The organism is Streptomyces sp. NPDC046915 (genome assembly GCF_040644935.1).
Taxonomy (GTDB): domain Bacteria; phylum Actinomycetota; class Actinomycetes; order Streptomycetales; family Streptomycetaceae; genus Streptomyces.
In genome coordinates, this window is the sequence record NZ_JBEYXB010000001.1 from 172,633 (window position 1) to 229,046 (window position 56,414).

General features: G+C 71.1%; 50 protein-coding genes and 2 pseudogenes (2 of these 52 only partly in view). 24 read left to right on the forward strand and 28 right to left on the reverse strand.

Features of this window, described 5'->3' with window-relative positions; all coding sequences use genetic code 11:
- The 3 genes in view from ABZ915_RS00700 to ABZ915_RS00710 are tightly spaced (at most 29 nt apart) and all read left to right on the forward strand, a layout consistent with a single transcriptional unit that may run on beyond the window.
- Positions 1-656: the 3' portion of a hypothetical protein gene (locus ABZ915_RS00700; RefSeq protein WP_361793515.1), read on the forward strand. It extends 2,701 nt beyond the left edge of the window; 656 of the gene's 3,357 nt are visible here — the last part of the coding sequence; the start codon falls outside the window, past its left edge; it ends in the stop codon at positions 654-656.
- Positions 657-685: 29 nt separating this feature from the next.
- The gene (locus tag ABZ915_RS00705; protein ID WP_361793518.1) at positions 686-1,195 is read left to right on the forward strand and encodes a hypothetical protein; all 510 of its coding nucleotides are present in this window, start codon (positions 686-688) and stop codon (positions 1,193-1,195) included.
- Positions 1,196-1,222: 27 nt separating this feature from the next.
- Positions 1,223-2,761: an FG-GAP-like repeat-containing protein gene (locus ABZ915_RS00710; RefSeq protein WP_361793521.1), complete on the forward strand. Its 1,539-nt coding sequence runs from the start codon at positions 1,223-1,225 to the stop codon at positions 2,759-2,761.
- A 331-nt stretch (positions 2,762-3,092) separates the two neighbouring features.
- On the opposite strand, the pseudogene ABZ915_RS00715 reads toward ABZ915_RS00710, so the two are convergent.
- Positions 3,093-3,635 (reverse strand): annotated as a pseudogene (locus ABZ915_RS00715) (FAD-binding oxidoreductase); the annotation flags it as partial.
- Positions 3,636-3,903: 268 nt separating this feature from the next.
- Here ABZ915_RS00715 and ABZ915_RS00720 point away from each other — a divergent pair.
- A complete protein-coding gene (locus ABZ915_RS00720; RefSeq protein WP_361793524.1) occupies positions 3,904-4,986 on the forward strand; it encodes a hypothetical protein in 1,083 nt (360 codons plus the stop codon).
- Positions 4,987-5,004: 18 nt separating this feature from the next.
- Here ABZ915_RS00720 and ABZ915_RS00725 read toward each other — a convergent pair whose 3' ends face one another.
- Entirely contained in the window at positions 5,005-5,547 is a 543-nt protein-coding gene (locus ABZ915_RS00725) for a hypothetical protein (protein ID WP_361793527.1), read from the reverse strand.
- Positions 5,548-5,658: 111 nt separating this feature from the next.
- Positions 5,659-6,147: a MarR family transcriptional regulator gene (locus ABZ915_RS00730; protein ID WP_361793530.1), complete on the reverse strand. Its 489-nt coding sequence runs from the start codon at positions 6,145-6,147 to the stop codon at positions 5,659-5,661.
- A 263-nt stretch (positions 6,148-6,410) separates the two neighbouring features.
- Between ABZ915_RS00730 and ABZ915_RS00735 the strand changes: the two genes are divergently transcribed.
- Both ABZ915_RS00735 and ABZ915_RS00740 read left to right on the forward strand, forming a co-directional pair.
- Positions 6,411-7,979 carry a metallophosphoesterase family protein gene (locus ABZ915_RS00735; protein ID WP_361793533.1) on the forward strand — a complete coding sequence of 523 codons (1,569 nt, stop codon included), beginning with the start codon at positions 6,411-6,413 and terminating at the stop codon, positions 7,977-7,979.
- Positions 7,980-8,055: 76 nt separating this feature from the next.
- Positions 8,056-9,795 carry a GAF domain-containing sensor histidine kinase gene (locus tag ABZ915_RS00740; protein ID WP_361793536.1) on the forward strand — a complete coding sequence of 580 codons (1,740 nt, stop codon included), beginning with the start codon at positions 8,056-8,058 and terminating at the stop codon, positions 9,793-9,795.
- 28 nt (positions 9,796-9,823) lie between these two features.
- Here ABZ915_RS00740 and narI (ABZ915_RS00745) read toward each other — a convergent pair whose 3' ends face one another.
- From narI (ABZ915_RS00745) to ABZ915_RS00770, 6 genes are all read right to left on the reverse strand, one after another.
- Positions 9,824-10,591 (reverse strand): respiratory nitrate reductase subunit gamma, encoded by a 768-nt coding sequence (gene narI, locus ABZ915_RS00745; protein ID WP_361793539.1) that lies wholly within the window; start codon positions 10,589-10,591, stop codon positions 9,824-9,826.
- Positions 10,588-11,262 carry a nitrate reductase molybdenum cofactor assembly chaperone gene (narJ, locus tag ABZ915_RS00750; protein ID WP_361793542.1) on the reverse strand — a complete coding sequence of 225 codons (675 nt, stop codon included), beginning with the start codon at positions 11,260-11,262 and terminating at the stop codon, positions 10,588-10,590. The genes narI (ABZ915_RS00745) and narJ (ABZ915_RS00750) overlap by 4 nt, the downstream gene beginning before the upstream one ends.
- Entirely contained in the window at positions 11,259-12,989 is a 1,731-nt protein-coding gene (gene narH / locus ABZ915_RS00755; RefSeq protein WP_361793545.1) for a nitrate reductase subunit beta, read from the reverse strand. Before narH (ABZ915_RS00755) ends, narJ (ABZ915_RS00750) begins: the two co-directional genes overlap by 4 nt.
- Complete coding sequence (locus ABZ915_RS00760) at positions 12,989-16,669, reverse strand: nitrate reductase subunit alpha (RefSeq protein WP_361795721.1); 3,681 nt, start codon at positions 16,667-16,669, stop codon at positions 12,989-12,991. Before ABZ915_RS00760 ends, narH (ABZ915_RS00755) begins: the two co-directional genes overlap by 1 nt.
- 189 nt (positions 16,670-16,858) lie before the next feature.
- Positions 16,859-17,374, reverse strand: coding sequence for a hemerythrin domain-containing protein (locus ABZ915_RS00765; protein ID WP_361793548.1), 516 nt, complete (start codon positions 17,372-17,374; stop codon positions 16,859-16,861).
- A 46-nt stretch (positions 17,375-17,420) separates the two neighbouring features.
- Positions 17,421-18,704, reverse strand: a complete 1,284-nt coding sequence (locus ABZ915_RS00770; RefSeq protein ID WP_361795724.1) for an MFS transporter — start codon at positions 18,702-18,704, stop codon at positions 17,421-17,423.
- 248 nt (positions 18,705-18,952) lie between these two features.
- Here ABZ915_RS00770 and ABZ915_RS00775 point away from each other — a divergent pair, with 248 nt between their 5' ends.
- On the forward strand, positions 18,953-19,375 hold the full coding sequence (locus ABZ915_RS00775; RefSeq protein ID WP_361793551.1) for a pyridoxamine 5'-phosphate oxidase family protein: 423 nt from the start codon (positions 18,953-18,955) through the stop codon (positions 19,373-19,375).
- 34 nt (positions 19,376-19,409) lie between these two features.
- Here the strand turns inward: ABZ915_RS00775 and ABZ915_RS00780 are convergent, their stop codons facing one another.
- The 6 genes from ABZ915_RS00780 to ABZ915_RS00805 all read right to left on the reverse strand — a co-directional run bounded on the left by ABZ915_RS00780 (position 19,410) and on the right by ABZ915_RS00805 (position 26,287).
- Positions 19,410-20,378, reverse strand: a complete 969-nt coding sequence (locus ABZ915_RS00780) for a nitroreductase family protein (RefSeq protein ID WP_361793554.1) — start codon at positions 20,376-20,378, stop codon at positions 19,410-19,412.
- A gap of 42 nt (positions 20,379-20,420) precedes the next feature.
- Entirely contained in the window at positions 20,421-20,867 is a 447-nt protein-coding gene (locus ABZ915_RS00785; protein WP_361793557.1) for a hypothetical protein, read from the reverse strand.
- Positions 20,864-23,500: a multicopper oxidase domain-containing protein gene (locus ABZ915_RS00790; RefSeq protein WP_361793560.1), complete on the reverse strand. Its 2,637-nt coding sequence runs from the start codon at positions 23,498-23,500 to the stop codon at positions 20,864-20,866. Before ABZ915_RS00790 ends, ABZ915_RS00785 begins: the two co-directional genes overlap by 4 nt.
- On the reverse strand, positions 23,481-24,755 hold the full coding sequence (locus ABZ915_RS00795) for a TIGR04053 family radical SAM/SPASM domain-containing protein (RefSeq protein ID WP_361793563.1): 1,275 nt from the start codon (positions 24,753-24,755) through the stop codon (positions 23,481-23,483). Before ABZ915_RS00795 ends, ABZ915_RS00790 begins: the two co-directional genes overlap by 20 nt.
- 184 nt (positions 24,756-24,939) lie before the next feature.
- A complete protein-coding gene (locus ABZ915_RS00800) occupies positions 24,940-25,443 on the reverse strand; it encodes a hypothetical protein (protein ID WP_361793566.1) in 504 nt (167 codons plus the stop codon).
- Positions 25,444-25,519: 76 nt separating this feature from the next.
- The gene (locus ABZ915_RS00805) at positions 25,520-26,287 is read right to left on the reverse strand and encodes a DUF2249 domain-containing protein (RefSeq protein WP_361793569.1); all 768 of its coding nucleotides are present in this window, start codon (positions 26,285-26,287) and stop codon (positions 25,520-25,522) included.
- A 407-nt stretch (positions 26,288-26,694) separates the two neighbouring features.
- Here ABZ915_RS00805 and ABZ915_RS00810 point away from each other — a divergent pair, with 407 nt between their 5' ends.
- The 6 genes from ABZ915_RS00810 to ABZ915_RS00835 all read left to right on the forward strand — a co-directional run bounded on the left by ABZ915_RS00810 (position 26,695) and on the right by ABZ915_RS00835 (position 35,117).
- Complete coding sequence (locus ABZ915_RS00810; RefSeq protein WP_361793572.1) at positions 26,695-30,396, forward strand: nitrate reductase subunit alpha; 3,702 nt, start codon at positions 26,695-26,697, stop codon at positions 30,394-30,396.
- A 1-nt stretch (position 30,397) separates the two neighbouring features.
- The gene (narH, locus tag ABZ915_RS00815) at positions 30,398-31,945 is read left to right on the forward strand and encodes a nitrate reductase subunit beta (RefSeq protein ID WP_361793575.1); all 1,548 of its coding nucleotides are present in this window, start codon (positions 30,398-30,400) and stop codon (positions 31,943-31,945) included.
- Complete coding sequence (gene narJ, locus ABZ915_RS00820; RefSeq protein WP_361793578.1) at positions 31,942-32,733, forward strand: nitrate reductase molybdenum cofactor assembly chaperone; 792 nt, start codon at positions 31,942-31,944, stop codon at positions 32,731-32,733. The genes narH (ABZ915_RS00815) and narJ (ABZ915_RS00820) overlap by 4 nt, the downstream gene beginning before the upstream one ends.
- A complete protein-coding gene (gene narI, locus ABZ915_RS00825) occupies positions 32,730-33,512 on the forward strand; it encodes a respiratory nitrate reductase subunit gamma (RefSeq protein WP_361793581.1) in 783 nt (260 codons plus the stop codon). The genes narJ (ABZ915_RS00820) and narI (ABZ915_RS00825) overlap by 4 nt, the downstream gene beginning before the upstream one ends.
- Positions 33,509-34,144 (forward strand): vitamin K epoxide reductase family protein, encoded by a 636-nt coding sequence (locus ABZ915_RS00830; RefSeq protein WP_361793584.1) that lies wholly within the window; start codon positions 33,509-33,511, stop codon positions 34,142-34,144. Before narI (ABZ915_RS00825) ends, ABZ915_RS00830 begins: the two co-directional genes overlap by 4 nt.
- Positions 34,145-34,271: 127 nt before the next feature.
- Positions 34,272-35,117: a class I SAM-dependent methyltransferase gene (locus tag ABZ915_RS00835; protein WP_361793587.1), complete on the forward strand. Its 846-nt coding sequence runs from the start codon at positions 34,272-34,274 to the stop codon at positions 35,115-35,117.
- A 187-nt stretch (positions 35,118-35,304) separates the two neighbouring features.
- Here ABZ915_RS00835 and ABZ915_RS00840 read toward each other — a convergent pair whose 3' ends face one another.
- From ABZ915_RS00840 to ABZ915_RS00865, 6 genes are all read right to left on the reverse strand, one after another.
- Complete coding sequence (locus tag ABZ915_RS00840) at positions 35,305-36,294, reverse strand: nitroreductase family protein (RefSeq protein WP_361793590.1); 990 nt, start codon at positions 36,292-36,294, stop codon at positions 35,305-35,307.
- Positions 36,295-36,368: 74 nt separating this feature from the next.
- Entirely contained in the window at positions 36,369-37,061 is a 693-nt protein-coding gene (locus ABZ915_RS00845) for a response regulator transcription factor (RefSeq protein WP_361793593.1), read from the reverse strand.
- Positions 37,062-37,196: 135 nt separating this feature from the next.
- Positions 37,197-37,694: a VOC family protein gene (locus ABZ915_RS00850; protein ID WP_361793596.1), complete on the reverse strand. Its 498-nt coding sequence runs from the start codon at positions 37,692-37,694 to the stop codon at positions 37,197-37,199.
- Between the two features lie 95 nt (positions 37,695-37,789).
- A complete protein-coding gene (locus ABZ915_RS00855; protein WP_361793599.1) occupies positions 37,790-38,992 on the reverse strand; it encodes a globin domain-containing protein in 1,203 nt (400 codons plus the stop codon).
- Positions 38,993-39,342: 350 nt separating this feature from the next.
- Positions 39,343-40,230, reverse strand: coding sequence for an aldo/keto reductase (locus tag ABZ915_RS00860; protein ID WP_361793602.1), 888 nt, complete (start codon positions 40,228-40,230; stop codon positions 39,343-39,345).
- A 230-nt stretch (positions 40,231-40,460) separates the two neighbouring features.
- On the reverse strand, positions 40,461-41,315 hold the full coding sequence (locus tag ABZ915_RS00865) for a class I SAM-dependent methyltransferase (protein WP_361795727.1): 855 nt from the start codon (positions 41,313-41,315) through the stop codon (positions 40,461-40,463).
- Positions 41,316-41,433: 118 nt separating this feature from the next.
- Between ABZ915_RS00865 and ABZ915_RS00870 the strand changes: the two genes are divergently transcribed.
- From ABZ915_RS00870 to ABZ915_RS00890, 5 genes are all read left to right on the forward strand, one after another.
- A complete protein-coding gene (locus ABZ915_RS00870; protein WP_361793605.1) occupies positions 41,434-41,787 on the forward strand; it encodes a VOC family protein in 354 nt (117 codons plus the stop codon).
- Between the two features lie 179 nt (positions 41,788-41,966).
- Positions 41,967-42,389, forward strand: a complete 423-nt coding sequence (locus ABZ915_RS00875; RefSeq protein ID WP_361793608.1) for a PepSY domain-containing protein — start codon at positions 41,967-41,969, stop codon at positions 42,387-42,389.
- Between the two features lie 193 nt (positions 42,390-42,582).
- A complete protein-coding gene (locus ABZ915_RS00880; RefSeq protein WP_361793611.1) occupies positions 42,583-43,317 on the forward strand; it encodes a response regulator transcription factor in 735 nt (244 codons plus the stop codon).
- Positions 43,314-44,747 (forward strand): HAMP domain-containing sensor histidine kinase, encoded by a 1,434-nt coding sequence (locus tag ABZ915_RS00885; RefSeq protein WP_361793614.1) that lies wholly within the window; start codon positions 43,314-43,316, stop codon positions 44,745-44,747. Before ABZ915_RS00880 ends, ABZ915_RS00885 begins: the two co-directional genes overlap by 4 nt.
- A 284-nt stretch (positions 44,748-45,031) precedes the next feature.
- A complete protein-coding gene (locus ABZ915_RS00890; protein WP_361793617.1) occupies positions 45,032-45,802 on the forward strand; it encodes an aminoglycoside phosphotransferase family protein in 771 nt (256 codons plus the stop codon).
- A 4-nt stretch (positions 45,803-45,806) separates the two neighbouring features.
- Here the strand turns inward: ABZ915_RS00890 and ABZ915_RS00895 are convergent, their stop codons facing one another.
- Positions 45,807-46,493 (reverse strand): helix-turn-helix domain-containing protein, encoded by a 687-nt coding sequence (locus tag ABZ915_RS00895; protein ID WP_361793620.1) that lies wholly within the window; start codon positions 46,491-46,493, stop codon positions 45,807-45,809.
- Between the two features lie 151 nt (positions 46,494-46,644).
- Between ABZ915_RS00895 and ABZ915_RS00900 the strand changes: the two genes are divergently transcribed.
- On the forward strand, positions 46,645-47,046 hold the full coding sequence (locus tag ABZ915_RS00900) for a VOC family protein (RefSeq protein WP_361793623.1): 402 nt from the start codon (positions 46,645-46,647) through the stop codon (positions 47,044-47,046).
- Positions 47,047-47,081: 35 nt separating this feature from the next.
- Here ABZ915_RS00900 and ABZ915_RS00905 read toward each other — a convergent pair whose 3' ends face one another.
- On the reverse strand, positions 47,082-48,686 hold the full coding sequence (locus tag ABZ915_RS00905) for an FAD-dependent monooxygenase (protein ID WP_361793626.1): 1,605 nt from the start codon (positions 48,684-48,686) through the stop codon (positions 47,082-47,084).
- An 83-nt stretch (positions 48,687-48,769) separates the two neighbouring features.
- On the opposite strand from ABZ915_RS00905, the pseudogene ABZ915_RS00910 reads away from it, so the two are divergent.
- Positions 48,770-49,378 (forward strand): annotated as a pseudogene (locus ABZ915_RS00910) (AsnC family transcriptional regulator); the annotation flags it as partial.
- A 418-nt stretch (positions 49,379-49,796) separates the two neighbouring features.
- Here ABZ915_RS00910 and ABZ915_RS00915 read toward each other — a convergent pair.
- On the reverse strand, positions 49,797-50,708 hold the full coding sequence (locus ABZ915_RS00915) for an SDR family oxidoreductase (RefSeq protein ID WP_361793629.1): 912 nt from the start codon (positions 50,706-50,708) through the stop codon (positions 49,797-49,799).
- Positions 50,709-50,830: 122 nt separating this feature from the next.
- Between ABZ915_RS00915 and ABZ915_RS00920 the strand changes: the two genes are divergently transcribed.
- Positions 50,831-51,427 carry a TetR family transcriptional regulator gene (locus tag ABZ915_RS00920; protein ID WP_361793632.1) on the forward strand — a complete coding sequence of 199 codons (597 nt, stop codon included), beginning with the start codon at positions 50,831-50,833 and terminating at the stop codon, positions 51,425-51,427.
- On the opposite strand, the gene ABZ915_RS00925 is transcribed toward ABZ915_RS00920, so the two are convergent.
- Positions 51,415-52,020: a TetR/AcrR family transcriptional regulator gene (locus ABZ915_RS00925; protein WP_361793635.1), complete on the reverse strand. Its 606-nt coding sequence runs from the start codon at positions 52,018-52,020 to the stop codon at positions 51,415-51,417. The two genes, ABZ915_RS00920 and ABZ915_RS00925, sit on opposite strands and share 13 nt — an antisense overlap.
- A gap of 46 nt (positions 52,021-52,066) precedes the next feature.
- Between ABZ915_RS00925 and ABZ915_RS00930 the strand changes: the two genes are divergently transcribed.
- Positions 52,067-52,531 (forward strand): SRPBCC family protein, encoded by a 465-nt coding sequence (locus tag ABZ915_RS00930; protein ID WP_361793638.1) that lies wholly within the window; start codon positions 52,067-52,069, stop codon positions 52,529-52,531.
- Positions 52,532-52,571: 40 nt separating this feature from the next.
- Here the strand turns inward: ABZ915_RS00930 and ABZ915_RS00935 are convergent, their stop codons facing one another.
- Positions 52,572-53,123: a GNAT family protein gene (locus ABZ915_RS00935; protein ID WP_361793641.1), complete on the reverse strand. Its 552-nt coding sequence runs from the start codon at positions 53,121-53,123 to the stop codon at positions 52,572-52,574.
- Between the two features lie 51 nt (positions 53,124-53,174).
- On the opposite strand from ABZ915_RS00935, the gene ABZ915_RS00940 reads away from it, so the two are divergent.
- Positions 53,175-53,837, forward strand: coding sequence for a TetR/AcrR family transcriptional regulator (locus tag ABZ915_RS00940; RefSeq protein WP_361793644.1), 663 nt, complete (start codon positions 53,175-53,177; stop codon positions 53,835-53,837).
- On the opposite strand, the gene ABZ915_RS00945 is transcribed toward ABZ915_RS00940, so the two are convergent.
- On the reverse strand, positions 53,799-54,686 hold the full coding sequence (locus tag ABZ915_RS00945; protein WP_361795730.1) for an MBL fold metallo-hydrolase: 888 nt from the start codon (positions 54,684-54,686) through the stop codon (positions 53,799-53,801). The genes ABZ915_RS00940 and ABZ915_RS00945 overlap by 39 nt on opposite strands.
- A gap of 166 nt (positions 54,687-54,852) precedes the next feature.
- Positions 54,853-55,215, reverse strand: coding sequence for a hypothetical protein (locus ABZ915_RS00950; protein WP_361793647.1), 363 nt, complete (start codon positions 55,213-55,215; stop codon positions 54,853-54,855).
- 168 nt (positions 55,216-55,383) lie between these two features.
- Between ABZ915_RS00950 and ABZ915_RS00955 the strand changes: the two genes are divergently transcribed.
- Positions 55,384-56,414, forward strand: the 5' portion of a protein-coding gene (locus ABZ915_RS00955; protein WP_361793650.1) for a histidine kinase. It continues 124 nt past the right edge of the window; only the first 1,031 of its 1,155 coding nucleotides appear in the window; it begins with the start codon at positions 55,384-55,386; its stop codon lies off the right edge, out of view.

Sequence of the window (56,414 nt, forward strand, 5' to 3'; positions counted from 1 at the left end):
CCAACCGCGCCGTGGATGCCGCCCACCAGGCGGTGGCTTCGGCCAACTCGGCACAGGCTTCGGCCAACTCGGCCCGTGCATCCGCCGTCCAGGCCGGCAAGGACGCCCGTACGGCGGCGGTAGCCGCGAGCCAGGCCCATCAGATCGCCATAAACAAGCGGCAGGCCGAACTCGCGGAGGCGGCCAGGCAGGCAGCCGAGGCAGCGCGCAAGGCCAAGGAGGCCGGGAAGAACCCGGCCGACTCGCCGGACAGCGACAACCCTGATGTTCCTCAGTGGCAGCTGGAGGCGCGGTGGTTGGCGAACCAATTCAACAAGTTGAGTATCGCAACCGGGTTCACCGCTGCCTTTGTCGGCCTCATCGGCCTGGGCGTCGGCTTCGTCGCTCCACCCGCCGTGCCGTTCATTGAAGACGTCGCGTCCGGCTTCGGGGACGCCTCCCTCGCGTTCACCGCGCTCAACGTCATCTTCACGGGAATCGGCTACGGAGTGAACAGCGGTCAGTTCCGCTCTTCCGTGGCAAGTGGCGTTCTGTCTTTGATCACCTATGGCCAGTCGAAGTGGATCGGTGTCATGGGCGCCGGAAAAGTCGCCACGAAGCTCACGCAATTCGGTCATGATCTCGTTTCGCCGATCATCGGCGCGCTGGGACTCTGAATCCCGGACGCCGCGGTAAGGGGCCTTGTATGAAGCTCACACGGCGGATCACCGCCATCGGTGCGGCCACGCTGGCGTGTGCCGCCGCAGTCCTCATCGCCGGCCCTGCCGCCCGTGCCGGTGACTCCGGCACCCCGGTGGCGGCGGCCGACAGCCAACCCGGCTACGCGGTCGAGGACTTCGGCTATCCGAACGCCGACAAGATCAGGACCGAGAAGGGGATCGTCCTCAAGCGCGGCGACGGCCACATCACCCTCGCCGACTGTTCGTCCGCCACCGGGCTGCTGGAGGTGTGGTCACGGAAGAACGGCAAGACCTGCTTCCGCACCACCGGCACCTCCGGCTGGCTCACCCTGGAGATCCCCATGGTCTTCGCGGTCAAGGGAGCGGCCGACCAGACCGCCGAGGTCACCCTGACCGCACCGGACGCCACACCGCAGGAGGTCGCGGTCGCCAAGGGCGAGTGGACGCCGGTCGGCGAGTCCGCCGACCCGCAGGCCCGCGACTTCGCCCTCGTGGAGATCCGTACGAGCAAGTGATCCCGCCTCGCAACACCAAGGACAACCATGACTGGAAAGCGTTCATGTGTCGCGTGGACCGCAGGCCTTCTCGCAGCCGCCACGGCGGCGAGCGGTCTGGTCACCACCTCACCCGCCGCCGCCCTTCCGGGCACCGACGTCCAGGACACCGCCCTCGCGTTCACGGCGAAGATCAACGTCGCCGAGCAGCAGGCCTGTTCGGGCGTGCTGGTTGATCCGCAGTGGGTGCTCACCGCCGCCAGTTGCTTCGCCGACGGCGGCAAGCCCGCCCCGCCGGGAAAGCCCGCGCTCAAGACCACCGTCACGGTGGGTCGTACCGACCTGTCCCAGACCGGTGGGAAAGTGGTGGACGCGGTCGAACTCGTGCCGCACGCCGACCGGGACGTGGTGATGGTCAAGCTGGCACGCCGTGTCCTCGGCGTCACCCCGGCCAGGCTAGCCGCCGGCGGCCCGGTCTCGGGCGAGCAGCTCACGGTCCTGGGCTTCGGCCGCACCACGACCGAATGGGCCCCCGACACGCTGCACTCGGCCTCCTTCACCGTCGCCTCCGTGGCGGGAAGTGATGTCGGCCTGACCGGCTCCGGGCAAGCGGTGATCTGCCAGGGCGACGCCGGCGGTCCCGCGCTCCGCGTCACCGACGGCACACCCGAACTCGTCGCCGTCAACAGCCGTTCCTGGCAGGGGGGTTGTCTCGGCGTGGATCCCAGCGAAACACGTACCGGCGCGATCGACGTACGCGTCGACGACCTCGCGGACTGGATCCACCGGACGGCGTTCCGGGTCCAGGACGACGTCACCGCCGACGGCATCGCCGACCTCGCCGGCATCTGGGACGACGGAACCCTGCACCTCTACCCGGGCGACGCTGCCAAGGGACTGAGCGGCCAGAACATCGCCCAGTTCGGCGGCACCAGCTGGAAGACGATGAAGCAGCTCGCCAAGGGCGACTTCACCGACGACGGCATCACCGACCTCATGGCCGTCTGGGGCGACGGCACCCTCCACCTCTACAAAGGGGACGGCCAGGGCAAGTTCGCCGACGGCATCACCGTGACCGAGGGAGCCAAGACCTGGGGCACGGTGAAGCAGCTCGCCTCCGGCGACTACGACGGCGACGGGATCGCCGACCTGATGGCGATCTGGTCCGACGGAACCCTGCATCTCTACCCCGGCAAGGGCGACGGGCAGATCGCGCCGAACACCAAGGTGAACACGGGCGGCAGCACGTGGGGCACGGTGAAGCAGCTCGCCTCCGGCGACTTCAACGGCGACGGGATCGCCGACCTGATGGCGATCTGGTCCGACGGAACCCTGCACGCATACACGGGTGACGGCACCGGCCAGGTCGGTGGTCAGGTGCCTGTGCCGGTCGGCGGCAACACCTGGGGCACGGTCCGCCAACTGGCGGCCGGCGACTACTCCGGGGACGGCGTCGCCGATCTGATGGCCATCTGGAGCGACGGCACCCTCCACCTCTACAAGGGCGACGGCAAGGCCGGCATCGGCGCGGCCACCACCGTGGCCTACGGTGGCAGCACCTGGAAGACCATGCTGCACCTCGCCTGACTCGGCGATCAGTCCAGATCGCGTCGTCGGCCAGGTCGACGGAGCTTGGGTCCATCAGCCCTTCGAAGGCTCCGTCGACCGGTTCCATGCTCTGCGAGCCCTTCTCGTACCAGACGTACATCCGGGCGTTCTTCAGGGCCAGCACATCGTTGACCACCTGCCGGCGCAGTGGGAAGGACGCCTCGTCGAGATCGGCGTGCAGCACGGTGATGGACAGCCCGGACTCGGCCGCCACCAGGTGGGAGATCATCCCCGCCATCGGGGAGACGCCGATGCCCGCGCTGGCGAACACCACCGGGCGTCCGACGTCGTCGAGCACGACGTCGCCGTACGGCAGGGACAGCGTCACCACGTCGCCCACCCCTACCGAGTCGTGCAGGAGCGTGGACATCTCGCCGTCGGGGTCGTCGCCCTCGCCGCGTACCCGTTTGACCGAGAACTGGCGGTGCTCACCGTCATCGGCCCGGGTCAGGCTGTACTGGCGGGGCTGGAGCTTGCCGTCGGGCATCCGCATCCGCACCGTGACGTACTGGCCGGGCAGCGAGGTCTTCACCAGGCGGTCGTCGATGCGCCGGACCACGAAGGTGGCCACGTCGTCGGTCTCCTGGATCTTGCGCACCACCTGCCAGTCCCGCCACACCGTCTCCGGCCGGACCCCGCGGGCGCTGTACAGGCCGCGCTCCTGGTTGATCAGGGCATTGGCCATCAGCCAGTACACCTCGTCCCAGGCCGCGGCGACCTCCGGGGTGACCGCGTCGCCCAGGACGTCACCGATCGCCCACATCAGGTTGTCGTGGACGACCTGGTACTGGTCCGGGCGGACACCCAGCGAGGCGTGCTTGTGCGCGATCCGGTTGAGCAGCTGGTCCGGCACTCGTTCCGGCTCTCGACGATGTGCTCCCCGACGACCGGCAGTGTCGCGGCGACAACAGGACGCGATTCATCCGAAAGCATATGGCTTCCTCCGGGTGAGAGCAGAAATGCCTCGCCCGCGCCAGGTACCCACCCGCATCCGTCCGATTCCGGGGCGAAAGCCCCGTCGCTCAGTGGGTTCCCAGTCGCTTCCCAGTCGCGGTCCGCACCATGCCATGGGCGGCGCCAAGGACCGTCCATGGCACCGGACACGAAGGACGGGGAATCGGATGTCGTCGAACAGTGGGGACGCTTGGCACAGCGGGCCGTACGGCGTACCGCCCGGAAAGGAGACCGCGTTCTCGAGGGCCACCACCCGTCGTGCCTGGCGCCGGTCCAGAGTGCTGCACCACGTACGCCACCTCGGCCCTTATGCGCTTCTCGCAGTGGTGTCGGGTCTGTTCACCGCGATCGGCGGCCCCTGGAGGCTCGTCCTCGTGGTGGTCGTGTCGGCCCTGGCCATCGCCGTGCCCGTCCACTGGTGGCACTGCCGGCACGCCTCGGTCAACGCCCGCAGGGCACGCCTGGTCATGGAGCACTACCCGTGGCGGCCGTGCCTGCTGGAGGCGGGGCCCGGCCCGGACGACCACGCGCAGCAGGTTTCCGTACGCAAGTGGCAGGGCGCGTTCTTCCGGCTGGTCGAACCGGACCTCGCCGAGCGCGTCCGGGTTCACGGCGTACCGGGACCGGGGTGGCAGAACTCTTCCACCCGGTCACCGTGCGACCCGCGGATCCTGGGTGCGTTCGGTGCCGACGGTGTCTCCGAGGCCTGGTTCGCGGGGGACATGCGGTTCGGCGGTGTGCTGTCACCCGTCGGCGGTGGTCAGCCGGTACTGACGCGAGCACGTGAAGGGCGCGGGCTCAGGGCCGAGCAGAAGGCCGCCCCGCCCGAGCGGGACGCGCTGGCCATCCGGGCGGGGCTGCTGGAGTACGGCGAGCTGCCCAAGCGGCATCCGCTGCGGCGTGCGCACGAGGGCCTGGCTCCGGCCCGGCCGGTGACGGGCTCGTGGGTGGGCCGCGGTACCGCGGTCCGGGCCGCCGGTCGCGCCGTCCTGGCCCTCGTGGGTGGGGCGGCCCTGCTCACCGGACTGTTCCTGCTGTTCGTGGCCGTACGGCCGGGCGGTACCGAGGCGAACGTACGGGTTTTCGTGGCCATGTCGGCCATGCTGGCGCTGGCGATGTCCTGTCGTGTGGGCGCCGGCCTCGCCGACTCGGAGAGCGGGGGTCCGCTCCGGTGGCTCGGCGGGCTCGGCGCAGGGTTCTTCTGGACGGCATTCGTGCTGTTCTGGCTGGGCTTGGTCCTCTCGTCGTGAGCGGTGGCCGAGCGCCGGTCAGAAGCCGCCCGTCGTACCGGCGTCGGTGCCCGTGTCCCACAGACCGCTGTCGCTGCACATGCCGGTCGGATGCACGGTCGCGGACTGTACGAGGTTGGGCTTGACCACGTTCACCTGCGCGGCGGCGAGCGAGTTGCCGACGATGTACTCCGAGTGGAAGAAGCTCTTCGTCACCGATGTCCTGCCCGCCGGGACGCTCAGCGTCTCCTCCTTCATCGTGCTGCCGGTCGCTCCGTAGCGGAGGGTGATCTCACCTCCCTTGTGGCCCTTGGCGAAGGAGACGACCGCCAGATAGCTCTCCGGTACGGCCGTCCTGCACTTCACCGCGGAGAGGCTGCTGGGTACGGCGGTGAGCGCCACCCCCGTGGCCCTCAGGCCGCCGTCGCCGGGCTGCTCCGCGTCGGCGGCGGCGCCGCCCGTGCGGCATCCCGAGGCGAGCAACATGCCGCCGATGGTGGCCGCCACCATGAAACCCCGCCGGACACCCCGCGCTCTCGCAGTCGCGGCCGCCATCCGCGGGTTCCACTTCACGTCCGTCATCCCCGTTCTCCGTTTCCCCGTCGAGCCCGGCGTGCCGGGCAGTGGTGGCGAGGCGATCCGCCTCGCCGCTCACGATGGGAGACGGCACTGGGAATCGGCTGGGAACCCGGCTCACATCTGCCCGCCCGAGGTGGGCAGATGACGTACGACGGAGTCGTTCAGTCGCCTGATGCCGGCCGTCAGGCTTCGCAAGTCCTCGTCGGACCAGTCCGCCAGCGCCTCGCCCAGCAGCTGGGAGCGCCGGGCGGACGCCATGCCGAGATGGTGGCGTCCGGCTTCGGTCAGTTCCACTCGCCGTATGCGCTGGTCCACCTCGTCCCGGACGCGTGTGACCAGGCGGTCCGCCACCAGCCGGTCGACGACGCGTGCCGCGCGGGCGCGGTCGACCAGCAGCAGTGCGGCGATGTCGGAGAGGCTGGGCGGTGGCGGGGAACTGGCCTCGATGAAGCGCAGCACCCGGTAGGCGGTCGGTGACAGGCTTCCTGGCAGCCCGGCCAGGAAGCGCTCCCGGACCCACGGTCCGTAGAGCCCGAACCGGCCGTGCCGCAGTTCCTGCATCGCGTGGTCCAGCCCCTGCACACTCTCTGCTCGCTCGTCCACGCGGACAGCGTGCTGCCTGCCGTGCGTCCACCACAACCGTCGTCCCACCCGCCGAAATGGTTGTCCGGGTTGGTGCGGACGTCGATTTCCGGTAGCGGTCCTTGGCGCAGTGTTCACTGCCGGCCGGTGTCAGGGGAACGCCAGGGCATGGGACGTTCGCCCATATGACGACAACATCGACAGGCGGCGATCACTTCGCCGACAGTGCGACACGTGAGTCGGGACAACGAGCGGCAGCCCCCGATCGAGGGGTGCGCCATGGCGTGAGCCGGCGAGCTCTGCTCGGAGCGGCCGGTGCGGCGGCGGGAGCGACCGCCCTCGTGGAATCACAGCCGGCCGCGGCATCACCGGTGCTGTGGGTCCAGCCGGAGGGATCCGGCATGCCGCCGGTGAGCGGCCTTCATCTCCAGTTCGGCGCCGACGCCTCCCGCGAGGTCGTCGTGTCCTGGCAGACACCGGTGCCGGTGAAACGGCCGAGGGTGCTGCTCGGCACGCCGGCCCACGGCATGGGCAGGGAGACCGACGCGCAGACCTCCTTCTACAAGGACGCCCAGTCCGGGCAGACGCTGTACGTCCACCACGCCCGGCTGGACCGGCTGCGCCCCGGCACGGACTACGTGTACGCCGCGGTCCACGACGGGGCTACGCCCGAACCGGGGTCGTTCCGCACCGGGCCGAGTGGCCGGGCGCCGTTCACCTTCACCAGCTTCGGCGACCAGGGCACCCCCACGGTCGGGAAGCTGGACGGGCCCAGACCACCGAAGATCACCGCGAAGCTCACCTATCTCAACGACAATCTCGGATCGCCGTACGCCAACGACGTGACCACCGCCGTCGAGCGCACCGCGCCGCTCTTCCACCTCGTCAACGGCGATCTGTGCTACGCGAATCTGGCCACCGACCGGATCCGCACCTGGGCGGACTGGTTCGACATGACGAGCCGGTCCGCCCGTTTCCGGCCCTGGATGCCGGCCGCCGGCAACCATGAGAACGAACTGGGCAACGGGCCGATCGGGTTCGCCGCCTACCAGACGTACTTCTCCCTGCCCGGCAACGGCGGTGATCCGGAGACCAGGGGGCTGTGGTACGCGTTCACCGTCGGCTCGGTGCGTGTCGTGAGCGTGGCCAACGACGACGTGGCCTTCCAGGACGGCGGCAACTCCTACGTCCGCGGCTACTCCGGCGGAGCCCAGCACCGCTGGCTGGAGGCCGAGCTGGCGCGCACCCGGGCCGATGAGGACATCGACTGGATCGTCGTGGTCATGCACCAGGTCGTCATCTCCACCGCCGACCACCCGGGCAACGGCGCCGATCTCGGCATCCGCCAGGAATGGCTGCCGCTGTTCGACAGGTACGGTGTCGACGTGGTCGTCTGCGGACACGAGCACCACTACGAGCGATCACACCCGATCCGCGGTCACCAGCCCAACGACACCATGACGCCCAACCCGGCAGCCACCCGCACCGACCTCGTGGACACCACCACGGGAACCGTCCACATGGTCGTCGGTGGCGGCGGCACCTCGATCCCCTCGATCGACGTACTGTTCGACACCCCCCAGTGCAATGTCATCACGGGTGTCGGCCCCACCGGGTCCAACGGCAAGAAGGCCCCGGTCTACCTGGCGGAGCAGGCGCCCTGGTCGGCGGTTCGCGACCGCGTCAACCCCTACGGCTTCGTCGCCTTCTCCGTCGACCCGGGCAACCGGCCCGGGGGCCGTACCACGATGGCGGTCACCTACTACGCCGTCACAGGCCGGTACGGTCAGGTCGAACCTGTCGACACCTTTACCTTGCAACGGCCGCGCAGGGACGGTGCGAAAGCGCGCTGAGCCGGGGGGCTGTCGAGCCAGGACTCCGCCTCCGGCATTCTGGTGGTGGTCGGCGCGGCGGTGAAGGAGAGCTGTGGTGGAAGAGCGGGCGCGGGATCCCCATGACGCCGAGGCGTCGGGGGACTTCCCGCAGTTGCGGCTGGACCAGTTGCTGGAGGGTCTCCAACAACAGGTGGAGCAGGTGCGGGCGGCACGGGACCGGGTGCACACGCTGCTGGACGCGGTGCTGGCCATCGGCTCCGACCTGGAGCTCCAGGTGGTCCTGCAACGCATCGTGGAGTCCGCGGTCTCCCTGGTCGACGCCGAATACGGGGCGCTCGGCGTGCTGGGCGAGGACGGCACGATCAAGCAGTTCCTCACGGTCGGAATCGACGAGGAGACCATCGCCCGGATCGGCCCGTATCCGCGCGGCGAGGGCATCCTGGGACTGCTGATCCGCGAACCGCGGCCGCTGCGCCTGGCCGATCTGTCGCAGCATCCGTCGTCCGTGGGGTTTCCGTCCGGTCACCCGCCGATGAACGGCTTCCTGGGCGCCCCGATCCGGGTGCGCGACCGGGTGTTCGGCAACCTGTATCTGACCAACAAGAAGGGCGGCGCGCAGTTCGACGCCGACGACGAGGCGGTGCTGCGGACCCTGGCCGCGGCAGCCGGTGTGGCGATCGACAACGCCCGCCTGTACGACGACGCACGGCGTCGGCAGCGGTGGCTGGCGGCGAGCAACGAACTGACCCGCAGCCTGCTGTCCGGCGCGGAGCCCGGGGCGGTGCTGGAGTCCTTCACCGTCACCGTGCGGGAGATGGCCGACGCCGACCTGGTCACGCTTGCGGTACCGGTCGCAGGCAGCGGTGAACTGGTCGTCGAGGCCGCCGCCGGGACACGCGCGGACGAGGTGCGGGGGCTGGTCCTGCCCGCCGCCGCGCTGGCCGCCAAGGTCTTCGCCTCCGGGGAGACGATCATCAGCGAGGCCGTCAGCGCGGATCCGCGCGCCGAGGGCGGCAGCGCTTCGGTGGTGGATCTGGGGCCGGCGTTCTTCGTGCCGCTCGGGACCCAGGAGCACGTGCGCGGGGTCCTTCAGGTGGCGAACGTACCGGGCGGGCCGTCCTTCTCCGACCCCGCCATCGACATGGTGATCGGCTTCGGCAATCAGGCGGCCCTGGCCCTCGAGGTCGCCGAGCACCGGCGCGACTCCGAGCACGTACTCGTCCTCACCGACCGCGACCGCATCGCCCGCGACCTGCACGATCTGGTCATCCAGCGGTTGTTCGCCGGCGCCCTGACCCTCCAGTCCACGCTGGGCCGCGTCGCCGACCGACCGCAGGTGAGCGAACGCGTCCAGCGGGTCGTCGACGACCTGGACGACACCATCAAGGTCATCCGCTCCACCATCTACGGCCTGCGGGAGCACGACCAGGAACGCGGCGGCAGCAGCCTGCGCTCCAGACTGGTGGCGGCCACCGACCGGGCGGGCCAGGCACTCGGTTTCACCCCGGCGCTGCGCATGACCGGCCTGCTGGACACCGACGTCCCCGCCGAGCACGCCGAACACCTGCTGGCCGTGCTCGGCGAGGCCCTGTCCAACGCGGCCCGGCACGCCCACGCCACCGCGGTCGACGTCAGCGTCTCGGTCACCGCCTCCCACCTGCGCCTGCGGGTGGCCGACAACGGCCGCGGCATGGACCCGGCGGCCGACCGCCGCAGCGGCCTGGCCAACCTGCGCCGGCGTGCCGAGGAACTGGGCGGAGAGTTCCGGCTGGCCTCGAACGAGCCCACCGGCACCGTCGTCGAGTGGGTGGTACCCCTCCCCCGGGCGACGTGAGGCCATCCGCGCCGGCCAGGCCCGGTGATCAGCCGATGCGTTCCCAGCCGCGGCGTGGTGGGCGGGCGCCCAGCTCCGTGTCGCGGCTGCGGTAGACGATGTACGGGCGGGTCAGATAGCCGATGGGCGCGGTGAGCATGTGGACCAGGCGGGTGAAGGGCCAGGCGGCGAAGAGCAGCATCGCGCTGATGGCGTGCAGCTGGAAGAGGATCGGCGCTCCCTTCATCCGGTCCGGGTCGGGCTGGAAGTAGAAGATGGAACGGAACCACGGGGAGATGGTCTCGCGGTAGTCGTACCCCCCGCCGATGACGTTCGCGACCACGGTGGCGGACAGGCCGAGGACGATGGTCAGGGTGAGGGAGACGTACATGGCCTTGTCGTTGCGGGTGGTGGCGGAGAAGACCGGTCCGACGGTGCGGCGGCGGTAGATCAGGATGGCCAGCCCGCCGAGTGTGGCGATGCCCGCGATCGTGCCGAGGACGACCGCGCCCAGGTGGTACATGTGCTCGCTGACCCCGACCGCCTCGGTCCAGCTCTTCGGGATCACCAGGCCGCCGATGTGGCCCAGCAGCACGACGAGGATGCCGAAGTGGAACAGCGGGCTGCCGATCCGCAGCAGGCGCCGTTCGTAGAGCTGGGAGGAGCGGGTGGTCCAGCCGAACTTGTCGTAGCGGTAGCGCCAGACATGGCCGAGGACGAAGACCGCGAGAGCGACATAGGGCAGGACGACCCAGAGCAGGATGCCGCCGGTGCCGGCCTCGGCCGCCGTGGTGAAGGGCTGCGCGGATGCGGTCATCGGGGGCCTCCTACGACGGGGTCGGGCAGGAACACCGGGGAGGCGGCGTACGGGTCAAGGCCTACCTGTTCCTCGGGCGGGCCCTGGGCGGCCAGACGCAGCACGGCGTCGCGTTCGTCGCCCACGAGGGCGGGGAGGGTGGCGGATACGGAGTCCAGCACGTGCGCCCAGGGCGAGTCGTCGTCGGTCAGGGCCAGTCGGAGCAGTTCCAGGCCGGCGCGGTGCTCGCTGAGCAGGCGCGCTCCGGCGGACGGGTCGGCGGCGGCGAATTCGAGGACGACGGCGAGGTGGTCGGGCAGTTCGTCGTCGCCCAGGCGCCAGCCGGCCGCTGTGTAGGTCTGCTTCAGCCGCAGCAGGGCGACGCCGCGCTTTCTGGTGTCGCCGTGCGCGTAGTAGGTCAGGTAGAGGCAGCAGCGCTTGCGGTGGTCGAAGGTGGCCACGTAGGTGGCGGCCAGGTCCTCGGGGGCGGATCGCTCGGCATGTGCGGTGAAACGGAGCAGGGGGCCGGCGGCGGGTTGCGGCAGGGTGGCGGCGACCCGGGCGGCCAGGGTCAGGCGCTGCTCGAACCGCTCGTCGGGGTAGGCGAGCAGCAGGGACTGGGCCTGCCAGGCGTGGGCGTGCCACGGCTCGGCGGGTGCGGTGCCTGTGGTCTTCCATTTCAGCGCTTTCATGGCTTCGGCTCGACCTCCCCTCCGGTGTCACCGGCGGCGCTGTGGCCGCCGGTGGACGGCTTGTCCGGGAACAGACCGGGCGGGGAGCCCTTGCCGTCCCAGTTGAGGAGGTTGACGCGGGTGGCCTTGTCGGTGGGGGTGGCGGGGGTGTCGGCGCTCTGCCGGTCGCGCAGGGCGTGGAAGTTCTCCACCGCGATCGGCGCGGCGACGGCGGACGCCTCGCCGAACGGCCCGGAACCGCCCATGCCCGGGCCGCCCTCGTAGTCCAGGCTGCATTCGGTGGCCAGTTCCTCCAGCTTGTGGGCCTGTTCGGCATGCGCGGGCGGGATGACGTACCGCTCGTCGTACTTCGCCAGCGCGAGCAGCCGGTACATGTCGTACAACTGCTCCTCCCCCATGCCGACCTCCTCGGGGATCGCGGCGTCGGGTTCGCGGCCGAGGTTGATGTCGCGCATATAGGCGCGCATGGCGGCCAGGCGGCGCAGCACCGCGTCGACGGGGGCGGGGTCGCCGGCGGTGAACAGCTGGGCGAGGTAGTCGATGGGGATGCGCAGGGCGTCGACGGCGGCGAAGAGGTTGCGGTGGTCCTCGGCGTCGGAGCCGGTGTCGCGTACGGCGTCGACGACCGGGGACAACGGGGGGATGTACCAGACCATGGGCATCGTCCGGTACTCCGGGTGCAGCGGCAGCGCCACCTTGTACGTGTTGATCAGGGCGTGGATCGGGGAGCGCTGGGCGGCCTCGATCCAGTCCCGGGGGATGCCCGTCTTCTCCGCCTCGCGCACGACGTCAGGGTCGTTCGGGTCGAGGAGGACCTCCCGCTGGGCTTCGTACAGGTCCTTCTCGTCGGGCGTGGCGGCGGCCTCGAGGACCCGGTCGGCGTCGTACAGGACCAGGCCGATGTAGCGCAGGCGGCCGACACAGGTCTCGGAGCAGACGGTGGGCAGGCCGACCTCGACGCGGGGGAAGCAGAAGGTGCACTTCTCGGCCTTGCCGGTGCGGTGGTTGAAGTAGACCTTCTTGTACGGGCATCCGGTCACGCACATCCGCCAGCCGCGGCAGCGGTCCTGGTCGACCAGGACGATGCCGTCCTCTTCCCGCTTGTAGATCGCGCCGGACGGGCAGGAGGCCGCGCAGGACGGGTTCAGGCAGTGCTCGCAGATGCGCGGCAGGTAGAACATGAAGGTCTGCTCGAACTCGAACTTGATCTTCTCGGAGACCTGGTTGAGGAGGACGTCCTTCTCGCTGGTCGCAGCCGAGCCGCCGAGGTCGTCGTCCCAGTTCGCCGACCAGGAGATCTTCATGTCCTTGCCGGAGATCAGGGACTTGGGGCGGGCGACCGGGGTGTGCTCCTGGAGCGGGGCGTTGGTGAGTGTCGCGTAGTCGTAGGTCCAGGGTTCGTAGTAGTCGTCGAGGGACGGCAGCACCGGGTTGGAGAAGATCTGGATCAGCTTCTTGAACCTGCCGCCCGCCTTCAGCGCGAGCCGGCCGCGTTTGTTCAGCTCCCAGCCGCCGCGCCAGGTGTCCTGGTCCTCGTAACGGCGCGGGTAGCCCTGGCCCGGCCGGGTCTCGACGTTGTTGAACCACACGTACTCGACGCCGGTGCGGTTGGTCCACGCCTGTTTGCAGGTGACCGAGCAGGTGTGGCAGCCGATGCACTTGTCGAGGTTCATCACCATCGCCATCTGGGCCATCACCCGTCCGATGGTGGCGTCTCCACGGGGCATCAGTACGTCACCTCCTGGTTCGTGCGGCGGCGGATGACGGTGACCTCGTCGCGTTGATTACCGGTCGGGCCGAGGTAGTTGAAGGCGTACGACAGCTGGGCATAGCCCCCGATGAGGTGGCTGGGTTTGATCAGCAGCCGGGTCAGGGAGTTGTGGATGCCGCCGCGTCGGCCGGTGGTCTCGGTGCGGGGTACGTCGATGAGCCGGTCCTGGGCGTGGTGCATGTAGACGGTGCCCTCGGGCATGCGGTGCGAGACGATCGCTCGGGCGGCGACCACGCCGTTGCGGTTGACCGCCTCGACCCAGTCATTGTCCTCGACGCCGACTTTGGCCGCGTCCTGCGTGCTCATCCAGATCGTGGGTCCGCCCCGGGACAGCGACAGCATGAACAGGTTGTCCTGGTACTCGGAGTGGATGGACCACTTGTTGTGCGGGGTCAGATAGCGCACCGTCACCCCCAGCTCGCCGGTGTCCCCGATACGGGGTTCGTCGAACATGGCGTGCATGTCGAGCGGGGGCCGGTAGACCGGCAGTTGCTCGCCGAGGGCCTCGATCCAGTCGTGATCGAGGTAGAAGTGCTGGCGGCCGGTGAGCGTGTGCCAGGGCTTGAGGCGTTCGACGTTGACGGTGAAGGGCGAGTAGCGGCGCCCTCCGGTCTCCGACCCGGACCACTCGGGGGAGGTGATGACCGGAACCGGGGCGGCCTGGGTGTCGGCGAAGGTGATCTGCTTGCCCTCGTGCTCGGCGGCCAGATCGGCGAGCGGCCGGCCGGTGCGGGCTTCGACGGCATGGAAACCCTGGGTGGCGAGATGACCATTGGTGGTGCCGGACATCGCGAGGATCGCTTCGCAGGCGTGCACGTCCCGGGCGATCGAGGGGCGTCCGTCGGCCGCTCCCCCGCGTACGGTGCCGTTCTTGTGCCGCAGGTAGTCGAGTTCGCGGTCGAGTTTGAAGGTGACGCCCTTGGTGGTGGCGCCGAGGGTGTCCAGCAGGGGGCCGAGGGCGGCCATCTTGTCGGCGATGGCGCCGTAGTCGCGTTCGACGGTGATCAGTTTGGGCATGGTGCGGCCGGGCACGGGTTCGCACTCGCCGGCCCTCCAGTCGCGGACCCGGCCGTGCGGGTTGGCCAGGGCGTCCGGGGTGTCGTGCAGCAGCGGGGCCGCCACCGCGTCCTTGCGGACGCCGAGGTGCCCAGCGGCCTGCCGGCTGAACTCCTTGGCGAGGGTGTGGAAGGTGTCCCAGTCGGTGCGGGTCTGCCAGGGCGGGGGGATCGCCGGGTTGAAGGAGTGCACGAAGGGGTGCATGTCCGTACTGGACAGGTCGTGCTTCTCGTACCAGGTGGCCGCCGGCAGCACGATGTCGGAGAAGACCGTGGTGCTGGTCATGCGGAAGTCCAGCGTCAGCAGCAGGTCGAGTTTGCCGGTGGGGGCTTCGTCGCGCCACGTCACGTCCCGGGGGCGGGCCTCCGGCGGGGCCTCGGTGGCACGCAGCGACGCGTCCGTGCCGAGCAGGTGCTTGAGGAAGTACTCGTTGCCCTTGGCGGAGGATCCCAGGAGGTTGGCCCGCCATACCGTCAGCACCCGGGGGAAGTTCTCCGGAGCGTCCGGGTCCTCCCCGGCGAAACGCAGGCGGCCGCTCTTCAGTTCGTCCACCACGTGGTCGGCCGTGGCCCGGCCCGCCGCCTCCGCCTCGTCGGCGAGGTCGAGCGGGTTGCGGTCGAAGGTGGGGGAGGAGGGCATCCAGCCCATCCGCGCCGACTGGGCGATGACGTCCGCGGTGGACTTCCCGGCGAACGGCCCGCTGCCGGATCCGGCGGCGGCGAGGGCGTCGGCGGAGAACGGGTCGTAGCGGAACTGGTCGCTGTGCAGATACCAGTACGCCGTCTGGATCATCTGTCGGGCCGGCCGGTTCCAGTCGGCCGCGGTCGCGATCGCCGAGTATCCGGTGAGCGGACGCACCTTCTCCTGTCCGACGTAGTGCGCCCAGCCGCCTCCGTTGACGCCCTGGCATCCGGTGAGCGTGGTCAGGGTCAGAAACGCGCGGTAGATGGTGTCGGAGTGGAACCAGTGGTTCGTCCCCGCTCCCATGACGATCATCGAACGGCCGCCGGACTCCTCCGCGTTGGCCGCGAACTCCCGCGCGATGCGTGCCGCCTTGTCCGCGTCCACGCCGGTGATCGCCGCCTGCCAGGCCGGCGTGTACGGCTGGTCGGCGTCCTCGTACGAGGCCGGCCACTGACCGGGCAGAGCGTCCCGGGCCACTCCGTACTGGGCCAGCAGCAGGTCGTACACCGTGGTCACCAGCCGCCCGGCGACCCGCCGCACCGGCACGCCGCGGCGCAGCCGGCCCGCGCTCCCGTCCGGGGCGTCGAAGCGCGGCAGTTCCACCGGCACGGGATCCTCTGCGCCGCCCGCGACCGAGAGCAGCGGGTCGACGTCACCGAGATCGAGGTTCCATTTCCCGGCGCCGGACTCGCCGAAGCGGTCGCCGAGGGTTCCGTTCGGCACCACCGGCTGTCCGGTGGCCGCGTCCAGCAGTACGGTCCGGAACTCCGCGTGTTCCGCGGCGGCCGACGCGCCGCCGAGGTCGGCCGCGGTCAGGAACTTCCCCGGTGTGTAGGTGCCCGGCTCCCGCTCCTCCAGAGCGACGAGGAAGGGCAGGTCGGTGTAGCGCTTGACGTAGTCCTCGAAGTACGGCGTCCGCCGGTCGACGAAGAACTCCTTGAGGATCACATGGCCCATCGCCATGGCGAGCGCCCCGTCGGTGCCGGGCTGTGCGGGCAGCCACTCGTCGGCGAACTTGACGTTGTCCGCGTAGTCCGGGGAGACCGCGACGACCTTCTGGCCGCGGTAGCGGGCCTCGGCCATCCAGTGCGCGTCGGGGGTGCGGGTCACCGGAAGGTTGGAGCCCCACATGATCAGATAGCCGGCGTCCCACCAGTCCCCCGACTCCGGTACGTCCGTCTGGTCGCCGAACACCTGGGGCGAGGCGACCGGCAGGTCCGCGTACCAGTCGTAGAAGGAGAGCATCACGCCGCCGAGCAGCGAGTAGAAGCGGGCGCCGGCGGCGTGCGACACCATCGACATCGCCGGGATCGGCGAGAAGCCCGCCAGCCGGTCCGGGCCGTACTCCTTGATCGTGTGCACATGTGCGGCGGCCACCATCTCCGCGGCCTCGTCCCAGCCCGCCCTGACCAGGCCGCCCTTGCCCCGGGCCGCTTTGTAGCGGCGGGACCGCTCCGGGTCGGACACGATCTCCGCCCAGGCCGCCACCGGATCACCGAGGCGGCCCTTGGCCTCGCGGTACATCTGGAGCAGCACACCGCGCACATAGGGGTAGCGGACCCGGGTGGGCGAGTAGGTGTACCAGGAGAAGGCCGCGCCGCGCGGGCAGCCGCGGGGCTCGTACTCGGGGCGGTCCGGGCCGACGGAGGGGTAGTCGGTCTGCTGGGCCTCCCAGGTGATGATGCCGTCCTTGACGTACACCTTCCACGAGCACGAACCGGTGCAGTTCACGCCGTGCGTGGAGCGCACCACCTTGTCGTGCGACCAGCGGTCCCGGTAGAACTCGTCGGCCTGCCGGCCGCCTCTCCGGTGCAGCGAGCGCAGGTCGTCGGAGACCTCCGTCCGGGTGAAGAACCGACGGGAGCGCACCAGCGCCTCCGCCAGCTCGCCGTCCATGCCCGCGTGCGACTCTTCCCGGCTGATGTCCGTGCTCACCGTGCCACTCCGCCCCGGGCGCCAGGGCCCGTTCGAACTGTGATCGGTTTTCGGCCGCACACGACCCTACGACCGCCGTCCCTCGCGAGGTCAACAGCCACATCACGGACAACTCCGGGAACGGTGGACACCGCCCACGTGCCGGGGCGATTATCCAGGCTCCGCATGGCCATGCCCACCGTGTGCGACGCCTGCGGCCGACCGGACCAGGGCGCTGCCCGCCTTGGCACGGGTGGCCTCGACGACTTCCCACTCCTCGGTGCCGAGGTTCGCGAGCGCGGCCGGGAAGACGCCGTCCTGCTCCTTGAGGATATGGTCGCGCAGCACGGCCATCGCCTCCATCAGACGGTCCGGCCAGGCGGGGTCCGAGGGCGTCGCGCCGTCGGCGGCCTCGGCCAGCACCGCCTCGATCCGGCGGTGCTCGGCCTCCAGGGCGGCGATCTGCTCGGGGAAGTCCCCGGCCAGGGCGGGGAACAGACCGTGCTCCTCGACCTGGGTGTGGGGACCGAGCACCCTTGAGATCTCCCGGGCGACCTCCGCCATCCGGGGCACACCGCCCTCCTGGTGGGCGGATCGGAGGTGGCTGATGAGACGAACCACCTCGTCGTGCTCCCGGGTCAGTTCCTCGATCGTCTCCAGTGACTGGCAGCCGCAGTACTCACACACCGGACTTCTCCTTCTCCCTCGCCCCGTCGCTCTCGTCCGTTCGCGCCTACGCGGTGGTGTCCGCCGTGCGGTGCCCGCTCGGCCGGCCGGTGCGCTGCTTCCGCCGGCCGCCTTCGACCGCGGCGCGCACACCGGTGAGGGTGTAGACCAGCGCGGCGGCGGCCACGACCGCGAGCAGGGCGAGGCCGGCCGCGTACGTTCCGTACTCGCCGTACAGCGAGCCCATCACGAGCGGCGGCAGGAAGCCACCCAGCCCGCCCGCGGCACCGACCACGCCGGTGACCGAGCCGACCTGGTCGGCCGGGGTCAGCAGCGCCACCAGGGCGAAGGTCGCGCCACTGCCCGCGCCGAGCGCGGCGGCCATGGCCAGGAAGGCGATGGTGCCCACCGGCGCCAGGGGCGGGGTGAAGGACTGTACGACCGCCCCGGCGACGACCACCGCCAGCGAGCCGGCCAGCACCCGGACCGGCCCCACCCGGTCGGACAGCCAGCCGCCGATCGGGCGCATCGCCACCGCGAGGAGCACGAACCCGGCCATGCGGTTGGCGGCGTCCGCCTGGGTCAGGCCGTAGCCGGTCTTGAGGTAGGTGGGCAGGTAGACGGAGAAGGCGACGTAGCCGCCGAACGCGACCGCGTACAGCGCGGCCGCCTGCCAGGTGATGCCCAGCCGGACGGTGGCGGCCAGTCGGCGGGCCAGCGGTTCGGTCGGCACGGTGCGGCCGGGTGCGTCGCGCAGCAGCAGCGCGGCCGCCACCGCGTACACGGCCAGGACTGCCGCGGTGATCAGGAACGGGGTCCGCATGCCGTGCGCTTCGACCAGCTTCACGGTGGTCAGGGCACTGATGGCGGTGCCACCCATGCCGGCGCCGAAGACACCGATGGCCAGGCCCCGCCGTTCCGGTGGGAACCAGGCGTTGACGAAGGGCACGCCCACGGCGAACGCGGTGCCGCCGATGCCGAGGAAGAACCCGCCCACCAGCAGGGCCGCGAGGGAGGAATGCCCGGCCAGGCCGAGGTAGAGGACCGGGACGATGGCAGCCGCCGACACGATCGGGAACATGACCCGTCCGCCGAACCGGTCGGTCAGCGCACCGACCGGGATCCGGCCCAGGGAACCGACCACGACCGGTACCGCCACCAGCAGCGACTGCTCGAACGACGACAGGCCGAGGCCGTCCTTGAACCGGGGACCGAGCGGGCTGAGCAGCGCCCACGCCCAGAAGTTCACGGCGAAACCGACCGTGGCCAGGGCCAGCATCAGCCACGCCCGGCCGGACACCGGTGCACCCGACGGTGAACCGGTGCTCTTCGATTTCAACGGCTGGACCATGTTGTCCATCCCTTTCCTCTTCCTCGTGGCACTGCGCCACCGGGATCGCACGGGCCCCGCACGCCTCTTGCCTGCGGACCGGCTTCCCGTCACCACTGTCCGCTCGGAGACTCACCGGAGGCAGGGGCCGTGAGTCCCTGACGGTGGTCGGACGGTCCCTGGGCCAGGGCTCGGCGGTCCCGGCGTCCGTGTGGGGGTAGGGCCGGTCGGCCCTACCCCCACACGACGCCCACGGCGACTATGGACGGATGTTCCCGAACGATGCCTTTCGCGCACTTGACCGGCAGGAGTGTCTGCGCCTGCTCGCCAAGGTGCCGGTCGGCCGCGTGGTCTACACCCGGCAGGCGCTGCCCGCGGTCCTCCCCATCAACTTCGCCCTGGACACGGACGCCTCCGTCCTGCTGCGCACCTCACCGGACTCGGAGCTCGTGCGCGCCATCGACGGCGTCGTGGTCGCCTTCGAGGCGGACGAGTTCGATGCGGCCACCCGGTCCGGCTGGAGCGTGGTCGTCACCGGACGGGCCACCGTGGTGACCGGTCCCGCCGAGCACGAGCGGCTCTCGCAGACCGGCCCCACATCCTGGATGCCCCTGCGGGACGCGGTGTTCGTACGCATCGAGTCCGAGATGGTCACCGGACGCGAACTCCTGGGAACGCGCGTCGCGCAGTGAGCGGACGAGCAGTAGTGGACGGACGAGCAGTGGACTACCCGAGTCCCCGCGGAGTGCGGGCGCCGTCCCTGCCGTAGCCGAATCGGATCAGCACGTGCGGATGGCACCTCTTGTGCCCCGCGAGGGCGGTCGCGGCCCGCAGGTCGGGCCATTCCATCGCCTGGTTCAGGAACGAAGTGCGCAGCCCGCGGGCCGTCGCCGTGAGGAGCACGTACTGGAGGGCCTCGCCGGCCCGCAGCCAGTCCACCCTCCGGTCGTGGGGCGTCCACAGCAGGCCCAGCTGGACGTGGCGTTCGAACCACACGGCGGGCCGGCGGAAGGCCGGCAGTGCGCCGGTGAAATCCCGCATCGGTATCCGCCTGCCCGCATCCTGCGGGCCGAGGGCGGTGAGGGGAATCCCGTAGGGGACATCGGAGCCCGGGACGGTGATCCAGGTTCGGGTTTCGGCGATGCGGGCCGGGTGGGCGCGGTTGCGCGCTTCGGCCGTGGCGGTCAGACGCAGCAGCCGCCGGGTTCCGGCGATGTCCGGTACGTGAAGGCGCGCGCCGGCGGCGTGCGCGGCCGCCGTCATCTCCGCCACGATCGGCTCGGGCACGGGCCGGCCGGTGAACGGCGTCCGGCTCGTGTGCCGTTGCGCGATGGCCTGGTGGAGGCCTGGGTCCGACGGCCGGTCGTCCGCACCGTGCGGGCCCGTCAGCCGTACGGCGGCCAGCAGGCCGGGCTCGTCGGGGTCCGGCAGCAGCCTCACCTCCGGTCGCCTGCCCAGGTGCAGGGCTGCGAGCCTGAGGTTGAAGACCGCCGCGCCCACGGACAGGTACTGGGCGCGGTGCATCGGGTCGGTCAGCGGCAGTGTTCGCTCCGGCGCCGAACGGACCTCCAGCACCTGGTTGGCGAAGTCCGGACGGAACCGCCAGGGTTGTGTGTTGTGGATCGACGGGGCCGCCACGGCGGCCGCCAGCAGCGACTCCACGGTGGCTGCGTCCAGCAGGGCTTGGGTGCGCATGATGCCTCCCCTTCTTCCTCGTTACTTCGTCGTGGCCACGGGTCAGGTGGCCGGCAGGGCTGTGGCGAGCAGGACGACGCCGAGCGAGCCGACCAGGGACACGACCGCCAGGGCCCGGGCCAGGTCGGCACGGCCCTTGGCATGGGCGATTCCGTGTCCGGCCGCGGCGAGCATCACCAGCACGAACAGGACGAGCTTGGCCGCCAGCGTGCGGCCGTAACCGGGTTCGGCGAGGGAGGACCAGGTGACTCCCTTGTGCCAGGCCAAGGCCCAGCCGGTGGCGAGTTGCACCGGCAGGAACACCGCTCCGGTCAGCATGCCGAACCGGCGGCCCGCCGCGGCGGTGAAGCGGTCCTTGGCCTCGGGGGCGAGCAGGTGGCGGGCCAGCGGCAGGATCACCAGGGAGAGGGCCAGTTGGCCGCCGACCCACAGGGCGGCGCCGGCCACGTGCGCGAACCGCACCACCGACCACCAGCCGACGGTGTTCATCGGCCGCTCACCTCCACCATGCCGTGTGCGCCGGCTTCCGCATGACGCATGTCGTGGTCGACGAACGCGTAGTGGCCGGCCCCGGGGAAGGTCGTCTCGACGAAGCCGCCCTGCGCCGTGGCCAGGTCCAGCACCTGTGCGCCGCCCGCCTGGTCCGGTTCGAGCAGGTAGGCGCCCTCCTTGTAGACGGTGTCGAAGACGGTGCCGACGACGTGGAAGGCGACGCCGTCGCTCGGTCCGGCGGCGACCACCCAGAAACGGGCCCGCTCGCCGGGCCTCGCCTTCAGCGGCTGGTGGGTGTACTGGTTCGCGACGCCGTTGAACACCCAGGCGTCCGGGGTGTCCTGGCGCATCTTCGCCACCTGGGCCGTGCTGCCGGGCGTACCGAGGTAGAGCTCGGAGGAGACCAGGACGTATTCGTGGTCGACCTTCGCCAGGCCCGGCGGGTCGATGACGATCGCGCCGTACATGCCGTTGCCGATGTGCTGGAGCATCGGGGCGGTACTGCAGTGGTACAGCCATGCTCCGGCCTTCTCGGCGCGGAAGCGGTAGACCAGCCGCCCGCCGGGCCGGATCGTGCGCATGGGCCGGTCCGGGGCGAGGGAGCCCGCGTGGAAATCGATGCCGTGGCCCATGGACGGATCGTCGTTGACGAGGGTGACCTCGAAGACGTCGCCCACCTTGCCGTGCAGGGTGGGGCCCGGTGCCGTGCCGCCGAAGGTCCACATCCGCTGCTTCACGCCCGGAGCCACCTCCACGGTCGTGCGGGCGGCGTGCAGTTCGGCCTTGTGCACCGTCCCGGCGGGCACGGGGGCCAGGCCGGCGTCGCGTGCCCGCCAGCCGGTGGAGAAGTCGGCGGACAGGTCCAGGCCGCCGCCGGCGGCAGCCGAGGCGTGTACCTCGTGTCCCTCGTGTCCACCGCTGTCCGTCGCCGTGTCGCTCTTCACGACGATGTCCATCGTCATCCCGGCCGCCTTGTGGCCGGGCAGGGTGCACCACGCCTCGCGGTTCTCGGTGACCGGTCCGAGGTCGAGTACGCGGGTGCCGCCCTTGGCGAGCATCGGGGTGACCGGACCGTCCTCGACCTTGAGGTCGTGGCGCTGGGTGTCGGTGTTGGTGACCTTCAGCCGCAGGCCGGTTCCCGCGGCGACCTCGATCCGGGCCGGGCGGATGCGCATGTCGGCCAGGGTGACGGCGACCGTGCGAGTGGTTCCGGCGCCCGCACCCGACGATCCGGAGGCGCTCGCCCCGCTCCCCGTGTTCCCACCGCTGTTCGCCACGAGCACGGCCAGCACGGTCAGTACGGCGCCCGCGGCGGTGCCCCACAGGAGGGGACGCCGTGCCAGGCCACCGGCCCCGTCAGCGTCCACGTCCCGGAGGAGACCTCGTCCGCCGCGGAGCAGCACACGCACCGCCGAGGCGAGGAACACGACCGCGCCCGCCCCGGCCAGCGGCATGCCCGCCGCGCCGGCGGGACCGGGCAGTGGAAGGGCGATCAGGACCACGCCGAGGTTGAGTACGACGAGCCGCGGCACCCAGCCCCGTTCGAGTACCGCCCGCAGCGCGGCTCGTTGCTTGGGACCGCCGGCGAGCACGATGGGCAGCAGATACGTCAGAGCCCCGATGAGGACCTGCGCCACGAGCCCGACGAGCAGCACCGGAACCAGGGATGCGATGTCGTCCCGTATCCCGGCGAGCGGCCGTGCGGCCAGGAGCACCAGGTCCACGGCCACGCCGACGACCAGCCATCCCATGGCCGCCGCCAGCGACCACGCGGCGGCCACCGAGATCGCGGGCCGCCGGCGCACCGTCCGGGCGAGGAGGTGCGCCACGATGGCGACGCCGGCCGCGTAGCCGGCGATACCGCTTACGGCGGCGGGACGCCATCCGGCCGACAGTCCGGTGACGGCGGTCAGCAGCCCGCTCCCGGTCAGCACCAGCACCCAGCGCGCCAGCCGGGTGGTGCGCTCGGCCATGCGCACGCCCAGCACAGTGGGCCAGAGCATGAACAGCGTGCCCAGCACGGGCAGTCCGATCCAGCCGAGGAGGGTGACGTGCACATGGGCCAGCTTCAGTCCCGTGTAGTGGTCCGGACCGGCCTCGCCGGTGGCCAGCAGCCAGCCCAGCACCGCGCCGATGATCAGCGCCGCCGCGCCGGCCCGGTAGTAGCCGGCGATCGGGGCGAGCCGTCCGCCCAGCGCTCCCCGGCCCGTGCGGACCAGTACCACCAGGTGTGCACCGACCGCGGTGATGAGCAGCGCGCAGCCGGCGCCGGTCACGACGGGCAGCTCGGCCCACACACCGCTGAGGACACCCACGACGCCGACGTTGACGCCGGCCAGCCGCGCGTTGCTCCACCGCCGGTCGGGCACCGGGGCGTGGAGCATGGCGACGGCGAAGTGCTCGCTCCACACCACGATGGCGGTGGTGGCAGCCCCGAGCAGGAACAGGTGGATGGCCAGCCAGCGGGCCACGGGCAGCGTCTGCTGGGCGCTCGCGGCCGACAGCGCGAGCCCTGCCCAGGCCGCGACCAGGATGTGGGCGGCCAGGTGGCGGCCGCGCAGGCCGGACGCCTTGAACCTGCTGGGCGGGCGGCCACCGCCGGCGGCCGCGTCATCGTTCTTGCTGTACATGGCGCTCCCTGCCGCCCGGGGCGGCGGCCGGACCGGGGCGGACGGACGCCTCCGCGTCGGCGCCGCCGGCCAACAGGCCGGCCAGTTCCCGCTGGTACGGGAAGGACCCGGGGGCGTAACCGCACCACGGCTCCTCGGCGTACGGGTCGCCGCTGACGCCGTACGCCCTGGACCGCGAGCCGCCGCAGACCTGGCGGAACTCGCACGCCCCGCACCTGCCGCCCAGCCGGTCGGGGTCCCTGAGCCCGGTGAACAGCTCCGAGGTGCGGTAGATCTCCGTCAGCGGCGTCTCCCGCACGCTTCCCGCGCCCAGCGGCAGGAAGCCGCTCGGGTGGACGGTGCCGGTGTGCGAGACGAAGACGAAGCCGCGGCCCGCGTTGACGTCCAGGGGCGGGCGCCGCACCCGGCGCGCTCCGGCGTCCAGGCCCAGCTCGGCGGCGCGCTCGCGCAACTCCCGGTACAGCGGGCCGAGTCCGAGCACCGCCACGTGGTCGTCGCCGGTGGCGGCGAGGACCTGGCGTTGCAGGGCGACACGGCGGAAGTGGTGGGCCTCGGTGGTCTTGGCGGGCACGGTCAGGCCCACGTCGTAGACGAAGTTGAGGACGTCCTCCACCTCGTCCGCGGTCAGTGCGCCGAGGCTGCGGCCACGGCCCGTGGGCACGAGGAAGAAGGCGCTCCACAGCATCGCCCCGTGTTCGGCGACGAGGCGGACGATGCCGGGCAGGTCGTGCAGGTTGTGCCGGGCGACCGTGGTGTTGATCTGTACCTTCATGCCGAGGGCCCGGGCGGCGTCCCAGGCGTCCAGGGTCCAGCGGAACACCCCGGGCACGCCACGGAAGGTGTCGTGGATCTCGGCGGTGGACCCGTCCAGGCTCAACGAGAGCCCGACCGCTCCCGCCGCGTGCAGGTTCCGCAGCCGCTCCGCGGTGAGCGTGGGGGTGCCGGACGGGGACACCGCGACCCGGACCCCGGCCTCCCGGCCGTATGCGATGAGCTCGGTCAGGTCGGGGCGCTGGAACGGGTCGCCGCCGGTGATCACGAACAGCGGGGCGGGCTGCCCGAAGGCGGCCACCTGGTGCAGCAGGTCCTTCGCGGCGGCGGTGTCCAGCTCGCGCGGGTCGCGATCGGGCACGGCCTCGGCGCGACAGTGCAGACAGGCCAGCGGGCAGGCCCGGGTGGACTCCCAGATGACGATGAACGGCCGCTCCCCCGCGTCGTGCCGCTGGCGTCGGATGGCGTGTACGGCGGCGCTCATCGCGCGGCCCTCCCCAGCGCCCTGGGGCCTCGACGGTGGTCGGCGTGGTCGTGCACGGTGTACCTCCGGATCGGTCGCCGTCGGCGTCCACCGGTGGTGGTCGGCGCGGCGGCCGATGGTCTTCTCGGGCAGGAGAGGTTCGGGGAGCGGTTCGGGAGAGGTTCGGGAGCGGGTGGGGCGAGGTTCAGGAGCGGTTCGGGGAGCGGGGAGTCAGGGCGTCCGCGGTGGCCACCAGGGCGACGCCCAGGCCGGTCAGCGCGGCGCCCAGGCCCGTGACCAGGGTCGTGAGGTGCCATGCCTGGCAGGCGGACATCAGTGAGGCGCGCAGGGACTGACCCATGAACGCGGTGTGGCGCAGCTTGGCCAGCTTCTCGTCGTCGCCGCCGGCGGCGTGCAGCTCAGCGGTGATCTCGGCATAGGTGCGGCCGCCGGTGGCATGGGCGAGATTGCCCTTGATGAACTCGGCGTAGGCGTGTGCCTCGGGGCCGGTCTGCACGTGCCGGCCGGCGTAGGCGGCGAGTCCGGCGGGCAGTCCGTGATCGGGGAAGGCGATCTTCTGGGCGGCCAGCTCGCTACGGATCTCCTTCCTGCCGCCGCGGCCGCGCAGCACCATGACAGGTCCGGCGAGCCCCAGAATGATGCCGACCGTCCCGAGCAGGGTGCCGGCCCGGCGGTGCGATCCGTCCATGACGTGCGTCCTTCTTTCTTCTTCCCTCGTGTCGGGGGGGGTGCTTCCTTCGTCGTGTTGGGGGGTGGCGCACGCGTCAGTCGTGGCTGAGCCGGAGTCGCCAGGCTTCCGGGCCGCGTTCCAGGTACTCCACCGAGAAGACTCCCGGGCTGCGCTGTTCGATCTGCGCGAGCAGCGGCAGCGGGTCGTGCGGGGCGACCAGCACCATCGCGGTGCCCTCCGGGACGGCGTCCAGGGCGCCGAAGACCGTGGCGTGGCGCAGGGCGTGCGGAACGTCCCGCACGTCGAGTTCGGGCTCGTCCGTCTCCTCCTCGCCGCCGCAGGCGCAGACCCCGCCGCAGCCGCCGGTGTTGGGCGGGTCGTCCGCGAGCCGGTGGTGCATGTCCGCCAGCAGCGCGGCCAGCGAGACCTCCGGCGTCATGGCGAGCAGCGGGAGCACGAGGCCGTTCTCCTTGGCGACGTGTTCCTGGAAGAGCACCTGCACGGCCCGGGCGTCCGCCGCCGCACCCGCCGGGCCGGCCGCGTCGCGCAGCGCCTCGACGAGCGCGGTGAGGCAGCGGTGTTCGCCGATGAGACTCTCGATGAGCAGGCGGGCCTCGGGCATGCCGTGGGCGGCCGGGTAGAGCACGGCTTCCTCGGCCGCGGCGTGCGGCAGCAGCGAGCGGTCGCAGAAGGCCACGAGCCCGGCGTGGATGTTCTCGACCGCGCTCGGATCCCGGTCCACGGCGGTGAGCAGCATCTTCACCCGGCCGGCCAGTTCCCCGGCCAGGCGGGCGTGGTGTGCCTCGGCTGCTTGAAGGGCTGTGGCGTCCTCGGGGTCCGAGGCGAGGGTGAGCTCACTCATGGCGGTGTCTCCAGCAGGTCGGGCCGGCTCGGCCGGCCGATGCGGGTGTGGACGGCATCCCGGGCGGGCGATGCCGCGGGGGGATGTCGCGTCCGGCCGCGGTGGGCGGCCGGACGCTCGATCGAAACGGGGCCACGCGCCGTACGAGCCACGCCTGCCGCGGCCAGGGACGGGGGAGTTGCCAGCCTGGCAGGCGAGGGAGGCAGTCGTTCCGGCGGAATGCGCGACCGCGGTCCGATCGATGCCCAGCATGCAACGTGGGCCGCGGCCGGCTCCTTGGCCGACCGGACCCCACTCAAGGGGCCATTGGTCCCTGTTGCGGCCGGCCGGATTGGGCCGGAAGGTCATCCGGGGAGGACCGCCGGCCCCACGTGCACCAGGGTCCCCGCCGCCTAGCGTTCCGGGTCATGGAGAACGATCAGAGCGCACGGCGCAAGGCGCGGCGCGCGGGTGAGGACTGGCCGCTGGCCGCCCGCAGGCTGCTGACCCGCCGCGAGGTGTCCGCCGACGGACGCGCCGTGTTCGGCACGGGCGATCCGCAGTGGGAGGGTTTCTACCGGGACCGGTGGGCGCACGACAAGGTGGTGCGCTCCACCCACGGTGTCAACTGCACCGGTTCGTGCTCGTGGATGGTGTACGTCAAGGACGGGATCATCACCTGGGAGCACCAGGCCACCGACTACCCGTCCATCGGCACCGACTGCCCCGAGTACGAGCCGCGCGGCTGCCCGCGCGGGGCGTCGTTCTCCTGGTACACGTACTCGCCGAGCCGGGTCCGCTACCCGTACGTGCGCGGTGCCCTGCTGAAGCTGTGGCGGGAAGCCCGGCGCCGGCTGGGCGACCCGGTGGCGGCCTGGGCGGAGATCACCTCGGATCCCGCGAAGGCGCGGGCGTACAAGCGGGCCCGCGGCAAGGGCGGTCTGGTGCGCGCCGACTGGGACGAGGTCAGCGAGCTGGTGGCCGCCGCCCAGGTGCACACGGTCAAGGAGTACGGCCCCGACCGGGTCGCGGGCTTCTCCCCCATCCCGGCGATGTCGATGGCGTCGTTCGCGGCGGGCGCCCGGTTCATGTCGCTGATCGGCGGCACCCTGCTGTCGTTCTACGACTGGTACGCCGACCTGCCGGTCGCCTCACCGCAGGTGTTCGGCGACCAGACGGACGTACCGGAGGCGGCGGACTGGTGGAACGCCGGTTATCTGATCATGTGGGGCTCCAACATCCCCGTGACCCGCACGCCCGACGCGCACTTCCTGACCGAGACCCGCTACAACGGCACCAAGGTCGTCGCCGTCAGCCCGGACTACGCCGACAACGTCAAGCACGCCGACGAGTGGCTGGCTCCGCACCCCGGCACCGACGGGGCGCTGGCCATGGCCATGGGTCACGTGATCCTGCGTGAGTTCCTGGTGGACCGTGAAGTGCCGTATTTCCAGGACTACATGCGGAAGTTCACCGACGCCCCGTTCCTGGTGGCCCTGCGCGAGCACGGCGCCGGGGGCCTGGTGCCGGACGGGTTCCTGACCGCCGCCGACCTCGGGCACGACACCGAGCACGCCGAGTCCAAGACGGTTCTCGTCGACGCGGCCACCGGCGAGCCCGTCGTCCCGAACGGCTCGCTCGGCTTCCGCTGGGGGGAGACCGGGCAAGGCCGCTGGAACCTCGACCTGGGCGACACCGTGCCCGAGCTGAGCCTGCTGGGCAGCGCGGAGGAGACGGTGGCCGTGGCCCTGCCCCGCTTCGACGAGGGCACCACGGAGGGCGGCTCGGTCATGGTGCGCGGGGTGCCCGTGCGGCGGATCGGCGGGCGCCTGGTCACCACGGTCTTCGACCTGATGCTGGCGCAGTACGGGGTGCGGCGGCCGGATCTGCCGGGCAGCTGGCCGTCGTCGTACGAGGACGCCTCACAGCCGTACACCCCGGCCTGGCAGGAGACGATCACCTCCGTCCCCGCCGAGCAGGCGGCCCGTATCGCCCGGGAGTTCGCGCGCAACGCCGAGCGCACCCAGGGCCGTTCCATGATCGCGCTGGGTGCCGGTACCAACCACTGGTTCCACTCCGACACCATCTACCGCGCCTTCCTGGCCCTGATCACGATGACCGGCTGTCAGGGCGTCAACGGCGGCGGCTGGGCCCACTACGTCGGCCAGGAGAAGGTCCGCCCGGTGACGGGTCTCCAGCACCTGGCGTTCGCCTTCGACTGGCAGCGGCCCACCCGGCACATGGCCGGCACATCGTACTGGTACCTGAACTCCGACCAGTGGCGCTACGAGGCGTTCGGCCCCGACGAACTGGCCTCCCCGCTCGGCGAGGGCCGTTTCCAGGGCAAGGCGTTCGCCGACTGTCTGGCGCAGGCGGTGCGGCTGGGCTGGACTCCGGGCCACCCGGGCTTCAACCGCAACCCGCTGGACCTGACCGACGAGGCGGCGGCGCGGGGGCGCGGTGTCGCCGAGCACATCGTCGACGAGCTGAAGTCCGGGCGGCTGCGGTTCGCCGCCGAGGACCCGGACGACCCGGCCAACTTCCCCCGGGTGCTGACGGTGTGGCGGGCCAACCTGCTCGGCTCGTCCGGCAAGGGCAACGAGTACTTCCTGCGCCATCTGCTGGGCACGGACGCGGCGGTCCGCTCCGCCGAGACTCCACCCGAGGGACGCCCCAAGGAGGTGGTGTGGCACGAGGAGGCCCCCGAGGGCAAGCTCGACCTGCTGGTCTGCATGGACTTCCGGATGACGTCCACCGGTCTGCTCGCCGACGTCGTGCTCCCGGCCGCCACCTGGTACGAGAAGGACGACCTGTCCAGCACGGACATGCACCCCTTCGTGCACGCCTTCACGCCGGCGATCGCCCCGCCCTGGCAGGCCCGTACCGACTACGACACCTTCCTGACCATCGCCGACCGGTTCAGCGAACTGGCCGCCGAACACCTCGGCACCCGCACCGACGTCCTCGCCGTGCCACTGCTGCACGACACCCCGGACGAGCTGGCCCAGCCGGGCGGGGTGGTACGGGACTGGAAGGCCGGCGAGTGCGAGCCGGTTCCCGGGCGGACCATGCCGAAGCTGGTCGTCATCGAACGGGACTATGCCGCGGTCGCGCAGAAGATGCGCGCCGTCGGTCCGCTGCTCGACACCCTGGGCACCACCACGAAGGGGGTCACCGTCCATCCGAACCAGGAGCTGGACGAACTGCGGCGTCGCTGCGGGACGGTCAGGGACGGTGTGGCCGCCGGCCGGCCCTCCCTGGCCACCGCCTCCGACATGTGCGAGGCGATCCTCGCCCTGTCCGGCACCACCAACGGGCGCCTGGCCACCGAGGGCTTCCGCGAACTGGAGCGGCAGACCGGCAGCGAGGGCCTGGTGGAACTCGCCTCCGAACGCGAGGCAGAGCGGATCACCTTCGCCGACACCCGCACCCAGCCCCGCGCCGTGATGACCTCCTACGAATGGTCGGGCTCGGAGACCGGCGGCCGCCGCTACTCGCCGTTCGTCATCAACACCGAGCACAAGAAGCCCTGGCACACCCTCACCGGCCGCCAGCACTTCTTCGTCCAGCACGACTGGATGACCGAGCTGGGTGAGCAACTCCCCGTCTACCGGCCTCCGTTGAACACGCCCCGGCACTACGGCGACGAGCAACTGCGCGAGGACGGCCGGGCCGAGGTCACGGTCCGCTATCTGACCCCGCACTCGAAGTGGTCCATCCACTCGAACTACCAGGACAACAAGTACATGCTCGACCTGTCCCGCGGCGGTCCCACGATCTGGATGTCCACCGGCGACGCCGAGAAGATCGGCGTGAAGGACAACGAGTGGATCGAGGCGTACAACCGCAACGGTGTCGTCGCCGCCCGTGCGGTGGTCACCCATCGGATGCCCGAGGGCACGGTGTACATGTACCACGCCCAGGACCGCAACGTGAACGTCCCCAAGACCGAGGTCACCGGCAAACGCGGCGGCATCCACAACTCCCTGACGAGGCTGCTGCTCAAGCCCACCCATCTCGCGGGCGGCTACGCGCAGTTCACCTACGCCTTCAACTACTACGGCCCGACCGGCAACCAGCGCGACGAGGTCACGGTCATCCGCCGTCGCTCGCAGAACGTGGAGTACTGAGATGCCCCGTGGCGAAGCCACCATCGGACGGGTGATGGCCCAAGTGGCGATGGTGATGAACCTCGACAAGTGCATCGGCTGCCACACCTGCTCGGTCACCTGCAAGCAGACGTGGACCAACCGCACCGGCGTCGAGTACGCCTGGTTCAACAACGTCGAGACCAAGCCCGGCGTCGGCTACCCGCGCCGGTACGAGGACCAGGAGCAGTGGAAGGGTGGCTGGATGCTCGACAAGCGCGGGCGTCTCGTCCTGCGCTCGGGCGGCCGCGTCAAGCGCCTGCTGTCGCTGTTCTCCAACCCCGACCTGCCGAGCATCGAGGACTACTACGAGCCGGTCACCTACGACTACGACAACCTGGTCAGCGCCCCGGCCGGAAACGACATGCCGGTCGCCCGCCCCCGCTCCGTACTCACCGGCAGGCCCACCTCCATCACCTGGGGCGCCAACTGGGAGGACGGCCTCGGCGGCGCGCCCGAACACGCCGGCGGCGACCCCAACCTGACCGGCGAGTGGGCCGAGAAGGTGAAGTTCGAGTTCGAGCAGACCTTCCTCTTCCACCTCCCGCGGCTGTGCGAGCACTGCCTCAACCCGGCCTGTGTGTCGGCCTGTCCGTCCGGCGCGATGTACAAGCGGGTCGAGGACGGCATCGTCCTGGTCGACCAGGACCGCTGCCGCGGCTGGCGGATGTGCGTGACGGCCTGCCCGTACAAGAAGGTGTACGTCAACCACGCCACCGGCAAGGCCGAGAAGTGCACCTTCTGCTTCCCGCGCATCGAGGCCGGACAGCCCACCGTCTGCTCCGAGACCTGCGTCGGCAGGCTGCGCTACCTCGGGCTGCTGCTGTACGACGCCGACCGCGTCGGCGAGGCCGCCGCCACCCCGGACGAGAAGGACCTCCTCGACGCCCAGCGCGGAGTCTTCCTCGACCCGCACGACCCCGAAGTGATCGCCGCCGCACGGGAGTCGGGGATCCCGGAGGACTGGCTGGACGCCGCCCGGCGCTCCCCGGTGTACGACCTGGTCATGCGGTACAAGGTGGCGCTGCCGCTGCACCCGGAGTACCGCACCCTGCCCATGGTCTGGTACGTGCCCCCGCTCTCCCCCGTCCTCGACGCCGTGGAGGCGGCGGGCGGAAACCAGGACGACCCCGACCACGTCTTCGCCGCCGTCACCCGCCTGCGCATCCCCCTGGAATACCTGGCCGAGCTGTTCACCGCCGGGGACACCGACGTGGTGGCCGGGGTGCTGATGAAACTCACCGCGCTGCGCTCGTACATGCGCGAACGCACCCTCGGCGAAGCCGGCGACGAGGCGGCGCTCAAGGCCGTCGGGCTCACCGCCCGCGAGGCGGAGGACCTGCACCGGCTCCTCGCCGTCGCCAAGTACCAGGACCGGTACGTCGTCCCCGCCGCCCACAAGGAGGACGCCGCCGCGCTCACCGCCATCGAGAACCGCTGCCCGGTCGAATCGTCCGGCGACGCCGAGCCCCGCAAGGTCATGCTCGGCATTCCCACCCTGCGCCGCAACACCGCCGGAGGTCACTCGTGAGCCCACTGCCCGCAACGATTCCCGCTCTCGTCCGCACCCGCGTCCGGGCGGCCGTGCGCCGCCCGGCCCGGCTCACCCCCGAGGAGACGGCCGGCCGAGCGCTGGTACTGCGGCTCGTGTCGCTGCTGCTGCAATACCCCGACTCCGAACTGACCGGAGCCAGGAGGGACTTGACGACCGTGGTGGAGGCCCTGCCGGCCACGTCCGCGGCGGAGCATCTGGCTCGGTTCACCGACTGGTTCGCCGCACAGGACCCCGAGGCGCTGGAACGCCACTACGTCGAGATGTTCGACCTGCGCCGCAAGAGCAGCCTCTACCTCACCTACTACCTGCACGGCGACACCCGCCGCCGCGGCATGGCCCTGCTCACGCTGAACCAGCGCTACCGGGCCTCGGGCTGGGACACCGACGGGGGTGAACTGCCCGACCACCTGCCGGTCGTGCTGGAGTTCGCCGCCCTGGTGGGCCCGGGCGGCGGAGAGGCGCCGCTGCGCCAGCACCGGCGGGGACTGGAGCTGATCCACCGCGCCCTGACCGACGCCGACTCGCCGTACCGGCACGTCCTGGCCGCGCTCCTCACCCTGCTGCCGCCGCCCACCGAGGCCGACCGCGCGGCGGTGGCCCAGCTCGTCGCCGAGGGCCCGCCGAACGAGGAGGTCGGCCTCGACCCCTACGGGACGTACGGCGAGGGGGAGTTCGCTCCTCCGGGCACCTTCGTGCCGCCGGCACCCGCCCCGCCGACCCGTGTTCCGCCCGCCGCCACCAGCCGTACGGAAGGCCCCCGATGAACCCCCCGCTCACCTCCTCGGCCGCCGCCTCGGCGAGCGGCGCCGATCTGCTCCTGTGGGTCGCCGTCCCGTACATCTGCCTCGCCGTGTTCGCCGTCGGACACGTCCGGCGCTACCGGCAGGACCAGTTCGGCTGGACCTCCCGCACGAGCCAACTCCTCGAACACCGCTGGCTGCGCTGGGGCAGCCCCCTGTTCCACCTGGGGACCTTCATGGTGATCGCCGGGCATGTCGTGGGGCTCGCCGTTCCCTCCTCGTGGACCGAGGCCGCGGGGATCTCCGAGCACGGCTACCACACCACGGCCGTCTGGGCGGGCTCGGTGGCCGGCGTCGCCATGGTCACCGGGCTCGGCATGCTGTGCGCCCGCCGCCTGCTGACCCGCCGGATCCGGCTGGGCACCGACCGCAGCGACAAGCTCCTCTTCCCGCTGCTGTCCGCCACCGTGCTGCTGGGCATCACCGCCACCGCCGCGCACAACGTCTTCGGTCCCGGCTACGACTACCGCGAAACCGTCTCCGTCTGGTTCCGCGGCCTGTTCGTCCTCCAGCCGCAGCCGGAGGCCATCGCCGGAGCTCCGCTGCTGTTCCGACTGCACGCCCTGACCGCCTGCCTGCTCTTCGCCGCCTGGCCGTTCACCCGGCTGGTACACGTGTGGAGCGCCCCGATCGGATACCTGGCCCGGCCGTACCTGGTCTACCGGCGGCGAGCCACCCCGGCCGCGGCCCCGACGGCCGCGCACCGGCCCCGGCCGGCCTCCGGCTCCCGGCGAGCCGCATGAGCCACAGACCCACGCTCGCACCGGACGCCACGACCACCCGGCGTCCGCGTGCGACGGGCGCGAGCCGCCGAACGGCATGGGCGATGATCCTCACCGGGATCGTCGGCTGGCTCGCCTCCTTCCAGCTCACCGTGGACGACTGGCGGCTCCTGCGCGATCCCTCCTACCAACCGCCCTGCAACATCAGTCCCATCGTGAGCTGCGGCAGCGTCATGTCCAGCCCGCAGGGCCACCTGTTCGGCTTCCCCAACATGCTGCTCGGACTGGGTGCCTTCGCCGCCGTGGGCGTCCTGGGCATCGCCGTGCTCTCCGGAGCACGCCTGCACCGCCGGCTGTGGCTGGCGCTGGACGCCGGAGCGCTGGCGGGGGTCGTGTTCGTCCACTGGCTGATCGGGCAGTCGCTCTACGAGCTCAACAAGATCTGCCCCTACTGCGCCGTCGTCTGGACCGTCACCATCGCCCTCTTCTGGTACGTGACCCTGCACTGCCTGGAACAGGGCATCGTCCCGGTGCCACGGGGTGTCCTGGAGGTCGTACGGGACACGCACTGGATGCTGCTCGGCGCCTGGTACGGGGTGATCGCGTTGCTCGTGCTCACCCGCTTCTGGCCGTACTGGAGCAGCCTGCTGTGACCGGCCCACCGTGCCCGCGAGGCCCGGCGGGCCCGCAGGCCGGGACGTTCGGCCCCCGCACCCCACCACCGCTCCGGGTTAGTTTCATCTGAGTGGTACCGATACGGGCAGAAAGCGAGGCACGAGCATGGCATCGACGGACCATTCGGCCCTGCGGAAGAACATCCCCGTCCCAGGTGACGGACTGGACGCCACCCGCATGCCCGGCCACTGGCTGCTGGCCCGACTGGGCAAGCGCGTGCTGCGCCCCGGCGGTGTGGAGCTGACCCAGTGGATGCTGGACGCGCTGGACGTGGATCCGGACGACCGGGTGGTGGAGCTGGCCGCCGGCCTCGGAGGCACCGCCCGGCTGACCCTCGCCCGCCGCCCCGCCGCCTACACCGCCGTCGACCGCGACCCCGCCGCCGTGGCCGCGCTCGGTGCCCTCGCCGCCCCCGGCCCGACCGAGGTACGTGCCGTGCGGTCGGACGCCGCGGACACCGGGTTGCCGGACGGCGCCGCCACCGTCGTGTACGGCGAGGCGATGCTGACGATGCAGCCGGAACCGGCCAAGCGGCGCATCGTACGGGAGGCACGCCGCCTCCTCGACGACTCCACCGGGCGGTACGCCATCCATGAGCTGTGCCTGCTGCCCGACGGTCTCGACCCGGCCCTCGCCGACCGGATCACCGCGGACCTGCGGGACGCCATCCATGTCGGCGCCCGTCCCCTGACGCCCACCGAATGGAACAGACTCCTCGCCGACGAGGGGTTCACCGTCACCGCCCGCAGGACAGCACCGATGACGCTGCTCGAGCCGCGCAGGCTCGTCACCGACGAAGGACTGCTCCCCGCGCTGCGCATGGCAGGCCGGGCACTGCGGCACCCGGCCGCCCTGCGCCGTGTGACGCACATCCGCCGCGTCTTCCGACGCCACAGCGCCCACCTGGGCGCGATCACTCTGCTCGCCGTCCCCACCCCGTACCAGCCCTGAGGAGGAACCCCCCGGATGCCCGGAACCTGGATCCATCTGCCCGGGCGGATGCCGCACACCGTGCGGGCGACCGAGCCCAGCGTCATGCTGCTGACCATGCTGCCCGCCGCCGTGCTGCCCGGCTCCGGGGCGCCCTCCGCCTCAGGACCGAGGCCGCTCGTCGGGCACCAGGGCCCGTCGGCCCCGGTCACACGACGTCGAGAACGTCCGACACGGGGCGGCGGGGCGTAGCCGGGCCTCTCGGTCCGTAGCCGAGCCGCAGCACCATCTGCACCTGGCCGATGCCCGAGCCCGGATCGCGGGCCAGCAGGCGCAGCTCGCGGTCCTCCAGGGCGTGGGAGGTCAGGGAGGTGGCCAGGTCGGCCAGGGTCGCCTCCAGCAGCACACGCTCGAGAGCCTGGCCGGCCCGCAGCCAGTCGACGGGCCCGTCGCCCGGAGTGCTCAGCAGGGCGAGGTGCGGGGCGTGCTCGAAGGAGGTGGCGCCCCGGTCGGCCACCGGGCGACGCCCGGCGAAGTCCCGGACCGGAGCCCTGCCGTCCCGTTTACGGGGCCCGAAGGCGTACTCCGGGACGCCGTCGACGGCGGTGTCCGCTTCCGGCCCGAGCCGGGTCCAGCGAACCAGGTCCTCGTCGGTGCCGGGGTCCATGAGATCGCGGCTTTCCGCGTCGCGCACCAGGTCGAGCACGGTCTCGGTGTGCCAGCCGCCGGGGAACAGCAGCTCGGCTCCCTCCCGCGCGGCGGCGTCCCGCAACGTGGCCCGAACGTCCTCGGGCACATCCTTGTCGGCGAAGGGGTGCCGGCTGGTGTGCCGCTGCCGGATCACCGGGTGGAGCCGCGCCAGGTCGTCGTCCCGCGGACGCCCGGCCGGGTCGGCCAGGTGCACGGCGGCGAGCAACAGCGCGTCTTCCGGTTCGGGCGACAGTCGTGTCTCCGCGACGAGGTCCGCGTGCGCGGCGGCGACGCGCAGGTTCAGCAGCGCCGCGCCGCAGCCGATGTGCAACGCCCGGTTGTCGGGATCCGAGTGGGGCATGGCCCGCTCCGGGTCGGCATACAGCAGCACGCGACGCTCGCCGGTCAGGAAGCGGAAACGCCACGGCTGCGCGTTGTGCATGGACGGGGCCGCCGTGGCATCGGCCACCAACCCGGCCACCGTCGTCTCGTCGAGTCCCGATGCCATGGCATCCTCCTCACCGGCTCAGGATGCGGCGGGTCCCATCCCTCGGGTACCCCGAGGCTCACCCCCGTACGGCTTCAGTGGCCTTCTTGCCTGAGCCGGTCCTGGGCCTGGGTGGCGATCACGGCGGCCTGGACGCGTCGCTCCACACCGAGCTTCGCCAGCAGCCGCGAGATGTGGTTCTTCACCGTCTTCTCGGCGAGATAGAGCCGCTGGCCGATCTGCCGGTTGGTCAGTCCCTCACCGATCAGCGCCAGAATTTCCCGCTCCCGCTCGGTCAGGCCCGGCAGGGCGTCGGGCTCGGGCTCCGGATCCCCGCCCTGGCGCAGCCGGGCCATCAGCTTGGCGGTGGCGCTGGGGTCGAGCAGGGACTGGCCGGCGGCCACCGTACGCACGGCCGACACCAGATCCGACCCCTGGATCTGCTTCAGGACGTAGCCGGACGCGCCCGCCATGATCGAGTCCAGCAGGGCCTCCTCGTCGTCGAACGAGGTCAGCATCAGGCAGGCCAGCTCCGGCAGCCGCGAGCGCAGCTCCCGGCACACGGTCACACCGTCGCCGTCGGGCAGCCGCACATCGAGCACCGCCACCTGCGGGCGCAGTGCGGGTACGCGTGCCAGGGCTTGCGCGACGTTGGCGGCCTCGCCGACGACGGTGATGTCCGGTTCGTCGTCGAGGAGATCGTGCACGCCCCGCCGCACCACCTCGTGGTCGTCCAGCAGGAAGACCCGGATCGGGTTGTCGGGACCGGGCTGTTCGCCGTCCGCCATCGGCTGCTCCTTGTTCTGCGTTGTTCTGCGTTCTGCTCTGTCTGAATCCCCGCTTGTCGCAGATCATGCGCGATCCCGGTGCGAAGGACCAGGGCCGGTCGGCCCTACCTGAGCCGACCGGCGCAGGGCGGGTCATCATCTGAGACCGGACGCCCCGCCGGGGAAGAAGTCGGCGCTTTGCACGTACTCCATCGCCTCCGTGTACTCCGGGTCGCCGAGGCGGCGTTCCATCTCCTGCGGGCTCAAGTCCTCCACGCGGGTCTGGATCCAGTACAGGTTGCCCAGCGGATCGCGCACCCGCCCCACCCGGTCTCCGAAGAACAGGTGGGTGACCTCGGTGACCGAGGTGGCGCCGGCCGCAACGGCCTGCTGGTGCACGGCGTCGGCGTCCTCGACGTAGAGGCGGAGGAAGCCGGGGGTCGGCGGCCATTCCGGCCGTGCGTCGAACATCATCACCACCGAGTCACCGATCCGTACTTCCGCATGCTCGATGCTTCCGTCCTTGCCTGCCAGGCACGCAAGCTCCTCCGCGTCGAACGCCCTCTTCATGAAGTCGATGAGCTGCACCGTGTCGCGAGAGATCATCCACGGGGTCACGGTGTTGTAGCCCTGGGGAACCGGCTTGACGGGCATCTGGCTGCCTCCTGGGATGCGAGTGCCTCAACGTGGTGATGACGCTAGATCCCTTCTAGGTCAGCTTCTGTCCTAGAAACGCCTGCCTGGTGCGGTCAGCCCGCGTGGGCCAGCCACAGGTCGGGGCCGAAGACCTCGTAGCGGATGTGGCGTGCGGGGACGCCGGCGTGCAGCAGTTGGGTGCGGACCGCGCGCATGAAGGGCAGCGAGCCGCACAGGTAGACGTCGGCGTCGGCAGGCAGGTCCAGATCGGTGAGGTCCATCAGGCCGTCACGGGCTCCGGGTTCGCCGGCGGCGTCCTGCTCGTACCAGAACTGGGCACGGGCGCCCGGCAGTTCCCCGAGGGCGCGGTCCGTGTCCGCGCGCAGCGCGTGCTCGGCCGGGGAGAGGTCGGCGTGCAGCGCCCACACCGGGCGGGTCGCTCCGGTGGCCGCGAGGTGTTCGAGCATGCCGACCATCGGGGTGCAGCCGATGCCCGCGGAGACCAGCAGGAGCGGCCGGTCGGCGTCGTCGAGCACCACGTCGCCGAAGGGTGCCGACAGCGACAGTTCGTCGCCTGCCCGCACGGTGCGGTGCAGCTGGTTGGACACCTCGCCCTCAGGGGCCTCCGCCACGCTCGCGACTCGTTTGACCGTGATGCGCCGTACCCGGTCGCCTGGTGCGTTGGACAGGCTGTACTGGCGTGTCTGGTGGATGCCGTCGGGCATGAGCGCCCGGACGCTGACGTACTGTCCGGCCCGGGCCGGCGGCATGGGGCCCTCGTCGGCCGGACGCAGCAGGAAGGAGACCACGTCCGCCGTCTCCTCCCGCCGCTCCACCACGGTCCACTGGCGCCAGGGGTTGCGGGGATCGACCTGCGCCTGCTGGTAGAGCCGGGCCTCCTGGGCGATGAGTGCGCCGGCCATCAGCCAGTACACCTCGTCCCAGGCCGCGGCCACCTCGGGGGTGACCGCCTCCCCCAGCACGTCGGCGATGGCACGGAACAGGTACTTGTGCACGATCGTGTACTGGTCCTCGGTCACCCCGAGCGCGGCGTGCTTGTGGGCGATCCGGGCCAGGAGGGCGTCCGGGCGGGCGTCGGGGTTCGCCAGCAGGGTTTGCGCGAAGCCCGCGATGGATCCGGCCAGCGCCTTGCGCTGCTCGCCGCTGGCCTGGTTGCCTCGGTTGAACAGCCCGTCCAGGAGCTCGGGCTGTTCGGCGAACATGGTGCCGTAGAAGCGCGCCGTGATGTCGTCCAGGGCGCCACCCACTGCGGGCAGGGTGGCACGGACGACTGCGGCCGAGGCGGGCGAAAGCATGGGTCTCCCTTTACGGGTACGGGTGTGTGTACTACACAGCGACATGGCGGTGACGGCCGGCCGTCTGACGGCGCCGGCCGACTCATCGATCATCGCGGTGGCCTCGTTCGCGCCGATAGGGCCGAACATCACGGAGGATGGGGACCATCGGCCCGGCCTTCGGGCTGTGCGGTCAGGGCCTGTTGCGACAGTCCCGTCGTCCGCCCGAAGGGCGGGCCCGGCGGCGTCCGGTGCGTGCTCTCGGCGTGCCGGGCGCAGGCCCTCGTACTGGACGTACTCGGGTCTGTGCCCGGTGCGGCGAGAGGGCGTGCCGCGCGTCGCCGGGCAGACAGGACTTTCGCAACAGGCCCCTAGGTGAGGAGTGTCATTTCCTCCTTCGAGAGCCGCAGCGCGCCGGCCGCGATGTTCTGCGCGAGGTGGCCGGGATCGCCGGTCCCCGGGATGCCCAGCACATGTGGCCCCTGGTGCAGGGTCCAGGCGAGACGGACCTGTGCGGCGGAAACCCCGTGTGCGCGGGCGACGGCGCGCACTTCCTCGCTGTCCTGGGCGGCCGGCCCTGCCTCGCGGCCGGGACCGGCGATCGCGAAGAACGGAACGAAGGCGATGCCGAGTTCGCCGCAGCGGTGCAGCAGAGCCCGGTCCTCGCTCGCTGCGCCGATTCCGTACGGGTTCTGCACACAGACGACAGGGGCGATGGCTAGGGCCTCGGTCAATTGCTCGGACGTGACGTTGGAGACACCCAGGTGCCGGATCAGTCCCGCCTCGCGCAGTTCGGCCAACGCGCCGAAGTGCTCGCCGACCGAGCCCGTCCGCCGGCTCGGTGGCACGCGCAGGTTCACCACGTCCAGGTGATCCCGGCCGAGTTGCCGCAGGTTCTCCTCCACCTGGCCACGCAACTGCGCGGGTGTGGCCCACCACCATGCGCCCGAGGTGTCGCGGCCCGGCCAGACCTTGGTCGTGATGACCAGGTCCTCCGGGTACGGTGCCAGCGCCCGGTTGATCAGCTCGTTCGCGGAACGCGTCGCCGAGAAGTAGAACGCGGCAGTGTCGATGTGGTTCACGCCCAGCTCGACGGCCCTACGGAGCAGGCCGATCGACTCCTCGCGGTCACGCGGTACGCCTCGGTCGAAGGGCACGGTCCCGGTCAGACGCATCGCGCCGAACCCGAGGCGGTTGACGATCAGATCACCGAGTCGCCACGTACCGGCGGCTGCAGCGGTGTTCGTGCGTTGGCTCAAGAGAAGGGTCTCCTCGTGCGGATGAGGTGGGGAGGCGGTGGTTGGGCGCGCTTGCCCGGGCATGAAAAAAGCCTCCCCGGCGGACCGCAGTCCGCACCGAGAAGGCTCGCGTGTGTCGTCAACTTAGCAGGCTGGGCGAGGCGTCTGCCAGCAGTTCCCCGCAAGCGACCTCATCCCACCGCTCGCAGAACGCTCTCGCTCGACTTGTCTGACACAGCCGCTGGTACGAGTCAGCGCGCGGTGATCGAATACGCGCCGAGGGCTCGGTTGCCGCGCGGCTTGGCGATTGCCCGGAGAACGTCGGCCTGGCTCAGGACGAGCTGTCGCACCGGCTCGGGCAGCACGGCCAAGCGTTCCTCCGTACCGGCCAGGTCGAGGCAGGCAGCGATTTCCCAGTCGCCGTCCTGAAGCTCTTCCGTATCGACCGACCCGCTGTCGTCGGCCGTCCATCCGGCCTCAGGGAGGAGCCGCAGCAGCCCCTCACGGGAGAAGGGCGTGCGGACGTTGCCCTCGCCATGCGATCCCGCGGCCTCGATCTGTCCCTGGATCAGCACGGCGAGGAGGTGCGCCAACTGATCGCCGGAGGTGGGCGTCAAGTCCCACTCGGTGAACCACAGTCGCCGCGCCCACGGCCGTACCCGGGCCAGTGTGTCTCGCAGTTGCACGAGGGAGGCGAAGTACCAGGAGCAGTGTGCGAGCACCATGTGGTCGAAGGCGCCTTCGGGGAAGTCGACCGACGGGTCGAGGACGTCCGTGCCGAAGCGGAAGTCGATGCACGGCCCGAGAGGACCCTCCGCGAGCCGGGCTGCCGATTCCCCGAGCGTGACCGGTGCCCCGTAGGAGGGATCGGCCACGTCCACGGCCACCACGCGCCCCTCGGGTCCGACCGCTTCTGCGAGGACGGCGGTCATGTCGCCCTGTCCACAGCCCAGTTCGAGGACGGTTGCGCCGTGTGCAATGCGCCAGCTCGCCACCAGCGCGGCCCGGTGGTGGGTCTGGGACAGCTGGATGTCCGGGCTGTGATCGGCGGCGGCCATGCCGGCCGCGAGCGAAGGGGCCTTGGCGCGGAGATCGGAGTGGTTCACAAAATCCCTGGTGGTGATCGACGGCAGGTGCGGGCCGATAGTACGGGAAGACTGGGGGGTGAGGCCGGTGATGGTGTGGTGCCGGTCCGCTCGATCGCCGTCCTGGCAAGATGGCGGCATGGAACGTGTGCTTGGAATCGGTGGCTATTTCATGCGGGCGGCCGACCCGGCGGCCCTGAGTGCGTGGTATCGCGATTGCCTGGGCCTGGATGCCGATGAGAACGGCGTGTGGCGTCAGGAGGCCGGGGTGACGGTGTTCGCGACGTTCGAGTCCGGGACCGAGTACTTCGGGTCCCGCGCCCAGCGGACCATGCTCAACTTCCGGGTCCGCGACCTGGATGCGATGCTCGCGCAATTGCGCGCCGCGGGAGCGGACGTGGCCGAGGAAACGCAGGACATGGACGGCATCGGCCGATTCGGCTGGGTCACCGATCCTGAGGGCAATCGGGTCGAATTGTGGCAGCCCGCCTGACCGCGTCCTCACGGGGCGACGTGGTGCGGCGGAACATTGGCAATCCTCTGGTCTCTCGCTCTCCGTTTGCTGGGCTGTCTCTCAACAGCGGGTTCCTAGGGTCGTAGTCATCCCCCGGAGGCCGGTTCCAAGGGCCTCTGAACTCGCAAGTGATTCCCCAGTGTTTGGAGACACCCCTGATGCGTGCTCTGCCCCGCCGTGCCCTGCTCGCCGCTCCCGCCGCAGTGATGATGTTCGCGCTGGTCGCCTGCGGCGGTTCCGACTCCGGATCCGACAGCTCCAAGGCAGCGGACACCCAGCAGTCGGCCCAGAGCGCGGGCGGCGCCGAGGCCGCCGGTGAGGCCGGTGCGGGCGACGGTGACACCGACGACAAGACCGAGCCGCCGCTGACCGGTGACGTCAAGCAGAAGGCCGAGGCCGCCGCGCTCGCCAAGTACCCGGGCACGGTCGTGAAGTCCGAGGAGGACGCGGAGAAGCCCGGCATGTACGCGGTGGAGGTCAAGCAGGCGGACGGCACCTCGATCGAGGTCTACATCGACAAGTCCTTCAAGGTCACCGACACCAGGAAGGAAGGCACCGAGGAGACCGAGGACGCCGGCTGACAGGGACGGCCCGAGCCCCTCACAGCCAGAACCCGATGCCGACGGGGGCCGCGATGAGGGGCACGGGCAGGAGGAACAGGGTCCGCGCGGACGGCACCTGCTTGTCCACCGTCGTCCCATACGTCTCCCTGGCCCCAGGCGGCTTCCCGTGCACTCTGCAACTCCCCTGCCACAGCTGTGCGAGCCTTGCGCAATGCGTTTGCTGCTCATCGAGGACGACGACCGAATCGCCGGCCCCCTCACCGAGGGGCTCGGACGGTACGGGTTCACCGTGGACCATGTCCGCACCGGCGCCGCCGGACTCGCCGACACCCACGCCGCACCGGACCTCGTCCTCCTCGATCTCGGCCTGCCGGACATGGACGGCCTGGACGTCTGCCGCAGCCTGCGCGCCCGCTCCGCCGTCCCCATCATCATGATCACCGCGCGGGGCGAGGAAGCCGACCGGATCGTAGGCCTCGAACTCGGCGCCGACGACTACCTCGCCAAGCCCTTCGGCGTGCGGGAGCTGATCGCCCGTATCCGCGCCGTCACCCGCCGCGCGGGAGCGCCCGCCTACGCGCCGGCCGGGCCCCCGGACGCGCCCGCAATACCCCAGCCGGCCTCCGGCGCGCACGCGTTGGGCCCGCTCACGGTGAATCGCCGAACCCGCGAGGTCCACCTCGGCGGAGCGCACATCGCTCTGACCCCGCGCGAGTTCGACCTGCTCGCCTACCTCGCCGAGGATCCCGGCACGGTGTGCTCGCGCCAGCAGATCATGGACACCGTGTGGGACCCGCACTTCTTCGGTCCCACCAAGACCCTCGACGCTCATGTCGCCGCGCTGCGCCGCAAGCTCGGCGACCCGGGCTGGATCACCACCGCCCGCGGGGTCGGCTTCCGGCTGACCGTCCCCGGCGACCACACCGCCTCCGAGGTGGCCGGATGACCCGGCGCCTGCTGCTCAGCTACCTGGGGCTGGCGCTGCTCGTACTGGCAGGCCTGGAGATCCCGCTCGGCTTCGTCTACGCCCGCGGCGAGACCTCCCGCGCGTCCCAGGGCGTGGAGCGCGACGCGTCCATGCTCGCCGAGATCGCCGAGGAGGACATCGAAAAGGGCCGGCTCGACGCGCTGCCCGACGTGGTCGGCGACTACGCGGAACGCAACGGCGGCCGCGTGATCGTCACCGACAAGCACGGGGTCGTCCTGGCCGACTCGGACCCGGCCGGCCCCACCGGCATCGGCCTCGCGGCACAGCCGGACATCGCCCGCGCCCTGGCCAACAAGCCCACCGTCACCACCACGACCGACGACACCGGCGACGACGTCCTGTCCGCGACCATGCCCGGCGCTTCGGGCACCACCGTCCGCGGCACTCTCCGCCTGACCTATCCCCTGTCCGGGGTCGAGGCCCGTATCCACCGCATCTGGGGCGCCCTCGCCCTGGCCGGAGCCTGCATCCTCGCCGCCGTCGCACTGGTCGCCTTCACTCTGGCCCGGTGGATCACCCGCCCGCTGCGCACCCTGGAAGCCGCGACGGCCCAGCTCGCCACCGGACAGCTCACGAACCCGCCCGACACCACCACCGGACCGCCGGAACTGCGCAGTCTGGCCGCGTCCTTCACCCAGACCGCCGCCCGTCTGCAGCAACTCCTCAGGGCGCAGCAGGCGTTCGCCTCCGAAGCCTCCCACCAGCTGAAGACCCCGCTGACCGCACTGCGCCTGCGCCTCGAGAACTTCGAGCCCTATCTCGATCCACGCGCCCACCCCAGCCTGGACGAGGCCGTCGGCGAGGTCGAACGCCTGGGCCGCATGGTCCAGGGCCTGCTCGCCCTGGCCCGCCTCGAGAACACCGCCACCACCCCCGAACCCGTCGACCTCGACGACGTCCTCACCGACCGGGTGGCGATGTGGGAGCCGCTGGCCGCCGAGCAGTACGTGACCATCGACATCACCGGCCCGCCCGCCGGCCGTGTCTGGGCGATCCCCGGCGCCCTGGAGCAGATCATCGACAACCTCCTCGCCAACGCCCTGCGCGTCTCCCCGCCCAGCACCACCATCACCCTCCACCGCACCCCCGGCACCCAGCTCGACATCATCGACCAGGGGCCCGGCATGAACGAAGCCGACCGCGAACGCGCCTTCGACCGCTTCTGGCGCGCCTCCGACACCCACCACGACGGCACCGGCCTCGGCCTGCCCATCGTCCGCCACCTCGTCGACGCCTCCGGCGGCACCATCACCCTCCACCCCGCCCCCGGCACCGGTCTCGACGCCCGTGTCCGACTGCGCCCCGCCACCACACGCCCGCGCGGCCCGCAGGACGTCCGCGCATCCCGCGTCCTCAACCGCAGAACACAAACAGCCGCCCGGAGATGAAGCCGTCCCGCCGCACAATTCACGTGTCGCGCTGTCGGCGCGGTGGCTAGTGCCGCGGCAGGCAACGTTTGCCCGTCAAGGAGCGGCGTCCGGTGCGTGCTCTGGGGGTCCCCCCGGCCGAAGGCTGGGGGGAGTGCCGGGTGCGAGCCCTCGTACTGGATGTACTCGGGCTTGTGCCCGGTGCGGCGAGTGGGGGCACCTCCCACGCCCTTGAGGCTGTGGGGGAGCGTGCCGGGCGTCGCGACGGGGCGAACGTTGCCTGTCGCGGCACTAGCCTCGTGCGGGTGACGGACGAGGACGTGCTACAGGATCACGCTCACCGGCGCGTGGTGCGGATCGGCGACACCGTGCGCCGCCCCGTTCAGCCCTGGACCGAGACGGTGCACGCACTGCTGCGTCATCTCGAAGCGGTGGGTTTCCCCTACGCTCCGCGGGCCCTGGGAATCGACGGGGAAGGCCGCGAGGTCCTCAGCTACATCGACGGAGAGTCGGGGCGGCTGGGGTGGGCCAAGGTCGTGGGCGACGACGGGTTGGCCGCCTTCGCCCGGCTGCTGCGCGAGTACCACGACGCCACCGCGGGTTTCACCCCTCCCGACAACGCCGCCTGGGCGGAGGGCGCGACGGCGTCCGCCGACGGTGAGGTGGTCTGCCATGGCGACTTCGGCCCGTGGAACGTGGTCTGGCAGGGACAGCAGCCGGTGGGCCTCATCGACTTCGACTTCGCGCGCCCGGCAGCACCGCTGCACGACATCGCCTACGCCTTGCAGTACGTCGCACCGTTCAGGGACGACACCGAGTGCACCCACTGGCTCCGCTGTCCGCGACCACCTGACCGCCGTCGACGCCTGCAACGGTTCTGCACGGCCTACGGCCTCCCCTCCACCGCCGGCATCGTAGACGCCGTCATCCGCGAGCAGCGGGAGAACGCCGAACGAGTACGCCGGCTGGCCGATGCCGGGCATGAACCCCAGGCAGCCTGGGTGGCCGAAGGCTATCTGCTGGACCTCGAACGCAAGTTGGCATGGAGCCAGACCCACCGGCACCTGTTTGGGTAACGCCTCATCCTTCCGCTGCCCCACCCGCAACCGAGCCGGACGCGGCCTGGGATGCGGTCGTGGCCGTGGGGTGGTCGGCGAGGGCGGCGGTCAGGAGGGCGGTGGTGTGGTCGGCCTCCGGGAGCAGCGTTGCGGTGATTTCGTCATTGGTGTGGCCGGCCAGGGTCAGCTCTTGGATACGCCGGAACAGCAGGCGGTCGGCTCCGGCGATCAGAGCGGCGGCGGCCTGGGGCGCGATGGCGTCGGCGGAGGCGGGGGTGTCGATCGCCAGCGCTGTGGCGAGTGCTTCCTCGCGCTGGTCGTGCAGTTCACGCAGTCGGGCGGTGAGGGTGGGGCTGTCGGCGACCATGCGGGCGAACGTGAGGCCGGTGAAGCCGATGACCGGGCTGTGCTCCAGCAGGGCTGTGCGGCGGGCTCGTGACAGTGCGGCGAGTGGCGTCTCGTCGGGCCGGCGGTCGGTGACGGCCAGGGCGAGGCCCTGGGTGAATGCCTCGTGGTGGTCGAGGGCCAGGTCTTCCTTGCGGGGGAAGTAGTTGGTGACGGTCTTCTTGGCGACGCGGGCCGCGACGGCGATCTCGGCGATGGTGGTCCGCTCGAAGCCCTGCTCGATGAAGAGCTTGGTGGCGCAGTCGGAGATCAGCTGTCTGGTCTCCTGCTTCTTGGACTCGCGGAGCCCAGGTTCGGTGCCCATGAGCGGAATCTTACCCCTGACGTAAAAATCACCTTGCCGTTCCTTGACTCTCATTATAAAGTTACGTCCGTAGTAAACTTAGCCTCATGGAATGAAGCTGATGGGCTGCCACTCTCGCCCTCTCGCCACCCGAACCCTCCAGGAGCACCGCTTGAACGTCACCGCCTCCACCCTTTCCCTCACCGTCGCCGACGTGGACGCCTCCCGCGACTTCCTCTGCACTCACCTCGGTTACCAACAGGCCATGGCCGCCGACGGATTCGTCTCCCTGACCCGCGATGACGCCGCCATCGATGTCGTGCTGCTCCGCCAGGGCATCGAGGTGCTGCCGCCCGAGCAGCGCGACCACCAGGCGACCGGCCTGATCCTCGCCCTCACCGTCACCGACATCGAGGCGCAGGAGCGGCACCTGCGAGAAGCAGGCGCACCCATCACCATGCCGCTGCGTGAGGAACCCTGGGGCGAGCGGCTGTTCCAGCTGACCGACCCGAACGGCATCGTCGTCCAGCTCGTCGAGTGGACCGCCCCCGACACCGAAAACCCCGCCACGTAGCCGAACCGCCCGACGTCCCGAGCAACGGCCTCGTCCTAGTGGGTGACATGGGTGGGCCGGAGGGCCCGTCGCATGGCCCCGGTCAGGGCCGCGGCGGTGTTCGCCGTGGCATGGGTGGTGCGCCAGGCGATCACGTGGTCGGGGCGGACCAGCATGGCACCGTGGTCTCCGATGCCGCAGGCGGCGGCCGGCCGTGTTGTTCCCGAACCGGCCTGGCGGGGCAGCAGGGCCACGTCGAGGAAGGCGCCCCGGGGATCCACCTCGCGCGCGGCCCGTGCCCAAGGGCGTCCTTCGGGCCCGGCGAGCAGCAGGTGACGGCCGTCGCGGACCAGATCGAGGGTCGAGAGGCCGCCGTACCGGCCGGCGAGGCGCGTGTGCGGCAGCCGGGTGCCGGGCTCGCCACGCCAGCGGCCCGGCTCGTCCGCCTCCGCCAGGCCGCGATCCGGATCGTCGCCGGGCATGGGGTAGCGGTAGCCGATCGCCACTGCCGCCTCGCTGAGCAGCGGACACCTGTCGGCCGGCGCCTCGGCGCGGTTCCCGACGCGCAACAGTGCCTGTTCGACCGTGAGTTCGCCCACCGCGCGGCGCTCGGGCTCGTAGTCGTCCAGCAGCCCCGGATCGGCGTCGCCGCGCAGCACGGAGACCAGCTTGGCGGTGAGGTTCCAGGCGTCCTGGATACCGGTGTTGGCCCCGAAGCCAACGGTCGGCGGGGTGACATGTGCCGCGTCTCCGAGCAGGAAGACCCGGCCGGTGCGGTAGGAATCGGCCACCCAGCCGCCCATCTGCCACGGCCGGGTCCCGGTGATCGTGAAACGCGACGCGGGTAGTCCGAGCGCCCGTGACACGGTGTCACGGCACCGCTCGGTGTCGAACACGGTCGCAGGGTCGACGGTCGCGGGATCGTACGTCACCGACACCGTCCCGCGGTCGTGTGCCGTGTTCCAGGAGATGAAGGCACGCTCGGGCAGGTCGGTCCAGGCCAGGGCGAGGCGGCGGCCGCCCAGCGTCTGGCGCAGGTCGGCCGTGAAGCCGATTTCCAGCACGTGTGAGACCACCGTGCTGCCGCTGCGGCCGATACCGAGCGCTTCCCGGATGGCGCTGCTGTTCCCGTCCGCTGCCAGCAGGTAGTCCGCCGTCACCGTGTACGGCCTTCCCCCCGGATCGAGCACGTGGGCGACGACGTGGTCGTCGTGCCGGCGCAGATGCCGGAATCGGTGGCCGAGGCGCAGGTCGGCGCCACGGGCGAGCGCGTGCGCGCGGACCACTTCCTCCAGGTCGGCCTGTTTGACGAGCGCGCTGGGACACGGCGAGACGTCACTGAAGTCCTCCGCGGCCGGCAGACGCCAGCGCCGCACTTCCGGCCCGGCAAGGGAGGTGACCACCGCGGCGTGATCGGCCGGCGGGAGACTGTGCTGGACGGCGTACACGTCCTGATCGGCCCCTACGCAGCGATACGCCTCCATGGTGCGCGGATAGAACAGCTTGGCGCGCAGCCGGGTCGACACCGCGGGGTGCTTCTCGACGAGGACGGGGGTGATGCCCCGGGCGGCGAGGAACAGTGCGGCCGAGGCGCCCACGATGCTGCCGCCCACGATCAGGACGGCGGCGTGCTCAGTTGGTATCCGGGAATCCACGTTCATGGCCCCAGCGTGTCCGCCCTCCAGGTTCAAGTCCCTTCACCAGCCCTAGACTCGGCGAATCCGACACGATCCGAGGTGTCCCGATGGAATCCGACTCCTACGACGAGACCGACCTTCAGATCCTCCACGCCCTGCACGTGGACGCACGGGCGCCCTTCTCCCGGGTCGCCTCGGTCATCGGAGTCTCCGACCAGACCGTCGCCCGGCGTTGTGCCCGCCTGCGTGCGGCGGGCTCCCTGCGCATCTGGGGACTGGTCGATCCCTCCCGGCTGGGCCACCTCGAATGGCTGGTGCGGATCCGTTGCACCCCGGATTCGGCAGGCGATGTCGCGTCCGCCCTCGCGCGGCGGACGGACACCTCCTGGATCAGCCGCACTTCAGGCGGCACCGAACTGGTCTGCCGGACCTCCGCTCCCACTCCCGCCGACGAACTGCTGCTGAAGACGCTGCCCCGCAGCGCGCGGATCCTGGACCTGAGCGCCCACTGCCTGCTGCACGTCTTCTTCGGCCGCAGCGACAGTGTGATCACCAAGCGGGGTGCCCTCTCCCCCGAACAGATCGCGCGGCTGAGCCCGTACACCGCACCGGCGGCCGACCCGGCCGAATCCGTCTACCTGGACGACATCGACCACCGGATCCTCTCCTTGCTGCGCGACGACGGCCGCGTACCGCTCAACCGACTCGCCGCCGAAACGGGGTTGGCGCACTCCACGGTGCAGCGCCGGATCACCGAACTGCGTCACAGCGGTGTGCTCTACTTCGACATCGACACCGACCGCGTACGGCTCGGGCTGCCGATCCGCACCCAGCTGTGGCTGACGGTGCCGCCCGTGGACCTCGCCACCACCGGCCGGGCGCTGGCCCGGCATCCCGAGGTGGCCTTCGCCGCCGCCGTCACCGGCACCCGCAATCTCCGCGTCCGTGTCCACCCGCAGCGTTCCAGGGGTCTACGCGTACCTGACCGACACCGTCTCCAGGCTTCCGGCCGTCCAGAGCATCGAGAGCTCGCTCGTCCTGCACACCGTCAAAGGCCCCGCGGGCATACGCAGCCCGGGCACCGACCGCTGAACAAGGCACCAGCACTCACCGAGGCGGGATCGGTGTGGGGGGTCAGGAGACCGGCGGCGTCAGGTAATCGCCGTGCTCCAGGTCTTCGAGCAGTGTCGGGTGGGTGGGCGACCAGCCGAGCAGCTCCTGCGTGTAAGTGCTGGACACCGGCGCGTCGAAGCCGTAGACGGTGGCCATGAACGGGCTCGGGAAGTGCGCGGCAGCCGCCTCCTGGGTCAGCGAGACCGCGGGCAGATCGAGGCCCGTCGCGATCGTCTCCGCGATGCTCTTCAGGGTGACGCCTCTTTCGGCCGCTCCGTGCAGCATGCTGCCCGCAGGAGCCTTCTCCAGTGCCAGGCGGAACAGGATCGCCGCGTCGAGCCGATGTACCGCGGGCCACCGGTTGCCGCCGTCGCCGATGTAGGCCGACATGCCGGTCTTTCGCGCGGTGGCGACGAGCATGCCGATGAAGCCGTAGTCCCCGGGACCGTGGACGGTGGGAGCGAGCCGGACCACGCTCGCGCGTACGCCCTGGGCGGCGATGGCCAGGCATGCCCTTTCGCCCGGGATGCGGAAGCCGGCGATCCCGGCCGTGTCGGGATCGTCAGTCTCGGTGCCCTCCCGGCCGGGAGGCATGACCAGCGTGCCCGAGGTGCTGACGAACGGCTTGCCCGAGTGTGCCAACGCCTGGCCGAGCACCTCGATCGCGGTCCGGTCGCGCCGCATCATGTCGTCGGGGTCGGAGAAGTCGCCGCCGAAGGCCATGTGCAGGACGCCGTCGGCGATTTCGGCGCCGCCGCGCAGGCTGTCGAGGTCTTCCAGGGAGCCGCGGTGCGGTGTGGCGCCCAGCGACTCCAGCCGAGCCGCGGCGGCATCCGAGCGCGCCAGACCGGTGACGGTGTGGCCGGCCGCGACGAGCTCCGCGACGACGGCGGGGCCGGTCAGACCGGAACCACCGGTGACAAAAACATGCATGAGGTACTCCCCATTCAATGTCAGTGACTGGCACTACTTAGCGCCAGTGACTGACATTAAGGTAGCGCCAGTCACTGGCGCAACGGGGCGCCGGCCGACGACGCATGCGGTAGCCTCGGGGGGTGCCACGGAGCGGAGCAGAAGCGCGTCGCCGCCTTCAGCAGGCGGCCCTGGAGCTGTACCAGGAACGCGGGTTCGACCAGACCACCACGGCTGAGATCGCCGCCCGGGCCGGTGTCAACGAGCGCACGTTCTTCCGGCACTTCCCGGACAAGCGTGAGGTGCTCTTCGACGGCGAAGCCAACCTGCGCGCCGCGCTGACGGAGGCGGTGGCCGAGGCGCCCGATGAGCTGCGGCCGCTCGAGATGCTGCTCTGGGCCTTCCGGAAGGTCGAACGGATCCTTGAGGACAATCGCCCGTTCGCCGAACCACGGCTGGAAGTCATCGCCGCGACACCGGCGCTCCGCGAACGCGACCTGGCCAAGGCCGCGTCGCTCACCGAAGCCGTAGCGGAGGCGCTGCGGCAGCGCGATGTCGCCGACCGGCTGGCCGGCCTGGCCGCCCAGACCGGCTGGGCCGCCTTTCACCAAGCACTCCAAGCCTGGATCGACGACCCCGCACAGAGCCTGGACGCGCATCTCCTCCAGGCTTTCGACGATCTGCGCGCCCTCTCCGCAACCGCCCTACCGACGAAGGCGCCGGCGCTTCACGGGCCGTAGTACAGCCGGAGGAACTCCTCCATCGCCGCGTCGACGCCGGCGCGGTCGCCCGTGGCGAGCAGGTCGAGCAGCAGACCGCGCACGGTGGCGAGTCCCAGCCTCGCGCGGTTCCGGGCCGCGGCGGGGTCCGCCCCCGCGGCGACCTCGGCCGCCACGAGCGGTTCCAGCCAGTCCGCCACAAGCCCTTCGAGGATCGGGACGGCCTCGGGGCGGCCCCGCAGCGCATGCCCGCAGATCTCGAAGAAGAGCCGCTCCTGACCGCCCAGCCGAGGATCCGTCAACTGCCGCCACAGGAGCCGCGCGGCATCCGCGGGCGAGAGACCGGGCTCCGCGCGGAGCCGGGCCAGCAGATCGCGCTGACGTCGCTCCGCGGTCCGGACGATCTCGACGAGCAGCTGTTCCTTGGAGCCGAAATAGTGGATCAGCATGCGGTGACTGACACCGATCGCGGCGCCCAGACGGCGCAGGCTCAAGTCCGCGATGCCGTGTGCCGCGACGTGGTCGACGGCCGCGTCCACCAGCTGTGCGCGCCGGTCCCCGTCAGTGACGCGCGGGGTCTCGGGCTCGGGATGCGGGTCGTCCGTATTCACCACGCCGCGAGTGTACCAATTGGTACATGCCCTGTGTACCGTGTGGTACATGAGGCCTGTCACCGTGTCCATCGACGTTCCGTACCCGCCCGAGCGGGTCTACGACTTCCTCGATGTCATGGCTCACCACGAGCGGTTCACGAACCACTATCTGACCGACTGGCGCTACAGCGGTCCCGGCAGCGGCATGGGATCGTGCGCCACGGTCACCGCCGCGCTGGGTGGCACGAAGACCGACGTCACCATCGAGGTCGTCGAGGCCGACGCGCCGCGGCGCATCGTCGAACGGAACGTCAGCGCGGCCGGCCGCCGCCTCGCCCACGGCACTTACACCATCGAACCGCTGCAATCCGGCGGGAGCCACATCGCGTTCACGTACGCCTGGGTGCGCGCGCCTCTCGCCGAGCGCCTGCTGGCGCCCGCCGTCCGGGGCACCCTGCGGCGTGCCAACCGCACCGTCATGCGACGCCTGGCCGCCGAGTTGGACCGCGACGTGTCCGCTGCCGGATCCTGACACGGCACGAGCGGGGCCCGCCGACGGCGCGCACCCGTCGTCAGTGCCCCAGGGCTCGCCATTCGGGAGCGAGCACCGCCCAGATCTGCTTGTCGTAGCGCACGCCCTCGTACGGCCACGCCTCGCGTCGCAGGCCCTCCAGCGTCATGCCGAGCCGTTCGGCCACCGCCGAGCTGCGTTCGTTGTCGGCCCGGCAATGCCATTCGGCCCGGTGCAGCCCCCGGGACGTGAACGCCCAGTCCAACAGCGCGGCACACGCCCGCGTGACCAGGCCGTGCCCCTCGGCGGCCGGCTCCAGCCAGCAACCGAGTTCGCACGAGCCGACGGCGGCTTGGAAATCGGTGAACATCACCCCGCCGACCAGCACGCCGTCCCGCCAGATGCCGTACAGGCGGGCCCCGTCACCGGCCTGGCGTTCGGCATACCGCTTGAGCGTGGCACGCGCCCCGTCCACATCGTCGGTGACGAACGTCGACCCGACCCACGGACGAATGTGTTCACGAGCCCGATCCATATGGCCGGCGAACTCCTCGGCGTGCCAGACCTCCAGCGGAGCAAGGCGAGCACCGTCGCGCAGCGGCAGCGAGAACATGAGGGCCTCCCCATTCACATAACAAGTGTTATGGCAATGTACCGTGGCGTCATGGCACGCACCAAGGGAGATCACGAGGCCCGCCGACGCGACGTCTCCGAAGCGGTCTGGCAGGTCATGGCCACACGCGGCTTCGCGGGCCTGACGCTGCGCGCCGTCGCCGCCGAACTCGGCGCGACCACCGGTCTGCTCACGCACTACTTCCCCACCAAACGCGCCTTGCTGGAGCACGCCCTCGACCTGCTCGAACAGCGCACGCTCTCCCGGCCCCGCCGGGATGCGGGCACAGGCCTGGCCGCCCTGAGGGACGCGCTGCTGGACATCCTGCCGCTGACCCCCGTGGCCACCGACAGCAACCGGATCTGGGTCTCCTCCTGGGACGCCGCGCTCTCCGACCCCGCCCTGAGCACCGACTACGCCCGCAAGTACGCCCAAGGCCGCGACAGGCTGACCGAACGGGTGGCCGCGGCCCAGGAGCTCGGCGAACTGCCCCCTGGCGATCCCGCACACATCGCGGTGGGCGCGCAGTCCTTCATTCTCGGCCTGGTGGTCCAGGCCCTGTTCGACCCCGCGGCGTTCCCGCCACAGCGCCAGGTCGAGCTCCTGGACGACTACCTCGCCGCCCTGACCGCCCGCACTGATCCGACGGCGGCCACTCGCCCCGATCCCGACGGCTCACCAGCGCAGTGCGGTGAAGTCGATCGGTCGGGGTGAGAGCCCTCCGGTGCGCGCGGCCAGGTCGTCCATCCGGCGGGCGAACTCCTCGGCAGGCAACTGCTTGCGGTCGCCGTGGCCCGGCAGCAGCCATGCGAAGCGCACCCGCGGTGCCGTGCGGGCCAGTGATACGGCCAGTTCGGTGATGGAGTACCAGGTGACCGACTCGGCGACGGCGACGTCGCCGTCGGTCCGGGACCAGTAGAAACTGTCACCGCTGAAGCAGTAGGTCTCGTCGGCGAGATACAGCACGCTCCCCTCGGTGTGTCCGGGCAGCGGGTGCGCCATCACCCCGTCGGCGATCTCGATCGGCTCGGTGCCCCGGAGAACACCGTCGGCGTCCGGCGCGGCGGCGAGGTCTCCTTCGTGGATCCACAGGCGGGCCCCGAACCGGTCGGCGTATTCGCGTCCGTGCGCGGCATGGTCGCGGTGGGTGAGCAGTACGTCGGTGATCGGGCCGAGGGCGGCGTACTTCGCGGCCAGGGCGGAACTCCAGCGTGGCGTGTCGATCATCATCAGGTTTCCGGCCGGCCGGCGCAGCAGGTAGGAGTTCGCGCCGGCGGTGTGCGGTGAGTTGTGCCCGCAGAGGTGCACGTGCTCGGCAAGGCGTAGCGGGAAGGGATCGAGTGCCGGCTGCGGAACGCGCGCGCCGTGCCGGATCGATCGGGTGTGGCACGCGAATGCCGCGGCGTGCAGCGCCCTTTCCTCCTCGCCGGTGCGTGGCTGGCGGATGACCGAGGAGCGGCCGGCGATTTCGGTGATCAGGTCCGGCGCGAGTTGCCGGGCGACGTCGCAGTTGGTGCAGCGATCATCGACGCGCCAAGTGGCATGGGCAGACTGCTCGTTCATGGCGTGATTCCTCCGCGCGGGCTGATGACGACCGGCGCCCAATTGAATATCACCCGCCGCCCGGAAAACCAATCGCGAAATCTTGTTGACTTCGCTGGAAAACGCTGTTCTCGGGCACCTTTTCAGGTGGGTTTGACAATTCTTCAGGCACCGCATCGCCCGGTCGTCAGGCACGCTCCGGCTGGGAGGCGCCGCGCTTCTGGAGGAGACCGAGGCCGGCTCCCAGTGAGACGACTCCCATGCCGGCCGCGGCCATGATTCCCTGCGTGCCGTCGACGGCGACGGCACAGAACGCGGCGACGGTTCCGTTGAACAGGAAAAGGAACCACAGCACGGGCCGCGAGGCGAGGAACGACTTGACCGGTTCCTTCCGCGCGATGCGGGAGCCCGCCAGGAGCGAGAGGGCGATTCCGCCGTAGGTGGCCAGGTTCTTCGCGGTGCCGTCGAAAACGGCGCCGGATGCCACGCACGCCGCGAGGCCGGCCAGAAAAGTGAGCCAGAGAGTGATCGACGCGAATACGGACTTCATGGGGAACTGCCTTCCGGGTGAGATACCGAAAACGTTGGTTCAACAGTCCCGTCATCCGGTCACGTCTTCGAGGGCGCCCCCTCCCCGACCGGCGGTGTAGCCGGCTACACCACCACCGTGTACTCCGCTCCCCCGTCGCCCGGTGTCGGGGCGCATAGCGTGGGCGGTATGTGGAAAGCGATGCGGCGGGCCGGGCGGGCCACGGTCCACCTGGCGCTGGCCGCGGCCCTGGCCTTCGGGCTGTACCTCTTCATCACCGTTCTGCTGCTCACGGCCATCGGCACGGTCGCGGTGGTGGGGATCTGGCTGCTGCCCGAGACCGTGCTGCTGATCCGGCGCATCGCCGGGGCCAAGCGAGCCATGACCTTCGCCTGGACGGGCAGGAGGATCCCCGAGGCGTATCAGCCGATCACCGGCCCGCTGCGGCAGCGGCTGCGTACCGCGGTCCGTGACCCCGGCACGCTCACCGATCTGCGCTGGATGGTGGCCTCGTACGTCTACGGCGCTCTGATCCTCCTCGCGCTGCCGCTGTGGGCGGTGGGGCTCGTCGTGGACGGGATGTGGTGCGGGCTGCTGGGCCGGACCCCGGTCGTGCTGCCGCTGATCACCCGGATCGCCGACCTGGAGGCCGGGTGGTCGCAGGCCCTGCTCAGGCCCTCCCCGAAGGCACTCCTGGCCGCGCGGGTGGAGGAGCTGGCCGCCACCCGCGCCGACGCCGTCGCCGCGCACGAGGCCGAACTCCGCCGCATCGAACGCGACCTGCACGACGGCGCCCAGGCTCGCCTGGTGGCTCTCTCCATGCGCATCGGGCTCGCCCTGCGCGCCTACGGCCGTGACCCCGAAGCCGCCCGCAAGTTGCTCGTCGAGGCCCATGACCACGCCCAGGAGGCACTCACCGAGTTGAGGCACGTGGTGCGCGGCATCCACCCGCCGATCCTCACCGACCGCGGCCTGGCCGGCGCGGTGCGGGCGCTCGCGGCAAGCTCCGGGCTGGACGTGACCGTACAGGTGGGCGGCGGGCTGGAGGAGGGGCCGAGGCCGCCGGCCGCGGTCGAGGCCGCCGCGTACTTCGCCGTGGCCGAGGCACTGACCAACGCGGCCAAGCACAGCGGCGGCCGACGCGCTACCGTGCGCCTGGAACGCCTGCGAGGCGGCCTGCGGGCCACCGTCAGCGACGACGGCCGGGGCGGCGCCGAGGA

Coding starts and splice junctions, on each gene's coding strand:
- ABZ915_RS00785 (WP_361793557.1), bottom strand. CDS start 20,867: ATGAACACCGTCGGCTGGTGGTCGGTGGTGCGGTTCGCGCACGTGGCC.
- ABZ915_RS00795 (WP_361793563.1), bottom strand. CDS start 24,755: ATGAGCGCCGCCGTACACGCCATCCGACGCCAGCGGCACGACGCGGGG.
- ABZ915_RS00705 (WP_361793518.1), top strand. CDS start 686: ATGAAGCTCACACGGCGGATCACCGCCATCGGTGCGGCCACGCTGGCG.
- ABZ915_RS00810 (WP_361793572.1), top strand. CDS start 26,695: ATGGAGAACGATCAGAGCGCACGGCGCAAGGCGCGGCGCGCGGGTGAG.
- narH (WP_361793545.1), bottom strand. CDS start 12,989: ATGCCCCGTGGAGACGCCACCATCGGACGGGTGATGGCCCAGATGGCG.
- ABZ915_RS00940 (WP_361793644.1), top strand. CDS start 53,175: ATGGCACGCACCAAGGGAGATCACGAGGCCCGCCGACGCGACGTCTCC.
- ABZ915_RS00935 (WP_361793641.1), bottom strand. CDS start 53,123: ATGTTCTCGCTGCCGCTGCGCGACGGTGCTCGCCTTGCTCCGCTGGAG.
- narI (WP_361793581.1), top strand. CDS start 32,730: ATGAACCCCCCGCTCACCTCCTCGGCCGCCGCCTCGGCGAGCGGCGCC.
- ABZ915_RS00835 (WP_361793587.1), top strand. CDS start 34,272: ATGGCATCGACGGACCATTCGGCCCTGCGGAAGAACATCCCCGTCCCA.
- ABZ915_RS00775 (WP_361793551.1), top strand. CDS start 18,953: ATGTTCCCGAACGATGCCTTTCGCGCACTTGACCGGCAGGAGTGTCTG.
- ABZ915_RS00905 (WP_361793626.1), bottom strand. CDS start 48,686: ATGAACGTGGATTCCCGGATACCAACTGAGCACGCCGCCGTCCTGATC.
- ABZ915_RS00855 (WP_361793599.1), bottom strand. CDS start 38,992: ATGCTTTCGCCCGCCTCGGCCGCAGTCGTCCGTGCCACCCTGCCCGCA.
- narH (WP_361793575.1), top strand. CDS start 30,398: ATGCCCCGTGGCGAAGCCACCATCGGACGGGTGATGGCCCAAGTGGCG.
- ABZ915_RS00875 (WP_361793608.1), top strand. CDS start 41,967: ATGCGTGCTCTGCCCCGCCGTGCCCTGCTCGCCGCTCCCGCCGCAGTG.
- ABZ915_RS00895 (WP_361793620.1), bottom strand. CDS start 46,493: ATGGGCACCGAACCTGGGCTCCGCGAGTCCAAGAAGCAGGAGACCAGA.
- ABZ915_RS00885 (WP_361793614.1), top strand. CDS start 43,314: ATGACCCGGCGCCTGCTGCTCAGCTACCTGGGGCTGGCGCTGCTCGTA.
- ABZ915_RS00945 (WP_361795730.1), bottom strand. CDS start 54,686: ATGAACGAGCAGTCTGCCCATGCCACTTGGCGCGTCGATGATCGCTGC.
- ABZ915_RS00805 (WP_361793569.1), bottom strand. CDS start 26,287: ATGAGTGAGCTCACCCTCGCCTCGGACCCCGAGGACGCCACAGCCCTT.
- ABZ915_RS00845 (WP_361793593.1), bottom strand. CDS start 37,061: ATGGCGGACGGCGAACAGCCCGGTCCCGACAACCCGATCCGGGTCTTC.
- narI (WP_361793539.1), bottom strand. CDS start 10,591: ATGACCGCATCCGCGCAGCCCTTCACCACGGCGGCCGAGGCCGGCACC.
- narJ (WP_361793542.1), bottom strand. CDS start 11,262: ATGAAAGCGCTGAAATGGAAGACCACAGGCACCGCACCCGCCGAGCCG.
- ABZ915_RS00710 (WP_361793521.1), top strand. CDS start 1,223: ATGACTGGAAAGCGTTCATGTGTCGCGTGGACCGCAGGCCTTCTCGCA.
- ABZ915_RS00720 (WP_361793524.1), top strand. CDS start 3,904: ATGTCGTCGAACAGTGGGGACGCTTGGCACAGCGGGCCGTACGGCGTA.
- ABZ915_RS00780 (WP_361793554.1), bottom strand. CDS start 20,378: ATGCGCACCCAAGCCCTGCTGGACGCAGCCACCGTGGAGTCGCTGCTG.
- ABZ915_RS00790 (WP_361793560.1), bottom strand. CDS start 23,500: ATGTACAGCAAGAACGATGACGCGGCCGCCGGCGGTGGCCGCCCGCCC.
- ABZ915_RS00725 (WP_361793527.1), bottom strand. CDS start 5,547: ATGACGGACGTGAAGTGGAACCCGCGGATGGCGGCCGCGACTGCGAGA.
- ABZ915_RS00870 (WP_361793605.1), top strand. CDS start 41,434: ATGGAACGTGTGCTTGGAATCGGTGGCTATTTCATGCGGGCGGCCGAC.
- ABZ915_RS00770 (WP_361795724.1), bottom strand. CDS start 18,704: ATGGTCCAGCCGTTGAAATCGAAGAGCACCGGTTCACCGTCGGGTGCA.
- ABZ915_RS00840 (WP_361793590.1), bottom strand. CDS start 36,294: ATGGCATCGGGACTCGACGAGACGACGGTGGCCGGGTTGGTGGCCGAT.
- ABZ915_RS00800 (WP_361793566.1), bottom strand. CDS start 25,443: ATGGACGGATCGCACCGCCGGGCCGGCACCCTGCTCGGGACGGTCGGC.
- ABZ915_RS00915 (WP_361793629.1), bottom strand. CDS start 50,708: ATGCATGTTTTTGTCACCGGTGGTTCCGGTCTGACCGGCCCCGCCGTC.
- ABZ915_RS00950 (WP_361793647.1), bottom strand. CDS start 55,215: ATGAAGTCCGTATTCGCGTCGATCACTCTCTGGCTCACTTTTCTGGCC.
- ABZ915_RS00880 (WP_361793611.1), top strand. CDS start 42,583: ATGCGTTTGCTGCTCATCGAGGACGACGACCGAATCGCCGGCCCCCTC.
- ABZ915_RS00850 (WP_361793596.1), bottom strand. CDS start 37,694: ATGCCCGTCAAGCCGGTTCCCCAGGGCTACAACACCGTGACCCCGTGG.
- ABZ915_RS00930 (WP_361793638.1), top strand. CDS start 52,067: ATGAGGCCTGTCACCGTGTCCATCGACGTTCCGTACCCGCCCGAGCGG.
- ABZ915_RS00830 (WP_361793584.1), top strand. CDS start 33,509: ATGAGCCACAGACCCACGCTCGCACCGGACGCCACGACCACCCGGCGT.
- ABZ915_RS00760 (WP_361795721.1), bottom strand. CDS start 16,669: ATGGACGGCGAGCTGGCGGAGGCGCTGGTGCGCTCCCGTCGGTTCTTC.